The organism is Microcoleus sp. S36b_A4, assembly GCF_036700645.1.
In the GTDB taxonomy this organism is placed as follows: Bacteria; Cyanobacteriota; Cyanobacteriia; order Cyanobacteriales; family Microcoleaceae; genus Microcoleus.
In genome coordinates this window covers 54,719-107,055 of record NZ_JAUBPI010000008.1, presented here as the reverse complement: position 1 = coordinate 107,055, position 52,337 = coordinate 54,719, and the positions used below count along the sequence as shown (strand labels likewise).

The window sequence follows — 52,337 nt, the reverse complement described above, 5'->3', positions numbered from 1 at the left end:
AAATTAGAATAGTTAAGTAGAAAAATCCGTTGTGAGTTGATCTCTGTTTTGGTAAAAATTGTAATCTCACACTTTTTACATTATAACCGATAACTAATCAACTTATTTATTTTTCATTCCTGAGTCACTGATGTAGGGTGCGTCAGGGAAAACGATATTACCCGAAATCTGGACACGGCAGTGCCGTTTTCCTACAAATTGGGCGATGCTTACATCCGATCACCCGATGAATTATGTTGGGGGTAGGGAAACGGCCTTGCCGTGTCCTCCATCGCCTTGTTGTCGATCGTTATATTCGATGTCAATTTCTGACGCCACATCTCAGATATAATCAACTACTTCTTACTCGGCGCAATCTTCTCAATAGAAATCAGCGCCTCCATCACCGACTCCACAATCGGAGCCGCCACCGTACCCCCCGAAGAACCCTGATTAGGCTCATCAATCACCGCCAGCACCACATACCGAGGAGCCTCCACAGGCATTATCCCCACAAAGCTAGTAATAATCGCGTTCTTAGAATAACCCCCACCAGCATTAGCTTTTTGAGCCGTGCCTGTTTTTCCAGCAATCCGATACCCAGGAATTTGTGCAGCTTTCCCCGTACCACCATCAACCACAGTTTCCATCATTTCTAACACCTGCTTAGTAGTTTCCGGCGAAAAAACCTGCTTTGGAACCGCCCTCGGAAGCTTCCAATAAGCTTCACCTTCCCTATCAAAAAGTCCCCGCACAACGTGAGGAGTCACTAACTTGCCACCATTAGCCAAAGCGCCGTTAAGCTGCACCAACTGCATCGGAGTAATCGAAAAACCTTGCCCAAAGGCCGTAGTAGCAACTTCCACCGGAGAGTTAATAAATTGCTCTCGATTTTTAAGTTGACTGCTTACTTCAAAAGGCAAATCAGTTCCCGCAGTTTGTCCGAGTCCGAGTTTTTCTAAAGCTTGATAGTAAAGAGAAGGTTTCATGGTTCTCATGATGTGCACCATCCCCACATTACTAGAATGTTTCAAAATCTCAGTAACAGTCGAAGGCCCGCGTGCGCCTGCTCTTTGGTAATCGGAATTTTGGATAGTCCAGGGATTCATATAAATCCGACCTTCATCGTTAAACACAGTATTAGGTTTCACCGCACCCGCTTCCAGAGCGATCGCCACATTAATCGCTTTAAAAGTCGAACCAGGCTCATAAACATCAGTGACAGCCCAATTTTTATAGCGCGACAAATCGAAATTAAAATATTGATTCGGGTCATAAGAAGGTTCCGCCACAACTGACAGCAATTCCCCGTTACGGGCATCCATCACAATCACTGTGCCCCGCTTCGCATCGTGTTGCTTCATTTTTTCCTTGAGGGCACTTCGGGCAGCCCGCTGCAAGCGACTGTCGATCGTCAATTGCAATTTCAAGTCATCAAGCTGCACAAATCCCGCCGTCAGTCGATCGGGAACCCAATTCCCATTGCTCGACCTGCTAAACTGAATCGACGGCATCGATCGTTCCAACAAATTCTGCTGGCTGTATTCCACCCCGGCTTGTCCCTTCCGTTCCCCGTCCACATAACCGAGGATATCCGCCGCCAACTCCTGCTGGGGGTAAAAACGCTGCTGCTGCCGCAGCAACTCCAAGCCATCGACCAGACTCTCTTTAATTTGCATCCCAGCGACGCGATCGGCAACCTCTTGAGGCAGAGACTCCGCAATTGTAATACCGCTTTCAGCAAGATTAAACCTGCGTATCAGTTCAGTTTCCGACGTAGTGCCCGGAGTCAGTTCGATCGCCAGCATCGGAGCCAACTTAGCAGCAATTTCCGCCTTCGAGTGGTTAAATAACTTCGGGTGAGCGTAGAGCGTGTACACCTGTCTGTCGATCGCCAAAACATTTCCTGCGCGGTCAATTATCGGGCGTCTCGGTACAAACGGCTTCGTTTTGAGAGTTTGCTGCTGAAGAGCTTGTTTACGCAGCGCCGGAGCTCGCGTCACCTGCAAATAAAACAAATTCACAGCCAGCCCCAGCCCCCCCAGCATCAACACCGCCCACACCGCCCACAAACGGAACTTGCTGCGCTTTAAACGCTCCACCGGTCGCCCCCAAGATGCAGCCGTCTGTTGTGGCGATCGGCCGAAACTGCCGGAAGATCTAGGTTTGGCTGGTTTTTCCCACCCAGTACGCGCGGCGAAGCTATCCCGTAGGGAATCGCCCGCCTGTTTTTTGCGTTTAAAATTCGGCGATCTGTAGCGGTCAAAACGGGGGTCGTAGCTCATGGCATTAAAAATTCAATAGCAAGTTAGAGCGTTTTAGAATTTAGAATTTAGAATTTATAACTTAAATCTTAAAAGATAAAATTTACGACTTAGGAATGAGCATTCCCTATCAGGGTTTGGATCACCTACACTTGCATTCTATTTTTTGAAGTGGTCTTAATTATTTTTAATCTGTAACTTACGGCGGGAAGCAGAAAATCGATCGCGACTTGCAAAAAAGTCAAAAAGGAAATTAGATCCTCCAATTCTCAAGCCCTCGGACACTCAGGTCCTCGGGCGCTCTCCGCTTTGACACAGGTTTAATAGCCCAGCGGTGTTTCCACACCGGCTCGACTCTTGAGAGCGGGCTCAGAATTTGGTGCCGCAAGGGGCGATCGAGTTTCAGGGGCTGGCTGCAAGAAAATCGTGTCCCCAGGATTCTGTGGAACCAAACCCGTTTCGGAATTTTGGGCTTCTTTAGCAAGTTGGTGTTTCAAGACTTCGCTAGAAGCACTCAATTGCTGTTCCCGGAGGCGCAGAGTTTCCAGTTTTTGATACTCCTGACTCCAGCGCTGCTCGCCGTAAACTGTCAAGCCGTAGAGACTCAGAGCACCGCCCAAAAGCATAAGCGCTACCACTGAGGAGGCGCGCTGTGCCTGCAGGAGCGATCGTAACCACACTGGCTGCTGCTGGCGATTGGGCAAGACTTTCAGCACTGATGCGGACGATCGAGTCTGAGCCTGTTCATCTGCTGGCGAGTAGTTGGGCAATACCGGCCCTGTCTTCGCCCGCCTAGCTTTGGCAATAGAAGTAACTTTGCTTTTGGCAGCGCCAGCAGCGGGCTTGCGGGTCGATCGGGAGCGGGGAGAATCGGGGGATCTGATAGCAGCGGTCATAGAGTTCACCAATACGTAAAGTGGGGTAGCTTCAGCTTGATTGAGGTTAAAAGTTTTTGGTCTCCGAGATCGCCAGTGGTGGCTATCTGCGTTCGATCGGTTATCCTTACCAAGGATACCTCACAAGCCAACCAACCCATCCTACCACTGGTCTCTTTGACTTCAGGATTTGCCAAAAAAAAGAAATCTTTGCTGGTTAGCGATAATCTATGTGAAATTTATTAATAAATGCAGTATTGTAATCAACGAGCGAATCGTTGAGCTATTCGTGCCAGCATTGTTTCTCAAGTACACTATTCCCTTCCTTGCGATGGGTTTTCAATGTTAAGGAGTTTTTATGAACAAGGGATTAATTCGTTTGACTTTGGTAGTGGGCTTGGCAGCAGCCCTCGGCGCCTGCGGAGGTGAGACCACCAGCCCCACCAGCCCTTCTCCGGGCGGACCTGGCACTACTACTACTACTCCTCCTGCTGCTTCTTCTCCATCTCCAAAGGCCACTCCCACTACTAGCCCTGCCCCTACTCCTAAAAAGCCCTAACAAGGGCTCTGTCCGAGTCGGTGCCCAACGAGCCTAGCCTCGGGGTGAAAAATGGTTCGCTCCTCGCATTTTTTCATCTCATCGGTCTAGGTCTCAAGTTGGGTGGTAGTGATTGTCTGATGCTTTTACTACTAAAGTTCAGTACGTCCCGTTACCGCAGCAAAGTCCGCTGGTTCGCTGCGTTACAAAAACATTCCCTTTCAACTAGAAAATTTGACCAATAATTTCTTGATGGTACCCGCCACGTGATTTATCCGTGGAATCAATCCCAAATCCAAAATCCTTGCATCCTCAAGCCCCCGGATTTATCCGTGGTGTCAAACTCAAATCTCAAATCTCAAATCTCAAATCGAATGACTCCCGGCCTGCAGGTCTTGAAACTCAAACCTGTGACAGGATGTTTGAGGACATTGCCACTGCTGCCTCAACTGAATATCCACCGGAGGCAAGCGAGATTCGACGCAAATTTTGCACTCTATCCAGTCTCCCTTGCCTTCCCCGCAACTGTTCCCACAGACGAGAGGAAAGCAAGCAGAGACTTGGATTCTCGTCGAAAACTGGCTCGATGACAGCATCGGCATTGCTACTCGATTTGTTGACTACGAGTTTCGCGTCTGTGCGGTCCAGCACATCGAGCCGTCTGTTTTGAGCAAGTTTAGTGATTCAATTGGCGCCGCACCAGTTCGGTATTAACCCTGCCTCGGCAAAACTCGCTCCAGTTGCGCCTCAGTGCTGCTTTAAACCTATTGCACCGTCGCTGGTAGGATGGTGCTAGTTTGGTAGGCAATTCCTTAAGGATGGCAGATATTGCTTGCTGCTGTCGCCATGCTCAGTGCTTTAGCTTTGATTCCTCAATACCGAGTTAAGCATCCTTGGCTGTTTGAGCGTATTGCCCAAATTCACGGACTTTGTGGGGAAACCCAGCCTCCAGAATCTGAAAGTCGCTCGATCAGGCTATCCTCCCTACCTGAAAATTCCAGGTAAACTATTAACTGCTGTCCCACACTTACAGGATTGACCCTCCTGCCGCGGCAAATCAACAATAGTTTGAAAATTTTTCGTATCACATATTAAATAATAAGTCAAGGATATTTCAGAAAAATATAAATTTTTCAATTTGTTTTAATATTTCTATACTTAGATGTTAGCAGCAAAACCCCAGCTCTGCCGCCGGCAAGGCAACAGCCTGCCGTGTGTGCAAGGGCGCGCGCTGGAGCTGCAGCAGTCAAGATCATGCTAATCAGTGGTAGGATCAGCGATCAAAAATGTATCCAAATGTAAAGTGCAGCGCCGCTCTAGGTTTTGAAAGCCATTTAGTTAAAAGATTGAGGTAAGTAGTTTTATGCCCGCGACCGTCCCCTTTGAACAGATTGACCGAATTGTTTGGAATCAGCACCACGATCCATTTGAAGTGCTAGGCCCTCACGCGATCGAAGAAAATGGCAAAAAAGTCTGGGTCGTCCGAGCTTATCTGCCGAATGCGGATGCGGTATCCGTAGTTTTGCCGGAGGCCAGGGCCGAATACCCGATGAAATCAGAACATCACCCTCACTTTTTTGAATGTACGATCGACACCCCAGAACTAGCAAACTATCAATTGCGGGTCAAAGAAGGGGAACATGAGCGCTTCATCTACGATCCCTACGCCTTTCGATCACCCAAACTCACAGAATTCGACCAGCACCTATTCTCAGAAGGCAATCACCACCGCATTTATGAAAAACTCGGGGCGCACCTCACCGAAGTAGGCGGCATCACAGGAGTATATTTTGCCGTTTGGGCTCCGAATGCCCGCAACGTCTCTGTTTTAGGAGATTTTAACTATTGGGACGGCCGCAAACATCAAATGCGGAAGTCGCAAAACGGCATCTGGGAATTATTTATTCCGGGACTATCCGTGGGAACTTCCTACAAATACGAAGTGAAAAACCAAGACGGACATCCCTACGAAAAGTCCGATCCTTACGGTTTCCAGCAAGAAGTGCGGCCTAAAACAGCATCAATTGTCACCGACTTAGACACCTACACTTGGCACGACAGCGCTTGGATCGAAAAGCGGCGGCACACAGACCCACTGACGCAGCCGATTTCGGTTTACGAATGCCACATCGGTTCTTGGCTGCACGCGGCTACTGACGAACCCGCCGTGCTACCAAATGGGGAAATACAACCCGCCGTGCAGGTTTCGGAACTCAATCCTGGGGCGCGCTTTCTGACTTACCGGGAATTAGCCGATCGGCTGATACCCTACGTCAAAGATTTGGGATTCACTCACATCGAAATGCTGCCCATCGCCGAACATCCTTTCGACGGTTCTTGGGGCTATCAAGTCACCGGTTATTTTGCCCCAACCTCCCGCTACGGCACACCTGAAGATTTCATGTATTTTGTTGACCAGTGTCACGCCAACGGTATTGGCGTACTGGTGGACTGGGTACCAGGACATTTTCCCAAAGACGGCCACGGCTTGGCTTTCTTTGACGGAACTCACTTGTACGAACACGCCGACTCCCGCAAGGGCGAACACAAAGAGTGGGGAACCCTAGTATTTAACTACGGCCGCAACGAAGTGCGGAATTTCCTAGTATCAAACGCTCTGTTCTGGTTTGACAAGTACCACATCGACGGGATTCGCGTAGATGCCGTAGCCTCGATGCTTTATTTGGATTACTGTCGCGAACCTGGAGAATGGCTGACCAACCAGTACGGGGGCAGGGAAAATATCGAGGCGGCAGATTTTCTGCGTCAGGCGAATCACGTCATTTTTAGCTATTTCCCAGGGGCGCTGTCGATCGCCGAAGAATCTACCTCTTGGCCGATGGTATCTTGGCCGACCTATGTAGGGGGTTTGGGTTTCAACCTGAAGTGGAACATGGGTTGGATGCACGATATGCTCGACTATTACCACATGGACCCGTGGTTCCGCCAGTTCCACCAGAACAACATAACTTTCAGTATGTGGTACAACCACAGCGAGAATTTCATGCTGGCTTTGTCCCACGATGAGGTAGTCCACGGCAAAGCCCACATCATCGGGAAAATGCCAGGGGACGAATGGCAAAAGTTTGCAAACGTGCGGTGTTTGTTTACTTTTATGTTTGCTCATCCCGGAAAGAAAACGATCTTTATGGGGATGGAGTTCGGCCAGTGGCAAGAGTGGAACGTTTGGGGGGATTTGGAGTGGCGTTTGCTGCAATTCGAGCCGCACCAAAAGTTGAAGCTGTTTTTTAAAGATTTGAACAATTTGTACCGCAGCGAAACGGCACTTTACAGTCAAGATTTTGCTGAGGATGGGTTTGAGTGGATTGATTGCAGTGACAACCGACACAGTGTCGTGGCATTTGTGCGCCGAGAGAAGGATGGCGACGAGTTTGTGGTGACGGTGTGCAATTTTACGCCGCAGCCGCACTCTCACTATCGCGTAGGAGTGCCGGAACCAGGTTTCTATACGGAGTTGTTTAACAGCGACGCGCGGGAATACGGCGGTAGCAATATGGGGAATTTGGGGGGCAAGTGGACTGAGGAGTGGTGGTTCCACAACAGTGCTTATTCGATCGACTTGTGTTTGCCACCTTTGGGGGTCTTGATCTTAAAGCTCGATCGGGCAAAAACAACAGCAAAATCTCAACAGTTTTAAGTTGTGAGTCTGAGAGTTTTGAGTTAGGAAGAATCAAAACTTTATTAAACCTAAAACTTTGAAGCTATTCCGAAACCCGGTTTCTCCAAGAAACCGGTTTTTTTTTGTTTTGTTGTTGTGGCGAAAGAAGGAAGTTCTGCAACGGATTGGCTTTCTTCGGATGTAACGGATGTAATACTAATTCCCAATTACTGATTACCAGTTACCCATTACCAATTACCAGAAAGAATTGGTTTAAAGCCCCAAGCCTGATCGGGAGAAATTAAAAGAAGACTACTCATTACTCCAATCCTCGGACTTCCAGGTAGAGGTCGCCCCGCGTGCGGTCAACTGTCAACTGTCAACTGTCAACTGTCAACTGTCAACTGAACCATTACCAATTTTTAATTTCGAGTATCGGAAGCGCCAAGATTATAAGAAACTTTTGACTGCTCAACTGTTACTACTTCCGAAAGAGATTGTTCTGCAGCTACCTCTAACTTTGGCAGTGGTAGATGCTTCATTTCCCAAACTTTTAGCAAAATTAGATATTCATAAAAAGCTTGCAGCGTGCACCAAGCCAATCCCGCTTGGCCGTCAAGAAATCCGCCCAGTAAAATATACATATAGAAAAAGCGCACCACAGGCCGCAAAGGCAAGCGCAAAGAAAAATCTTTCAAAGCGCGGCGCCTTTCCACCTCCGACGCGCCAAACAATAAACCCCACCAATTTACTTGACCTGCTTCTAATTGGCGGAGAGTTTCAGCCGCCTCGTCAGTCGAGTAGCGGTTGTGCTTTTCAATCCAGCGGGAAAGACCTTTGCTGCAAGTATAGTGAGGGTAAGTTTCCTTCAAAAAGTGAGTAGGACCGTTGCAGACTTCGCGTTCAGTGTGACCGTAGTCAGTAAACCACACTCGGTCTTTGCGAAAGAGGCGCATTTGATAGCGCGGATATTGAGTGCTGCGGCGAATCCAGCGTTCCATAAATATTACTTTTTCAGCTACGTAATAGCCGATATATTCTTGACTTTCGATCGCCTTTAAGCATTCAGCAAACAGTGCAGGCGTCATCCGCTCGTCAGCTTCGAGGATGTAAACCCATTCGTACTTGCACGGGACTTCTTGGAGCATCCAAGTCCGCTGGCGTCCGTGAGTTTCAAAGGGGTGCTGCACTGTTTGCACGGCATAGTTCTGAACAATCTCAAGGGTGCGATCGGTGCTGAAAGAATCAACTACAATGATATCGTCACAAAGCAGTGCCGATTCAATGCAAGCGGCGATATCAATCTCTTCGTTGTAAGTCAGAATATAAATTGAGAACATTCCCAGCTTTCAGTAAGGGCAAACTATTTGGTAAACAAACTATTTCTCAGGGATGTCTCGACCAGCGCGATCCCTGCCAGCGCTGGTCAATTTTTGCGGCGGCCGAACCGCAGAATTCCCATACTTCTCAATCCCGTCCAACCGACAGTAATGTAGCCGATCGCTAACAGCAAACTGGTGATTCCCGTCTGCAAACTCGAATTTCTCGATCGAGTTCTTAACTCTTTCTCTTTTTGTTGCTTGCGGGTGCGAATCTCGTTGCGAGCTTGAGTGGGAAGTGATTGAGCTTGCTGTTCCAGGAACTTGTCGAGGGCTTTCGGGTCATTTTTCGACTCCTCAAGCACAGCTTTCAATTCCTTGGGAACCTCTGGACTCTTGAGTGCTTGTTGCAGCTTCCCGTCGTCTTGCAGCAGCGCCCCTATCTGGCTGCGACGCTGGCTTTTGAGCTGTTCTACCTGAGCTTTAAATTGAGGGCTTTTAAGTTGTGCCTCAAGTTGACCTTCCGCTTGTCCCGCTTCTTGATCGACTTGAGTCAGAGCATCCTTGAGTTCCAAACGAGTATTGTTGAGGTGAACGGGAACCAGAGATAGGTAAACTAGACCTAACAAGCTGGAAATCAACAGGGCCCAGAATCGCAAGTCCAGCCAAACATTGCGTCGCTCAATAGAGACTCCACTGCTGCTGTCCACCCAAAAGCCAGTCATCAGGAGGGCGATACCGATCAAAGGAATAATGCCCTTGTCAACTATCTGAGTTGCTGCAGTCAACTGCCAGCCTCGATTGAGAAGGTCTGAAGTTTCTCCCGGCAGCGACAGAACAATGCAGTCAAGCAAAGCAGAGAGAATCAAGATAATCCCCACTACTTTGAGAGTTCGAGCAGCTACTGAAGAAAATTGACGGCTATTACTTGCTTTCATAATTCGTGTTAGATAATTCTACACCCTTAGATTCAAAGGGGTAGTTGAGTGGATTTTGTTGAACGAGTTTAGCTATTTTCCACCAAAATAGCTGCTTCGAGTACCGAACTCGACTTTCCTCTGGGTTTTCACAGGCTGCGGTTACGACCCAAAAGGTCGAGTTTTTGCACAGCTATATAGAGTTGGACACAGAAGGCTGTGCGCTTCTGGGTTGGCTGTAAAGCTTGGTCAAGATTGCGCCCAGACACGGCAGCAAGCAACTGCTGGCTTCTTCTATAGTCTGACGAATCCAGCGTAAAGATGAGTTCTGCACGCTTGGGTTCGGTGCTTTTAACTAGCTTTCGCTCGCGCGGCGGTGTCAGAAATAATAGACACAGGAGGAGCGCGTTTCGTTGGGTTTCACCCCCTAGGGCTCTCACACCCCGATCGCCTGCCCGATGCGGGGGAACTAAATCCCTTGTCTTATAGTAATTGATATAAGAGAGGGCGGGAATAAATAATTGTTTACCAACCTTTTTAACATCCAATTACCAACAGCACGATACGGCAGTCACAAATACACGAATAGCGGTTTTTTACTTGGAAATTCTGTTTGCCATATCAGCTTCGTCGCAGGTAATTTTTACTTTTATATTCTTGCTTAATAGTCACAGATTACTAATGCCTATTTAGTCATTTACAGCTATTAATTATTGCCAGGTTGAAGGATTTATTGTTCAATATTAAAAGTGCAAGAATTCAGATTTTTTGGTAGGATAATTTTGCTCGCTGTTCAAATTTGGTGGTAATGACTGCAATGATTTCTAATGTTTACACGTTGAAAGAACTTGAAAGATCGCTCGCATCCGATCCGGACAAGTGGCGTCCGCTCGTGTTTACTAACGGGTGCTTCGATATCCTGCACTGCGGTCACGTCCGCTATTTGCAGGCAGCAAAAAATTTGGGGCGATCGCTCGTGGTGGGCTTGAATAGCGACGCCAGCGTGCAAGCTATCAAACCCCAGCAGCCGGGATTGCCACCCCGCCCGATCGTACCGGAAAATCAGCGAGCCGAAGTGTTGGCCGCCCTCAAACCAGTAGACGCCGTAATAATTTTTGCCGAGATTACAGCAATTAAACTGATAAATATCCTGAAGCCTGATATATACGTTAAAGGAGGCGACTATCAAGTCGAAACTCTGCCAGAAGCACCGGCTGTTATCGCCGGAGGTGGCAAGATTTCCTTAATCGAAATAGAAGTTCCGAGTTCTACGAGTGCGATCGTCAAACGCATTTTACAATTAGGTACTTAACCCTCGATCGAAAACAGCAAACAGTGAGCTAAACTCAGAAGTTGCCCCATCATCAAAAAACACGCTTGGTGCGCGCGTGCGAAGCTATCCCGTAGGGAATCGCTCGTACAACTTCATTCCAATTGCTAAGCAGGAGATAATTTTAATGGAACTCACAAGCAATAACACGATCGCGGAAATCCTACAAAGACACAAAGCAGAGTTACTAGCAGACTGGCTCAAAGAACTGCAAAATACCGGGCTGCGGCGGGACGACTTGATGAGAGCCAAAGAATTGCGCTCCGAGTGTCAAGAGTTCCTGCAATTGCTCCACATTGCAGTGGGGCACGGTAACTTTAGCGACATCCAGACACCCGAATGGGAAAATATGCGGGTGTTGCTAGCAGAAGTTTCGCGATCGCGCGTTCAGAGAGGCTTTACTCCCTCAGAGATAGCGAGTTTCATTTTATGCTTCAAAAAGCCATTGTTCGATCGGCTTTGTCATGAACTGACACAAAACCGCGACGCACTTGTCGAACAACTTTGGCTTTCCACCAGTTTATTAGACCAGCTAGGCCTTTGGGTGACAGAAATTTTTCTCAAAGCTCGCGAAGAAGTCATCGAACGCCAGCAGCAAGAAATGCTCGAATTGTCAACACCCGTCGTCAAACTTTGGCAAGGCATTCTCGCTTTACCCATGATCGGGACTCTCGACAGTGCCCGCACTCAAATAGTCATGGAAACTCTGTTGCAGGAAATCATGGAAACCGGCTCAGAATTTGCAATTTTAGACATTACAGGCGTGCCGACTGTTGACACTTTAGTTGCTCAACATTTATTAAAAACTGTCGCCGCCGCCCGTTTAATGGGTACTGAGTGCATCATCAGTGGCATTCGTCCGCAAATAGCTCAAACCATAGTTCATTTGGGAGTTGACTTGCAGGATATTCTCACAAAAGCTACTTTAGCAGATGCTTTTAAGGTCGCGTTGCAGCGCCAAGGTTTAACTATAAAAAATCTTAAAGAGGAAAGATAAACATATTGCAGTCTGACAGGTAAACCCAAGTAAAAGTTAACGAATAGGTAAATTTGTGGAACGAATACCGATTCTTCAAATGGGAGAATTTTTGCTAGTAACAATTCAGGTAGATATGCACGATCGCTTAGCAATGACGCTGCAAGATGACCTGACGAACCGCATCGTCAAAACAGGTGTCAAAGGTGTGTTAATAGAAATTTCTTCCCTCGAAATTGTTGATTCTTTTATCGGTCGCATTATCAACAATATCGCTAGTATGTCACGAATTTTAGATGCGGAGACAGTTGTAGTCGGGATGCAGCCAGCGGTTGCTATTACCCTCGTTGAGTTGGGCCTTTCCCTGACAGGAGTTCGCACAGCTTTAAGCGTTGAAAAGGGCATGATTTTGTTGCGAAAATCCTTGGGTTTGTCTCTTGACGGGCAAGCGTAAGCAGTCGATTAATTGTCCCCTGACTGAGGCACAGGCAATCACGAAACCTAGTTTGTTTGTACATACCTTGTTGACAAACTGAAGATTTCTTAGGAGAGGGCTTACGCACTCAAGGGGGTTAAATCAAGGGTTTGAGATTCCTGCACTATCTTCTCTTTTGAGAGAAAATCGTAGTAAGTGCGTAAGTCTTATTAGGAGAAACTAAGTGGATGAGTCTAAGTCCTATATTTTGGGGAGAAGTTCTATTTTGGTACAGTAGCCGCCATGTCAAAACGTGAGACACTAGAAATCCGATCGTCATCCGATATAGTCCACGTCCGACAGCAAGTGCGAACTTGGGCTGTAGCAATGGGATTCGGTTTACTAGACCAAACGAAAATCGTTACCGCAGCCAGCGAACTCGCCCGCAATACTGTAGAGTACGGCAAAGGGGGAACTGTAACTCTCGAAACACTCCAATTAGGCACCCGCAAAGGGCTACGGCTGATATTTGAAGACAAGGGCCCGGGAATTCCCGACATCGAATTGGCTATGACTGACGGTTATACTTCTAATCAGGGTTTGGGTTTGGGACTCAGTGGTTCTAAACGGTTGATGCACGAATTTGAAATTGTTTCCAAAGTGGGTAAGGGGACTAAAATTGCGATCGTCCGCTGGCGGTGAGTAAGTAATACGATTTGAGAGTTGAGATTTTAGATTACAGCATTGGGAATGAGTGAAAGCATCCAGGATACAAACCCCCGGATGAATCCGTGGGTTCAATGCTTCCATTCTTTAATCTAAAATCTAAAATCTAAAATCTAAAATCGATTGACTGAGGACGATCGGGGTTTGGAGCTTGCGTATAGTTGTATTATTTTTTAAAATTGGTATAAATAGCAACCAGCAAAGCCAAGAAGTGATTCTGGGAATGCCACACCATACCCGGAGAGGGTTGGCGTATGGAGGATTTCATTATGAGAACTGATAAAAAATGATAGATGCCGTAGCCCTGCCCGTAACAGAAGAAAGTCAAGTGGGAGAAGCGCGCCGAATCGCAGTCGCCCTGGCGGCTGAAGTCGGATTTAACGAGACCGATCGCGGTAAAGTAGCAATTGTTACCACAGAAGCAGCAAAAAACGTGGTCAAGCACGCCCGCGAAGGAGAAATTTTGCTGCGAACATTAAAAACAACGGCAGGATATAGCATTGAAATAGTAGCGCTCGATAGGGGGCAGGGAATGGCAAATGTCGCGCTGTGTCTACGGGACGGTTTTTCTACAGCGGGAAGCCCTGGAACGGGACTGGGGGCAATTCAACGCCTCTCTACTGTTTTTGATATTCATTCTGTACCAAAACTGGGGTCAGCCTTATTAGCGCGGCTGGAACCGACCAAAAATAGCCGGGAAGCATCCCAAAACAGCAATTACTTAGAATTTGGGGTTATCCACTTACCGAAAGCAGGAGAGCAAATTTGCGGGGATTCGTGGGCGGCAGAAAATCACTGTGAGAAAAACCTGATTTTAGTTGCAGACGGGCTCGGCTACGGGGATTTGGCCCAGGAAGCGTCTCAGGAAGCAGTGCGGGTATTTGAGGAAAACGCCAAACTTGGGCCGAAAGCAATTTTAGAAAAGGCGCACGCTGCTTTAAAAAATACCAGAGGAGCGGCGGCGGCGATCGCCCAAATCGATCTTACTCAACAAACAATTTGTTTTGCCGGAATTGGCAACATCAGCGGTGTAGTTGTCACAGATAACCAAAGCCGCAGCATGGTTTCCTACAACGGCACAGTTGGACATATGATGCGAAAAGTAGCAGAATTTGTCTATCCTTGGTCGCAGCAGTCCCTACTCATCATGCACTCCGACGGTTTGGCGGCGCAGTGGAATTTAAACCGCTACCCGGGTTTAGCCTCCAGGCATCCTGCTTTAATCGCAGCCGTGCTCTACCGGGACTTCAAACGCACTCGCGATGACATGACAGTTATAGTAGCCAAGGTGAGAGAAGCAGCGTGAGTTACCCAATCCTGACGACGGAAGTCCGTTTTGAACAAGACATCGTACAAGTACGCCAAAGAGCTCGCCAAATTGCTAAAGGGCTGGGATTCGATTCCCAAGTACAAACCCGCATCGCCACAGCAGTTTCCGAAATTGCCCGCAATGCTTTCAAATATGCAGGCGGTGGCAAAGTAGAATTCATTGTGGAAGGGGAATCGCCCCAAATTTTTCGGACTCGGATTTCCGACACGGGGCCGGGAATTGCTGATTTAGCGGCTGTGTTAAGCCCCAATTTTCGATCGCAAACCGGCGCGGGACTTGGTTTAGCAGCAGCGAAACGCTTGATGGACGAAGTGCAAATCGACTCGGCGCCCGATCGCGGAACGGCTGTACAATTAATTAAACAGTTTTCCAAAAATATGCCGGCGCTGAGTGCGATCGAACTCAATCAATTAGTTGACAAACTAGCGCGCCAAATTCCCGAAGATCCCTACGCTGAAATTCAGCAGCAAAATCAAGAATTACTACGCACTTTAGACGAACTCCGCCAGCGTCAAGAAGAACTCGTACAATTAAATCAACAACTAGAAGATACCAATCGCGGAGTCCTGGCACTTTACGCTGAATTGAACGACAAAGCCGAATCTCTCCGCCGCGCCAGCGAACTCAAAACCAGCTTTCTCTCCAATATGAGCCATGAGTTTCGCACTCCGCTAACGGCAATTCTGAGCCTTTCCGAAATCTTGTTACATCGCCTAGACGGAGAACTTTCCGCCGAACAGGAAAAGCAAGTAAATTACATTCATAAATCTGCCGAGTCTCTCGCAGAACTTGTCAACGACTCGTTAGATTTAGCCAAAGTGGAAGCCGGAAAACTAACTGTTCGCGTGGCTGATTTTGAAGTCGAAGATTTGTTCAGCGCCCTGCGAGGAATGATGCGCCCCCTGCTTCCCCAAAACTCTGCCGTGTCTATAATTTTTGAAGATCCTCTCGAACTTCCAATCCTCACAACCGACGAGGGCAAAGTTTCTCAGATTTTGCGAAATCTGATTTCTAATGCCCTCAAATTTACCGAAGCAGGTGAAGTTCGAGTTGCTGCGGAAATAGGAGAGGAGGGAACAATTACTTTTTCAGTAGCAGATACGGGCATTGGCATTCCCCCAGCCGACCAAAGGCAGATTTTTGAAGAATTTGTCCAACTCGAAAACCCCTTGCAGAAGCGCGTCAAAGGCACGGGATTGGGACTGTCTCTGTGCAAAAAACTGGCGGAATTTCTGGGGGGAAGCATTGAAATCACAAGTTCACCCGGAGTGGGTTCGACTTTTTTTGTTACACTGCCGATTCTGTATCCTGGAGAGGAAGAAAACCCTTTGGAAATGTCCCCTGCTAAGGGAGAGGAAATATCGCCCAAAAGCGCAAATTCTCGTAGCTTGCGCGGTTCCGGGTCATCGCCAGCGTCGGATTCAGCAGCCAAAGTTTTGAGTGGGGAGGATGAAGATAGTTTTTCGGTATTTGCTGAACAACTTGCCACCACTTCATTGTACTGCGATATAGGTCGCCAACGGCGCTGATGGTGGGTGCGACTGCTCTTTGAGCAACCGCAAGCAATTTTTATCGACATTATGATACCGCATCTGACCGAATTTGAGGTTTGGGAAGCGTTGAAGTGCGATCGAACTACTTGTCAAATACCTGCTATCGTGATGAATTCAAAACATTTTGGGTTACATCACTTTTTTGCTGTACGGGATGCTAGGAGTGCAAGATAAAAAATATATTCCGATGCGAAGGGAAACGATATCAGGAATTGTAGCTGTTGAGGACTGAAGTCCGATGCTGGAAACCTAATTATATTTTTTACCAGAATTTTATATGGTTCGTAAGAGAGTTAATTTATAGCAGGCAATATTTATTTAATTTGCAACAGAATTTAACCTTTGTGCTGTAAAATGTAGCAGTTCTCAGTTGCCGACTATATAGTAGGGACTTACCGAGGGCCTGTTTTCGTGTCGGCGATCGGCTAAAATCCCTGATAAATCTCGTTCTTAGCAAAGTCTCGATTAATAAAAATAATGCAACAGTAGACCCGTAATCCAAACCCATACAAAATAAGCCATTCCCAAATCTAAAATCTAAAATCTAAAATCTAAAATGGTATGACTTTCATCTCCCTTCAATATGCCCTGTTTCTGTTAGTTTTGTTCGCGGCTTACTGGTTGGTTCCGGTGCGGTGGTGGCGGCTGTTCATCATGTTGGCGGGTAGTTTAATTTTTTACGCTTCGCTGCAAATTTGGTACATTCCTCTGCTGTTAGTCGCTGCTTTGTTTAATTACTGCTTGGGGATGGCGATTGGGGAACCTCTGGATTGGCGGATTGCTAATGAATCTTGGAACCGCCGCCGTTTGTTGCTGCTTTGGATAGGTATCTGCCTGAATGTGTTGCTGCTTCTGGGCTTTAAGTATGTGCCTTTTTTATTGAGTTCGATCGGCACTTTGTTCAATTGGCCTGTAGCTATCGACGGCGCTGACTGGGTGAAAAGTCACGTCATCGCACCCCTGGGATTGAGTTTCTTTTGCTTTGAGTGCATTGCTTATTTGATTGACGTGTACCGAGGCGCGCCTGCTGCTACTTCGCTGCTGCACTTTGCTGCTTACAAGTTGTTTTTTCCAAAACTGATTTCCGGCCCGATTACTCGGTATCACAACTTGATCTATCAACTGAAAACCCAGCAATTTCCGACGCCAGATCGCATTTCTGAGGGACTTTGGACGATCGCCTTTGGTGCAGTAAAAAAAGGTCTTTTCGCAGATAACTTGGGAATTTATGTCGATTTAAGCTTTACCAACTTGCAGCGGGCGGGTAGCGAGGATCTGTGGCTGGCTATTTTTGCTTACGGGCTGCAACTTTATCTCGATTTTAGTGGCTATGTTGACATGGCGCGTGGTACTGCTTTGCTGCTGGGTTGGTATTTGCCACCAAATTTTGATTTTCCTTATTTTAGTGCCAGCATAGCGGATTTTTGGCGACGCTGGCACATGACTTTAGGCGACTGGCTACGCAATTATTTGTATTTTCCTTTGGGCGGTTCGCGAGTCGGTTTGTGGCGCACTTGTCTGAATTTGTCGATCGTGATGTTAATTGCGGGAATTTGGCACGGGGCAGCTTGGGGATTTATTGTGTGGGGGGGTTTACACGGTTTAGCTTTGGCTGTTCACAGGCTGACTGATGTGCTGTTTAAGCGATTGCAGATCGAGTTTTTGTGGGAAAATCCGATCGGTATTGCGATCGGTTGGCTGTTGACTCAGGCGATGGTTTTTGGTAGTTGGATATTTTTCCGTCTTCCCGATTTAAAGGATTCTGGATGGGCGATTTCGCATTTGTGGGGACACACTGCTGACGTGCAGTTTGCTGAGAAAGTTTATGGCGAAGTTTTGGGTTTGGAAAGAGTGCATTTAACTTGGATTCTGGCCGCTTTGGCTGCAGCGATGCTGGGGAATTATGCGTTGAGTCGGGGTTTGAAATTAGAGTTAAATTGGCCGCTGAAATTGGTGTTAGTGCCGCTTTGTTTGTATGCCGTTTGGGTGTTGGCTCCCGAAGGGGGTTTGCCTTATATTTATTTTGATTTTTAGGGTATTATAGCAGAAGGAATGAAGTCCGATGGAAGTCGGAAGAAAGAAGGAAGAAGCAATAAAATCAATCATTTCAGCCATTAACAACGTCCTAACCGTCTTGGCTGTTGCTATATTTGATTTTCCTTTTATTCCCCGTAAGGTGCGCCGAAGTGATTCCCCGCTTTGGTGCGCGATGACCATCCTAGAAATCACAGTCAACAGTCAACAATCATCGGACTCCGGCACACTACAACTGATAAGAACACCAGTCACTCCAGCTACCGACATAAAGTTTAGCATCGGGAATTCCGGCGATTTCTAAAGACAGTAAATTAACGCAAGCCGTCACCCCGGAACCGCAATAAACAATAATTTCTTCCGCTTTTTCTAATTCTGTCCAGCGCTGTTTTTGTTCGGATGCCGATCGCACTTTTCCAGTTTCATCCGTCACCCCTTGCCAAGGATAGTTAACCGCACCCGGAATGTGACCTGCAATGGGGTCGATCGGCTCCCGCAAACCTTCATATCTCTCGCTTTCTCTCGAATCAATCAAAACCTTTCCCGGTAAGTCTTTACGCTCTTTCACTGCCTCAATATCTACCGCCAAATCCTGCTGCAAATGAGCAACAAATTTACCCTCGCGGGGGTCTGGCAAAGTATTTGTTACCGGATATCCCGCCGCTTTCCAGCCGCTGAAACCGCCGTCTAACAAAGCGACTTTGCTGTGTCCCATATATCGCAGCAGCCACCACAAACGAGCCGCAAAAGCCAGCCGCGAATCGTCATAGGCGACGACTAAAGTTTCTGCTGAATTAATACCGATAGCGCTCAATTTATCAGCTAATTCTTCAATATTTGGCAGGGGATGTCTACCGCCGTGTTTGCCCACTGAACTCGCGAGATCGCGGTTTAAATCTAAATAGAAAGCTCCCGGAATGTGACTTTCTTGATATTGTTTTTGTCCCAATTCAGGGTCGGCAAGGGAAAACCGACAGTCAATAATTACAACTTGCGGATTGTCGGTATTGGTGGCTAACCATTCAGGAGAAACGATTAAAGTGTTGTCAGTCATAATTTTTCACATCTATGTTTTAACATTTATCGGGAAGGAGCTTTTTTATCTGGTTCTGCTTTGTCGGTACGAGATTTTTTAGAATTTGCTTTCTCCGAAGCTCTTTTTTCAGAATTTAATTTTTTAGGAGTTGCTTTTTCCGAAGGTGATTTTTCGACGGGTGCGGGAGTTGGAGTTGGCAGAGGGGGAGTTACGGCTGCTTCTTGAGCGTAAAGCAGATATTTCTGATACTCGATTACTTTTGATTGAGCTAGTTGATAGTTGGGGCTAGAGACTGGTACTCTTCTCATTAATGAGACGGCTTCTTGCCAACGATCGATAACTGTAGTCCAATCGGTCTTGGTTTTTGCCGATCGCCCTAACTCTGCTGCTTTGAGTGCACTGTTAACGGCTTCTCGAAAAGTATCTGGTGCAGTATCCAGTACAGTTGCTAAATTTGCTGTTTCATCGGGATTATTCCCCGCAGTTGCTGCTGGCTGGTTCAAAATTTTACCGACAAACGCCACCACCGCGATCGCCAACATACCCGTTACTAGCCCCACTACAATGAAAGTCGAGCGCAGTCGGTTCTCAAATGCTGCAAGTTCCGACGGTTTTTCCTCCTCAATATTGTTCTCCATGTCTGTGCGATCGTCCATATTAGCAACAGCAGTATTTGGTACAGCTTCTCCTGCAAAGCTTTGTGGTTCAAAATTACTGTTCTCTAAACTAAACTCTTGACTCCAAGCAACAGCAATCTGACCGCTTTCTCGGCCCTCAACCTTCACTTTGCGAATCGAATCCGGCTGCAAATTTGTCAGCTCGGTGCGAACCAAATCAACTAATGTATTTTCTATGGGTACTTGCTCGGCCTCAAGAATTACATCCAAACAGTCGCCGTCGAGATTCGCGGAGGCTGTGATGCCTTCAGATTGCAACTGGCTGTTTAGCCAAGATGCGATAGCACTGGCGAGATTTCCCTGCTTGGCAAGTTCCTGAAAATTAAGCTCTGTCATAGCTGGACACCTGATAATGCAGAAGGTAGAAGGCAGAAAGAATGAAAAAGTCAGAAATAGTTTTTTAAAGTTGAAAACACCCTAACTGAAATTCAACAAATAGTATAATGTATCGTGGCAAATCCCAGCCCTAAGATGCAAATTATCACTCTCGCTCTCCCTCCCCGCCCTTGGGAAAAGACTCGCACTCCTTACTGCCAAACGAACTCAGGTTTTTAGTGAGGAATGCAAGTCGTCTTGGTCAGCCGCCAAATACTGCTACTGCTGCTGCAACTAGGTTTTTGATACCAGGCGCGCCAGTCCAGATATTGCAAGCATCGCCCCTAAAACCAGCATCCGCCTGGAAAAATCCTTAATCGCGCGGATGCGAGATGGGAAATTTTAGATGAAAAATTTGTGCGATCGCAGTGCCATCGGCGGACAGCGAGTGATATCATCAGTTAGTCAATATTCAAGTTTTTATAGCAAATAACTCGATCGCACAATGGTAGCAATAGCAATTTTAGCGGCTGGACGTGGCACGCGCATGAAATCTGACTTGCCTAAAGTTCTACACGAATTGGGCGGTCGATCGCTAGTTGAGCGAGTCCTCCAAAGTTGTCAAGAAATTCAAATTACGAGGCGACTTGTCATCGTCGGTTATCGAGGTGAACTCGTTAAAGAATCTCTGATTGGATGTCAAGAAAGATCAGGAAAAAATCTTGAATCTCCTCCCCTAGAATTTGTCGAACAAACCGAACAATTGGGAACAGGTCATGCCATTCAACAATTGCTGCCTCACTTAGAGGGATTTCAAGGAGATTTGCTGGTATTAAATGGGGATGTACCTTTGCTGAGGGCAGAAACTCTCAAACAATTGATGGTAATTCACAAACAGCACCAAAACTCTGCTACTTTATTGACAGCTAATTTGCCTAATCCTCAAGGGTACGGCCGAGTATTTACCGACAGTCAAAACTTAGTCCAGCAAATTGTCGAAGACCGCGACTGCACACAAGCTCAAAAGCAAAATCACCGAATTAATGCAGGTGTTTACTGTTTTCACTGGCCGGATTTAGAGAAAATTTTGCCAGAATTGAAGGCAGACAATGACCAAAAAGAATATTACCTAACTGACACGGTAAATTTCCTCAATCCGGTGATGGCGGTGGATGTGGAAGATTATCAAGAAATATTGGGAATTAACGATCGCAAACATTTAGCCACAGCTTGCGATATTTTGCAAACGCGGATAAAGGACAAATGGATGACGGCGGGAGTGACGCTGCTAGATCCCAACAGCATCACCATTGACGATACCGTAGAGTTGCAGCCGGATGTGGTAATTGAACCGCAAACTCACTTGCGGGGAAACACTTCGATCGCCTCTGGGAGTCGCATCGGCCCCGGCAGTTTGATCGAAAACAGTCAGATTGCAGAAAATGTGACTGTGCTTTATTCGGTAGTTTCTGACAGTATGGTTGCTGAAAATTCCCGCATTGGCCCTTACGCCCACTTGCGGGGACACGCAGAAATTGGGGCGAACTGCCGCGTCGGCAATTTTGTAGAATTGAAAAATACTCAAATCGGCGATCGAACTAATGTAGCTCACTTGTCTTATTTAGGCGATGCGACTTTGGGAGAAAAAGTCAACATCGGTGCTGGGACAATTACGGCGAATTATGACGGAAAAAACAAGCACAAAACTCAAATAGGCGATGGAAGTAAAACTGGTTCTAACAGCGTGCTGGTTGCACCGATAACTGTGGGGGAAGATGTTACTGTAGCGGCGGGTTCTGTGGTGACAGAAGATGTGCCGAATGATTGTTTAGTAATAGCCCGTGCCCGGCAAGTTGTCAAACCAGGTTGGAAATTGAAAGAACCTAAAAAGTGAACCATTTACTTTTTAGATGATCAGTTTCTACCCAATCGCGAGTTTCGCACTGGATACCAAAGAAACCGGGTTTTTATAACGGAAGCGATGGCAATATAGAAGAGATTTTAGTGAAAAACCCGGTTTTTGTGTAAGTCCGCCACCTTGAGAAATCGGGTCCATCGCGATCGGCTATTTTTGGTTATTTTGTTGGTGCAGATAGTTGTTAATCGCTTTAGCGATTTTTGCTTGCTGGTATGGGTTCATCGTGCGGGGTAGGGAGATGCGAGAGCCTCCACAAACTAACAGTCTGATTTCGTACCAAGTGTCATTATCCCGATCTTTTGTTCGATCGACTTCCACGCCATAAATCTCGCACAGAGAGTATTCCGTTACTTTACGTGCCAACAAACCCCGCTGTTTAATAGTCAAGGTGTTTAAAGTTCCATCGAAGCTGTAAATTTCATTATTTCTCAAGACGATCACTGCGATTCCTGCGAGCAAAAATATGCCTCCTGTCCATCCCAACCAGCGATCGTCTTGGCTTAAGCGCAGCCATCGATTTTTTGCATTCTTAACAAAAAAATTGATGTCAGAAGCCACAGCGTTTTGGGTTCCCCAATTAGTGGAGTTAGCAGTGAAAGGAACATTGCCAACAGAAGTCAAAAGTACAACTCTGGTTTTATAGCCGCATCTTTCAACTTTAGCTCCCCGCAAAGAATCCAGCTCAATTTCTTGGATGTTCGATCCCAGTAAATTCGATCGCACAATCTGGCACTTTCCTTGTTTTGCCTGCAATCGCTGGCAGCTCAGACTTGCTGCATGATAGTCAAAAGTCAGCGATATCAGTCCAAATGTCATGAATAAACAACTAGGGAACCAAAAATCAAATATGCTTTGAGTCTGAATTATTAATTCACTTGCTGTTTCCTTGATTTTTTTCATTTATCTCACCTTTTGATTCCAAAAATGAGGCTACATATCGACTTACCGACCCCGATGAGCCAAATTGTTAACTTATATATTATTTGAAGTCGTCCTTTGCCATGACCCCTTTTATTTTGCTAATAGATTAGCACTAAAATGTCTTGCCGACCACCTAGGTCGCGAGTTTACCTGTTTACCTGCGGCTGGGTTTAATATAGCTTTTCGTGATTTAAAGTAGATGAATCTTAAAAATATATTAATTATGTTATGGGAATCCTTGCAGGAGTTGTAATTTTTTTACCCCACCCCAACCCTCCCCGAACTCGCGGGGAGGAAGTAAGAAGTTCACAAATGATTTAGGATTACTATATGGGGAATGAAACGTTAGCTTTGCCCTCCGTAGGAATTTAATCACGCAGATGAGTACAGGTTTACATTTTGTTACATGGTCAGGTTTATTTGCGCCTACTTAATTATCGTTAGTTATTGATTTGGGCGATTCCCTACGGGATAGCTAGGGTTCACGGCTTTGTAGGGCAAATACATTACTAATCGTGTGATTATCGCTAATCGAGATATAGCTGCGAATCAAGTCAGCCATTTTGTATTGTTCTGTTAGTGAATAGCTTCTTAAACAGATGATATCGCCCCCGAACATCAACAAATCAACATAATAGCTACGATTTCCCTCGCTATCTCCTATTTCCTCTAATTCCACCGCAGAAATGTCGCGAGTTGAGCATTCGGTAACATCATGAAGCCACACACCCCGTCGTTTAATGGTCATTTTGCTAAAAGTTTTATCAAAAATGTATGTTTCATCTATCGCGCCGTCCAACAAAGACAGCGAAAACAACAGAAATATGCCTCCACCTATCCAATTTGATGCTAAAATTATCTGCAATAATCCAATGACGATGAAGGGACAAATTAATAGCAAACCATCCCAGGCGCTCGAAGATTGAATTGTTAGTTTAGTCGGTGTTTGGTTGAGAATTTTCATTAGTTCATTTTGGATTTTCACCAACAAGGTGAATTACTTATCTATCCGCTATATCCAATTGCTCAGGCACGGATTATTATTTAACACTGGTTTGGACGATCGCACTTTTGGTGTTGTAAACAGACTTGACAGCATAAGCATCGCCCGGACGTACCTGTAACGCTCTGTTAAAATTGATTAAAGCGGTTTGATAGTCTCCCTGTCCGTAGTAGATATAGCCGAGTTTCATCGATTGTTTGAAGTCCGAATTTTGAGCAGCAACACGAGCAGAATTAGGATTAGTTACAGGTGCAGCAGAAGTAGGATATGGCTCTTGAGAGAGTGAGGGATAAGTATTGAAATCCGAAGAAAAAGAAGATGGCGATTGCTCGTTAGACCCCAGATATACATTAGGCGCTGAAGCATCGGTTCCGAGAATACCTATTACAGGCAATAATGCAATAATAATGCCTAACAAGAAATACATGAGGAATCCAGCAAGTTGAAGTAAAAATGGTTGTCTAACTTTTTTATTACTCCAATTTTTAATATGAAATACCCAGGAAGCAAAGGGAACAAAAAAGTAAACCAATCCCCACAGAGTTTCTTGTTCAATAGCTTGAGATAATCCCCAGATATAACCAACCAAAATTAAAATAAAGCCCAGACCGCCAAAAAAGAAGACGATTGAATAGATAGACATTTTCTGTTGCTCCCGTTTGTGTAAAGTTATTTGACAAACTGTAAACGTAAGGATTGAGGCACATTTTCAACCTGAAACTCTTTCCCCTGTTTGCTGTGTTAAAAATAGATTAGCGGTGACAACAGTTCGATCGCGCACAGCGAATGTTAGGATTTTGGTTAGGAATTAGACTAGGAACTCGATCGCGACTGCCGCAAATGATACCCTCTACCCTCGATCGACCCGAAGAACCATTTGCACGCGCCAGCACCGGCTGGGACATCCAAAAGCTTTACAGCGACTTGGCAAATGCCAAACAAGAATTCGCCCCCCACACCAGAAGAGGGCTGACACCCGTAGAAAAGCGGCATCTCTGCGGCTTGCTGTGCGGCTACAGCCCAGCCGAAATTGCGGTATTTCTCAACAAACAAATCAAAGGTGTCGAAGTTGATTTGTCAAAAACTTTGTACAGATATATAGAATTATTGACAAATCGACCCCGAAATGCTCTCAAAAATTGGAGAGATGCGATCGACTGGCTGGAAATAGCCGGATATAAAACGCAGCCAAAAACCTCAACCGGCGCCATCTTAAAAGCTACTCTCCACCATTCAGACAGGATTTTGTCTGCGGCTATCAGTCCCGACGGACAATTCCTCGCAACGGGTTCTGAGGAGAGTACAGTGAAAATTTGGAGTTTGCACAGCGGGGAACTGCAGCAGACAATTTTCGGACATTCAACAGCCGTGTTGCTAGTTGCTTTCAGTCCCGCCAGCAAAACGCTGCTGACACGATCGCGCGCGGGCACAGTCAAACTCTGGAACCTGCAAAATGGCGAACTGCTGAAGCGTTTGGCAGAGGTGCACCGCCACGAATCCGTCGCAGTCAGCCCCGACTGGCAAATTTTGGCGATCGGCACCACCCGCGGCACAATCCAGCTTCAGCACCTCAACAGCGGCCAACTGCTGCAAGTTTTGGAAGGCTATCAAGGGGATGACATAAGTGCGATCGCCCTGAGTCCCAACGGCAAAATGCTAGTAGCCAGCGGACTCAATGCAGCCAGCGGTTTCTGTCGCGCCACAGTCACTTTGTGGGAATTGCCGGGAGGCGAAGTGAGGCGAACTTTTGGCAGCGAAAATTATGTAGCGATTTCTTCCGATAGCCAAATTCTTGTCAGTCACGGCGGCCAAACTATCAAACTCTGGAATTTGCAAACAGGCGAATTATTGCATTCGCTGCAAACAGGAATTCGCATCACTTCTGCCGCCGCAATTAGCCCTGATGGGAAATACTTTGCAGTGGGGTGTTTTGACGGTACTGTTAGACTTTGGAATCTTCGCGGCGAATTGCTGCACACTTTAGGTGGACATTCTAGCCCTGTGTCTGCGGTGGCGATCGGGCTTTTGGGCGAAATTCTCGTCAGCGGCGGGGAGAATGGTACTGTTAAACTTTGGCAACTGCGGATTTAAGAATATCGATTCCGGTTGCACCGTCCGTGCTTGTTGACTGTTGACTGTTGACTGTTGACTGTTGACTGTTGACTGTAGAAGGAGGGGTCAAAAAAATGAAAATTGCGCGAATTATTTGTTGGCAGCTTGATTAGACTTTACGCCCGAGGATGAAGCGCGGATTTGATATCATTCCGGCCGAGGCCGGAATTGATATAATATCAATTATGATGCCACCGGATTTGATATAAAACTAACGCCGATCGAGATACCCGACTTTTTGAACAAGTCGGGTATCTGAACCACATACTGACAATTTATATCGCCCTTTTAAGCAATAAAAATCAACGTTCCCTTGCTCATTTCCAAAGTATCGCCCATTTCCATACCATTGTGAAAAGCACCCAAAATCACCTCGCTAGTTTTGCCGAAAGCGATCGCCCCGCTAGCATCAATTCCAATTGCGCCAAAATCCCGTTGACGTTCGTCAGCTTCAGTAAAAGAACGCTCAAAAGCAGCTTTCAAACTCAAACCATCCGTTACCCGAATCACAATTCGCGCCGCCAAACACTCGTCCATAATGTGCTCGCCAATCCCCGTACAGCTTACCGCCGCACTTTGGGCCGCGTAATTTCCCGCCGGCATCGCCGAGTCGCTAACCCGCCCAATCCGCTCAAAACCCTTGCCACCAGTCGAAGTCCCAGCAGCCAAGCGTCCATGTACATCCAAAGCTACGACTCCGATCGTACCCACACCGGCCGGTTCGGCAACCACGTCAGCCATTGCTTTACTAAAATTGCCTTGGCGTTCCTGCATCCACTCGTGCAAACGCAAATCCGTCATCGGATCGTAAATCGGCAATTGAAGTTCTCGCAACAATTCCGCCGAACCAAAATCAGAGAGAACTCGATCGTCCGAATGCTGCAAAAATTGAGCAAGTTCGATCGGATGTTGAACGCGAGAAACATTAATCGCCCCGCTGAAACGCTGCATCAAACCATCCATCAGGGAAGCACTCATCCGAATTTGACCGTCCGACTGCACTACAGAACCAGTACCGGCATTGAATCGCGGGTCATCTTCCAATAATTGGCACCCCCGCACCACTGCATCTACGGCACTTGCACCGTCTTTCAGCAGCGGATAAACTTCCTCCAAAACATCGTAAAGCGATTTCCGCACCGCCTCAATTCCGCCTTTACTATGTAGAGAACTGCCGGCACCGCCGTGAATAACTAGCTTTGGTTGCACTTGTAGCGATGCCATAATTTTTAACCTAAAATTTTTCCTTTGCAATCTTAGCTTTGATCGAGCAAATTACCGTAAATTATTAATCTTAAGCGGCGAAACGGCGGCGACGACAACGCTCGGAGCAGTATTTAACCTCATCCCAGCAGTCGGCCCATTTTTTGCGCCAAGTAAAAGGTCGATCGCACACCGGGCACATTTTTGTTGGTAAATCAGATTTCGATCGTTGCTTAGCCATGCTAATTTTGACAAGAGATTAACTAATTCACATCTTGTACCATTTTTATGAACAGGCAAGATGCCTGTTCCACTCATAGTTAAATTTGATTGTGGAACAGGCATCTTGCCTGTTGCTAAGGAAACAACATAATTTCTGCCAAACACCTCCCAAATAAAAATGCTCGAAAAGGCCGAGGCCAACATCCGAATAGTCTTAGTCGAACCAGCAGGGCCCTTGAATGTGGGTTCTGTTGCCCGCGTGATGAAAAATATGGGTTTGCACCAATTAGTTTTGGTAAATCCCCAATGCGATTATTTAGGGGAAGAATCCCGACTGATGGCAGTTCGCGCCGCCGACATATTGGAAACGGCGAAAGTAGTCGAGAGTTTGCCCGCTGCTTTGGTTGGGTGTGTCAGAGCGATCGCAACTACAGGAGATGATAGTCGATCGTTGCCAACACAACTAGAAGAACCCGCAGAGGCCTTGCCTTGGCTCCTAGAAGCCCCCAGCGCCCTCATTTTCGGCCGAGAAGACTGCGGCTTGACCAATGCCGAATTAAACCGCGCTCAACGCCTGATTCGCATTCCCAGCAGCGATGCCTACACTTCCCTAAATCTCGCCCAAGCCGTCGCTATCTGCTGTTACGAACTATACAAGTCAGTTGTCAGTTGTCAGTTGTCAGTTGTCAGTGGCCAGAAGGAATCGGCTCCCTTGGAAAATTTAGAGGGATATTACCAGCAACTAGAAACACTGTTACTCAAAATAAAATATTTGCAGCCGCACACAGCAGCAAGCCGGATGGAAAAATTTCGGCGTTTGTACAACAGAGCCTATCCCACAGTGGATGAAGTCGCCATGCTGCGGGGCGTCCTCCGCCAAACAGAATGGGCAATCAAAACTTACCCACGAGAGGCAAATTCTGATACTCTGGATGGGGCGTTGCCGGAAAATCTAATGGATAGCTAGCAGAAATGCTGATAATTGGGGATGTGAGATTGAGGATTTTTTTCACAGAGAACTTTCCTGCACCCACTTGTCACCTTCATCACAGAGTTTCTTGACTAAAAACCTAAGCTTTGCGATAATTTGCGAGCAATAAACCCGGTTGCTGATATCCTGCAGCGTCTGGGGCAAATCTAAAATCTAAAATCTAAAATCTAAAATTTAAAATTGATTGGCTGGCAAGCTGAAAAATCTTAAACTTGAACTTTACATTAGTGATGAAGGAGTAAGACGTGGCAGAGCGGTTTCCCAAAGGATCGATATTATCCGTGATATCCTCGATATCTTCTCCCAACTCCGGCTCAAAGCAGCCTAAGTCCGGCAAAGCAAGTCAGTCTGGCAAATCGGGCCGCCGCCGCCCTCCGCAACCGCAAAACGGCAACCCAGAAATCCGATCGCCCGAACCTGCGACTTTGCCACAGCAACAGGGCCGCGGCAGCAGAAATGGAGCCAATTCTCCCACATCTTCGGAAGAATTTACTACACAAGACTTTTTATCCGATCCTCGATCGGCAATTAACCCCAGAAAACCCAGAACCAGCAAAACTCCGCAGTCGAAGACTCGCCCACCCCGCAAAAAAGGCCTCGCTGCTGTTGATATGTTTGAGTTTCCCGATCCGAATCAGGAGCGGGAAAATGTGAGTTCGATCGCCAGCAATCCCAACAGCCAGCCGCCAACTGCCCCACCCCCTGCAACCCGTGGAAGTCGTCCCAGTTCGCCCCCAGTTCGCATTTCAGACACGGTAATCCCCGCAGATGCCAAAAAACCCCCCGTGCCTAAACCGCGCCCAAAAGCGAGTGAGAGACCGGGTAAACGCTCTGCACCTCGGAGCGTACCGCCGTTGGTGTACGCTACTCGCTTGCTGATTTTGGGAGTTGGCATAGCGGTGATTTGCGGTACGCTGCTGTCGGTGGTAAATGCTGTGAGTCGAGCATCCACTGTAGCGCCAGAAGAACAAACCACCGCAGGGCAGAAAAACCCAGATGCAGGCGACAGAGCATCTGCAGCAGCGGTGACAGGAGAAGTGCTGCAACTGAATCAAGAATTAGGAGCTTTGAAAACCCAAGTTCAGGTTTTAGCAACAGAAAATCCTAGTTTGACAGCCGGAATATTTCTAGTCGATTTAGATACTGGAAGCTACCTAAATTTTAATGGCGATACTGCTTTTGCTTCAGCTAGTACGATTAAAGTGCCAATTTTAGTAGCTTTTTTCCAAGCAGTAGATGAGGGCAAAGTGCAGTTAGATCAGGTGCTGACGCTGAAGTCCGAACACATTGTCGGCGGTTCTGGGGATATGCAAGACCAGGCTCCTGGCAAGAAGTATTCAGCTTTGGAAGTTGCCCAAAAAATGATTGTTGTCAGTGACAATACGGCGACAAATATGATGATTGAGTTGTTGGGAGGTGCTGAGATGTTGAATCAGCAGTTTGCCAATTGGGGTTTGAGGGCGACGGTTCTCCGCAATAATTTGCCTGATTTGGAGGGAACTAACACTACCAGTCCGCAGGATTTGATTAATATCATAGCCCAGATTGACCGGGGTAATTTGGTATCCGTCAAGTCGCGCGATCGCATTTTGCAAATCATGCGCCAAACTAGAAATGATTCTTTGCTGCCGAAAGGTTTAGGCGAAGGTTCAGTTATTGCTCACAAAACCGGCAACATTGATACAATGCTGGCGGATGCGGGGATGGTGGATTTGCCGAATGGTAAGCGTTATTTGGTGGCGGTGATGGTGAAGCATTCACCGGAAACAGAGAAGCCAGCTCAAACATTGATTCGGGAGATTTCTCGGATGAGTTACCGCTATTTGTACGGTGGGGAAACGCCAGCCGATTCACAAGTGAAAATTAAAAATTGAAAATTTAACCGGGTTTTTTCGGGCAAGTGTTGTAGACTTTATCAAACTATAAATCAGTTTGTATTATGAAACTAAACATCCGCCTTGCTTGTCTAGTAGCGCTCTCAACTTTAGCCGTTGGAGTCTTCCCTACCTTGAGTAATGCTAATCCTGCTCCTGAATCTGAGACGGACGGCGTGAGAGTGATCAACAATAATATCGAACTCAATCGGGCAAAAAACTTAGCCCGTCAAGCAGCAGAAAGGGCTAATGGGGGTTTAGGCAACTATCGAGCTGAAGCTTCTATGCACGGTATTTCTAGGGAATCGCCTTTTGTAGACAATGGCGATGGAACTTGGACTTTTACTTTTAAGGGTTCCAAGCCTGGTTCGTCTGTCTTTACGGTAGAAACGGTTGTTACGGTTTCCCAAGATGGCCGAATCAGAGTTGATTACAATGGGCGAATTCGCCAGTTATCTCCATTGTGAACAACTGTGTAAATATCGGGCTATGCAGTTTTAATCCTCGATCGAAATTTAAGTTAACGGCATTTTTTCCCTTTGTTACAATCAAGGGAATTCCCATCCTCAGATCAGCACTAATGCAAATTATCCTAGAAGTTCCCGATATCCTTGGCGAAAAACTGCAACAATTGGGCGATCGTCTCCCGGAAGCCCTGGATCGCGCACTTCGGGAACTCGCCCCCGCAGAAACCATCCCCTACCAAGACGATCGCCAAATCGTCGAACTGCTAGCGAGTCAACCCAGCCCAGAAGAAATCCTCGCAATCCGCCCCACACCTGCGTTGCAAGCCCGCATGAGCCAACTGCTCGATCGCAATAAATCCGGCACTATTTCGGCCAGAGAGGAAGTCGAACTAGATCGCTATTTGCTGTTAGAACATTGGGTGCGTTTAGCCAAAGCTCACGCCTACAAACGCTTACAGACAGAAGCATGAGTTATGTACCAGCCACTCTGCGTCGCGTCGTCACCCAACGCGCCGGAGAGCAATGCGAGTATTGTCGATTTCCCCAAACGGCTTCACTCTTTGCTTTTGAAATGGAACACATCATTGCTGAAAAACATGATGGGGTCACGGAAGCTGAAAACCTAGCGTTATCCTGTCCTTGCTGCAACCGTTTCAAAGGAACTGACCTAGGTTCCATCGACCCTGAGACAGGACAGCTAACTCCCTTTTTTAATCCCCGCCTCCAGGAATGGTCAGACCACTTTCGGCTAGAAGGAGGAGTAATCGTCCCACGGACACCAGAAGGGCGCGTAACCGCTAAAATTCTGCAATTTAACCTCCTAGAACGCATCCTCGAACGCGAGCAACTTATCAGTATGGGGCAATATCCAGCACCCCGCCCACAAACCACATAAACAGTAGGTGATTGTATGAAATCAACTTAACGATGCAGATTATAGCAATAATTTAGAGAAGTGGTATTACAAAACAAATGAATAATTTTAATTGTGAAAAAACCTTATAACTGGAATCGTCTTATAGACTCCTTGGGTGATTGTAATTCCCCCTATGCTTATATAGTAGCTTATTATCTTTCAAGATTTGATAGATATGCTTATCAGAAATTGGGATTTGGTAATAGGACTGATACCCATGAAAAAATAGGCTCTCTACTTGGAATTTCCGCTAATACAATCAAAAATTTGAGAGATGCTTTTGATCCTTACCATGAAAATAGGCGTAGAGGCTGGTGGCAGAGAGAGTTATGGCGTTGTGAGAAAGAAATTTATGAAGGATTTAAAGAATATTCTGAAGAAGAACTCTATGTTTTAGTTTGCAAAATGTTAACTATACCCAAGCTTGATTTTGAACAGCTTTTCGATTCTTTTAGTGTCTCCGATGATACGCTAATATTTCCTGATGAAGTCGGAGAAGCAGAGGAAACTAAAACTTTTAAAGAAGGTTCTATCCGTCAAATACAAGTTAATGCTTATGAACGAAATAATCAAGCTCGCAAAGAATGTATTGAACATTATGGGCTAAATTGTTATGTTTGCAAGTTTAACTTTGAAAAAGTTTTTGGAGAAATAGGTAAAGGTTTTATTCATGTTCACCATATAATTCCTTTATCTGAAATTAATCAAGAATATGAAGTTAATCCTATTCAAGATTTATGTCCACTATGTCCTAACTGTCATGCAATGATTCATAGGAAATATCCTCCATTTACTATTGAAAAAATTAAAGATTTACTTAGTAAAAACTGACTTCGTAGATAGATGTCCAAGATATTTTATGAGATCATAGAGGCTCAAACCCTTGCCGCACAAGCCATACAGCCGAAAGATTTGACAATCAAGCATCCAGGATACAAGCCCCCGGATTCATCTGTCCAGAAATAAAAAATCTGTATCCGATAAACCAGCCCCCGAATTGATCCGTGGGGTCAATGCTTCAATCGAAAATCGAAAATCGAAAATCTAAAATCGATTGACCCCTCAAAAAAGCACCTACCGATTCACGGAAATTTCAGGAACCAGAAAGCGATTAAACACTCGCGACTGCTAACTGTTCCGCCGCCTCTTTTTCGTTCATCTCGTCGAGTTTCTGCCAAACTTGCTGCATCAATTCATCCAATCCAACTCTACTAACGGCGGAAATCAACAAAACAGGAGCGCCACTAATTTCTTTAATTCGGCTGATTAAATTACCGATTTCTTCGCTTTCGAGGTCGATCGCATCTACCTTATTAAAAGCTAAAATCTGCGGTCGATCGGCTAAACCACGCCTGTAAGCCTTCAATTCTTCCTGAATTGTGACATAATTGGCGATCGGATCTTCATCGGTAATATCGATCAAATGCAGCAACAACCGAGTCCGCTCAATGTGCCGCAAAAACTCGTAACCCAAACCAGCACCTTCGTGCGCCCCCTCAATCAATCCCGGAATGTCTGCAAACACCGTACCGTCTCCAGTCGGTTTTCTGACTACGCCCAAATTTGGGACTAAAGTTGTAAACGGATAATCTGCTATTTTGGGGCGAGCCGCAGACAAAGCTGAAATTAAGGTGGATTTGCCAGCATTGGGCATCCCCAGAATTCCCACTTCAGCTAATAGCTTCAATTCCAAACGCAAAAATTTGTGTTCACCTTCTTTTCCCGGCATCGCATAATCTGGAGCACGGTTGGAATTGGTCAAAAAACACTTGTTTCCCAAACCGCCTTTGCCGCCTTTAGCTACGCAAAAAGTCTGTCCGGGCGTCACTAAATCTGCTAAGATTGCCTGAGTTTCCGCGTCGTAAACAACTGTACCGCAGGGAACTTCGATCGTGCGATCGTCCCCACCGGCACCGGTCATATTTTTCGGCGCGCCCCGCTTCCCGTCATCGGCTTTAAAAATCCGGTTGTACTGAAAATCTAGCAGCGTTTGCAGGCTTTCCACTGCCACCATATACACGGAACCGCCTTTGCCGCCCGTCCCGCCAGAGGGGCCGCCCGCCGGTACATACTTTTCTCTGCGAAAAGCTACCATACCGTCGCCGCCTTTGCCGGCTGCGACTTGAATATCTGCTCGATCGATAAATTGCATAATTTAGTCAGTAGTCAATAGTCAGTTGTCAGTTGTCAGTTGTCAATAGTCAGTAGTTATTATCATACCAGATCCAAGTACCATATTTCTCTTTTTCTTTAGTCCGGGTCGGCAGACGCCAGCCAAGTTTAGTTGCAACTTACAGTTGCCCGAAAATTATAATTATACCAATTTTTAAAAGTAGTGCAGAGCGAGAGATTGTAAGCGAGCATTTGTAGAGAAACGGCAATGCTGTGTCCGGCTCCAAAATTTGCGATTTTTAATAATTTGTATAAGATTGAGGATTGTACTAAGACTTTTATTGAAGTAGTATCAAAGCAAATTTTCTCTTAGCAAGACTTACCTACAAAAACTGAATAAACCGGGTTTTTCTACTGGCTTTTTCTACGGGCGCGGATGGGTGTAACGATGTTTTGTCCTAGAAAAACCCGGTTTTTGCATCCTGGACTAATTAGTAGTCCTTGGTTAATAGTTATAGTCATTAATCCAAGATTTCACAAGAATGACAACTGACTACTAACAACTGACTACTAACAACTGCCTACTGACAACTGCCTACTGACAACTGCCTACTGACAACTGACAACTGACAACTGCTTACTGACTACTAACAATAGGACGATACATCTTCCTTACATTCATCTGCCAAATAGCAGAGAGCTCGAAAGCGCATCCCGACTAACTGTTCGTAAAGCGGATTAATCTGGCACATCGCCGGAATATGGACGATTTTGCGACCAAATAACACGATATCTCGCTCAAACGGACACTGGGGCGGAATAATTTTACAGACAAAGTGTGCCAATTTTGGGTCGTGAATTTCCCAGCCGTCAAGCCAGTCTTTGACGGGTTGCAGGACATTTTTGTGGTGAGGTTGAGGTAGCCGAGATGAAAGGGGTGTTCCGGCGGCGGGGGCGACATTCGCATCAAAAACTATTTGGCTGCTGGGCCCCTGCGGATCATCGCATTTGCTGTCTTCGATGGTGTGTCGCAGAGCTTCGATCGCCTCTACATTGTGCCCCAAAGCTGTGCAAAACTTATAGATTACCTCGTCTTCGCTGAGCGAGTAGGTACCGTCTGCCAAAGCTACCATGACTGCTGTCCTCAAAAAATCCTCGCCTTTGGCGGTGTCTTTCCCTAACACAGCGGCTAATTCCTCTGGGGCAATAGGTTCAAAGCCCTCCTCAAAAGATACCGGGTGTAGTTCATCCTGAGTTAGATTTGCAATCATTTTTTGCTCGTCTTCGTCAAAGTTGCCGTCTGCCCAAGCAATTGTCAGCAATCCCCGCAGCCAAGCAGTAATCTCTTCATTGGTGCAGGAAGATTTAGCGTTACTCATTAGCATTTCCACTTGGATGTACCAGTCAATTTGTTCGTTTACAGCGGACTCAATATTCCCCTCCCAATAATTTTTACTGGTTTTTTGGTCGATCGATGATCTATTTGTGGAAGGTTTGTGCCCGAAGATTGCTCCAAACGCTTGTAGTGGACGTGTTAAAAGCATATTTGTTTCTCAGCAGCATCGCTGACTAGCGAGCTAATCTATTGGCTAATCCTATTCCCTAAAAAGTCATCTATCGAGAGGAATAGGTTTGTTGAATTCATTTTAACTTTAGTTGCACCCATCAAGATGACGATCGAATTTTATGCAAGCCCGATTGCCATTAGCCACCCAATTTTTCGCAAGAAATAAAAGGTTGGCAAGCGCTGGATCTAATCAGACACTGGGTTTGTCACCCAGGGGCGATCGAACTTCGCTCTCTTTACATTTTAATATATATTTTTGTAAATTTTTCTGTGCCGGCAGCGTCATATTAACAGCTAGCCGGATTTAAGCTGTTGAAATAAAAATATCTGAGGAAACTGTTACTGCCGGTTAACCGTTGTGATTGCTGTGTCCGCCTAAAAATGAGAAAAATTTTAACTTCGGCGGCACAAAATCCAGCGCAATTCCATTGGCGGGCGGGCGTTTGCCATTGGGAAGACATCTCGACCGGTGGCCCAACTGGGAAACCAGGGCGTCGGGGGCCAGGCTTCTTCCGGCAGGTGGTGGCGTTCATATTCAAACACCAATTCGTTGGATATTGGGACTAAGGGCAAGCCTTCCATTGCGGTGGCAAGTTCTTGGGGGGTAAATAAAGTAGACCAGGAGAGTTGGGCAACTTGTCGCACTAGGGCATCGGGCTGATAGTCACCGACTGTTAAAAAGGTGCTGAACAGCAACAGGCCTCCGGGAGACAGGGAATCGCACATTTTAGCGAGGAAAAGCCGTACTTGGTCGCTGTCTCGAAAATGTGAGATGACTTCGGCGGCAACTGCCAACTGGTAGCGGGCTGGTTTCATCCGCATTAAGGGATCGAGCACATCGCCTTCAGTCACTGTCACGGGAAGGTTTTCGGCTGTTACTGCGGCTTTCAATTGTTCTGCAAAAGCTGGGGCTAGTTCGATCGCATCTACAGAATAGCCCAATCTCGCCAGGGGCAAGGTATTGCGGCCGGTCCCAGCGCCCACGTCCAAAATCCGCACTCGATCGGGTGTACCCAATTTAGCAGCCGTGGTCATTAATTTTGCATCGGGATGAGAGCCGAAAAGCGGAGGTTCTCTGGTTTCTACCCAGCTTTTGTACTGTTCTCCAACTGTTGAGCTAGTAACAATGACTTTGCAAGCTAAACCGGTTTGCGGTGGCTGCACTGATTCGTATTGCAGGATCAGCATCGATGCTGTGGAGGTGCGGTAGCCTTGTTCTAACTTGGTGGCTAATAGCTTGCTGAGTTCGTCTCGGCGGTCTTCTGGCAGGGGTCTGTCGAGAGTGCTAAATAGCTTTTCTATGGACTTGAGATAGTGGCTTAGCATTCCCGGTATGCAGGGGAAAATTAATTCTCCGCGAGCGTTTATGCGAGTATTAATTTTGTAGAGGATTGCTTGCTGGAGAATGTCGGGATTTACTACCAGCGGTAGCTGTTCGGTCTGGTCGATCGTACTTTCGGCGCCCATAGATTCCGCGAAGAAGGAAGAAGGAAGTTCGGCAACGGATTGTTTAACTGATGTAACGGATGTCAGGAAGAAGGAATCCGTGTACAAGATTTAACGGATTTAACGGATGGATTTTGAGGCTTGAGGTTGGAGGTTCGGGGGAATTACGTTGAGAGCTGACTGTACAATTCAAGAGTATAAAAAAGCCGATTTTAGATTTATTTGGTTTGGTTGCTTAGTCTTTTTAGATTGTATTAAATCAGATTTGAGAGCTTTATTTTGGATAAATCTCAAGTCTAAAATCTCAAATCGACCTAGCCCAAAACTCCAGTAGGTTCCAAAATCGGAGTTAGTATCAAGAAAAGCTGTAGCGGATTTAAATTGTATTTTTCACGGCGAGGTGGAAAAAGCGTCAAATCCTCTCGCCTTCTCCCCTCTCTCCTTCCCCTTGTCAGCCATAACAGGCAATGTATATGGGTAGCAAATTAAAGCTGGGCTTAGTTGCTGCCGGTAAAAGTCACTAGGGGGAATCTTGACTGAGCTTCGGTCATCGGGCGCCGTCTGCCTTCCTCTTGCCAGTAGTTGATTACTTCTGTGGCTTGGTTGAGGATTTCGACGCGATCGTTGTCAGCAATCCAGTGTTTGGCTTCGAGTTCGTTTTTGAGGTCTTCCCAGGCATCTTTGCGAGGCCAGAAAAAGTAGGATGTCAGCGGGCTAGTTCCTTTGCCGACAACTTGGTCAACGGCGAGGGCAACATTCTCTTCTAGCCAGAGAACTTTTAAGATGAACTTGGACAAGCAAACCTCCAGGGTTCCGATCGAACTTGTTAAAAATTTCTACAATCGCTAAGCGTAGCACACTCTGTTCGATAATTGGTCATCGGCCATTAAAAGTTTTGTGGCGCGGCTGGTTTTAGCGCCACTCAGGGGCTGGGAACAGATAAAATTTGGGTTCTCACGCGCCCTAGGTACAAGGATGGTTAAGTTGTGAACAGAATTATTGTAGTTTTTGACATTGACGGTGTGGTGAGGGATGTGTCCGGTTCCTATCGGCGGGCAATTGCGGATGCGGTGGAACATTTCACGGCGGGTGCTTTTCGCCCGAATTCTCTCGATATCGACTCTCTGAAGTCTGAGGGTGTGTGGAATAATGACTGGCAGGCGTCTTTCGAGTTAGTTTGCCGTTATTTTGAGGGGATTGGGCGATCGAGAAACGAACTCGCTCTCAATTATGAGGAATTAGTGGCTTTTTTCCAAAGTCGCTATCGCGGGCCTGATGAGAAAAATTGGACTGGTTACATTTGTACCGAACCGCTGTTGTTAAGTCCGGCTTATCTGGAAAATTTAACGGCTGGGGGCATGGTTTGGGGCTTTTTTAGCGGGGCGATGCGGGATGAAGCTGCTTATGTTTTGTCGGGGAAACTGAGTTTAAATTCTCCGGTGTTGGTGGCGATGGAGGATGCACCGGGAAAACCCGATCCGGCTGGACTTTTCGCGGCAATTGAACAGTTGGAAAATCTGCACGGTTTAGAAGAAAATTTGCCGGTGATTTATGCGGGAGATACTGTTGCGGATATTTACACGGTTGTGAAGGCGCGGGAAGTGCAACCAAATCGGGTTTGGCTGGGGGCTGGTATTTTGCCGCCTCATGTTTTGGATGATGCTGTGCGCTGCGAGGCTTATGCTGCGGTGTTGGAAAATGCGGGTGCAGCAGCGGTTTTCAGGAATGTCGAGGAGTTGACGGCTGCGCGGATTTGGGAATTAGTTCAGTTGAGTGTTGAGTGTTGAGTGTTGACTGTGGGCTGTTGAGTGTTGAATCGGGGTCATACCAATTTTTTATGAGGTTGCATAGAATCCGATCCCCCCTAGCCCCCCTTAATAAGGGGGGGACAAGAGCTTGGTCAAAGTCCCCCTTATTAAGGGGGATTTAGGGGGATCGAGATATGTGCAAGTTCACATTAAATTGGTATGAATCGGGGTCAATAAAATGAAAATTGCGCGAATTATTTGTTGGCAGGTTGATTCGACTTTACGCCCGACGATGAAGCGCGGATTTGACATCGTATTATTTACAAACAAATAGACCTCTTGCAAAAGTCAAAAACTCACCCCCCTCAGTCCCCCCTTAGTAAGGGGGGAAGCAAGAAAAATTAGGCTCCCTCCCCTTACTAAGGGGAGGGTTGGGGAGGGGTCTCAGCATTTTTGCAAGATGTCTAATGTAATTTTGTTAAGTAATTTTGCACTTTATCCTATTGACAAGTAAATGTAGTTTTGTTACATTTATTTGTCAATTTTTGCATCTTTGAGTTGACAATATCTGCTGCGGCGGCTTAGTACAGAGTAGAGGTCAATCTCTAGGAGAGTGCCACTATGTTAGTTTCACGATCGAGTGATAAACAACCTACGCCGGAAGAAACGCGGCAACTAGAAAGGCTCCAAGTTCAAATCGAGCGAGCTGTTGCTGATGGCAAGATATCTAAGCATGAAATGGAAGACATCAAGAGAGCGATTTGGGCTGACGGAAAAGTTACTGTTGAAGAACTGGAACTATACAGAATGTTGGTGACGGATAGGATTGTTGCTGGAGATGTGGAATACGAGTTTTGAGAATAAAGAATTTGGCAACGAGCGGTGTACTGGTGAATATTGAGGAAAGAAGAAACAGGGAAGAAGAGTTAGAATTGTTCTTCAATAGTTTATTTCTTGCTATAGCAATCCTTGCAGGAGTCGTAAAGGTTTGACCCCACCCCAACCCTCCCCTTATCAAGGGGAGGGAGTAAGAAGAAATTCACAAATGATGCGAGGATTGCTATATATCTTCGGGTGACATTTGACAAGTTTTTGGATCATCCCTTTGAGGAATTATATGCCACAATTATCGGGATGCTCGCAATTTTTCATTGGCGTTGTGAGATTATTTTAAGTGCAAGAATTTGTCTAATGCACTGACTGCAAGTGGTGGCCAGCGGCGGTTATTGGCAACCCAATCGAGGTCTTTGTAGCGGGAGTCGAGGCCGATGGCTGCTACCCAATTGCTTTCAGCTTCGCCGCGATTTCCGGCTTCCCAAAGACAGGCGCTGAGGGCGGCTCTCATGTCGGCAAATTGGGGGTATCTGCGGACGATGTTTTTCATGTTGCGAATTGCTTCTTTTGTTTGCCCGTTTTGATAAAGTGCGAGGGCGTGGTTGGCGCGGGCAAATGCGTATTCGGGGGCTAGTTCAAAGGCTTTGCTGTAGTCGGCTATTGCTTGTTCCCATTTTCCTAAACCTGCTTCGGCGTTGCCTCGGTTGTTGTAGGCGGCTGGATCTTGGGAGTCTAATTCTAGTACATGATTGTAGTCGGCGATCGCCTCTTCCCAGCGTCCTAAACCTTCTAAGGCGGTGCCGCGGTTGAGGTAGGGATCGGGGGCGTCGGGTGCTAGCTTGATCGCTCTTTCGTAGTCGGTAATAGCGGCTTGTAGTTTGTTTTGGCTGACTCTAGAGTTGCCTCGGTTGCTCCAAGCGGCCGCTTGTGAGGGAAATTTGTCAATGATTTGAGTCCAAAAAGTTTCAGCGACGGGAAACTTGCCTTCATTTGTAGCTTCAAAAGCTTTTTGAACGAGTTCTCCCAATTCCTGTTGAGGATCGGTGATATCTGTTGGTTGTACTTGTGCGGCAACGGGGCCGATATTTCCCAACCATACTAACCCGGTTACAATTAATACTGTGAAAAATGTCAAAAGTGAGCGAATCATTGTTGTTGGCGGTTTAAACTTTACTAAACATATTATTAACCCAAATTGCGGGCGTTGCTTGGATAAGTTATACCAATTTTTTATGAGGTTGCATAGAATCCGATCACCCTGGCGCCCCCCTTAATAAAGGGGGGACAAGATTCTTCTCAAAGTCCCCCTTCTTAAGGGGGATTTAGGGGGATCGAGATATGTGCAAATTCACATTAAATTGCTATTAGGACTAATTTGGTGAAAAAACGGTTGCTAATTTTGGGCGGGACGGGGGATGCTGCTGAACTGGCGGTAAGAGCGTCTCAAATTGCTGAAATAGAGGTGGTATCTTCGCTGGCAGGACGCACTCAACAGCCTTTTACCCCAAAAACGGGTACGGTGCGAATTGGAGGGTTTGGTGGGGCGGCTGGGCTGGCGGAGTTTTTGCTCGATCGCGCAGCCCGCCCCTACGGGGGCTACGCCAACGGAGACGATCGCCCGATCGACTTCTTAATCGATGCTACTCATCCGTTTGCGGCTCAGATTTCTGCTAATGCTGCTGTTGCTGCTGCTGAGTGTAATGTGCCCTATTTGATGCTGGTGCGTCCTCCTTGGGAGAGGGTGGAGGGCGATCGCTGGATTGATGTTGCGGGCCACTCGGAGGCTGCAAAGGCTTTATTAGGGCTGTCTCAGCGGGTGTTTCTGACTATTGGTAGGCAGGAATTGGCTGCTTTTGCTGGTTTGGATGCTATTTGGTTTTTGATGCGGGCGATCGATCCTCCGGCACTCAATTCTCCTATTCCTAATGGTAAATTGTTATTAGCAAGGGGGCCTTTTTCTTTGGAAGATGAGCGTCAATTATTATTAGAATATCAGATTGATACTATTGTTAGTAAAAACAGCGGCGGTGGTGCTACTTATGCGAAAATTTTGGCGGCTAGGGAACTGGGAATTCCGGTGGTGATGGTGCAGCGGCCGCCGATTGCGGATGTTGAGCAGGTTGCTGATGTTGAAGGGGCGATCGCTTGGTTAGTTAAGCAGTTATAATATCAAATTCGTTAGCATCGGAATAGTAAATTCGAGTGCACTGTTGACGGTTGACGGTTCACTGTCAACCGTCAACCGTCAACGGTCAAAATCATTCCGGTGTTACCGGAAATGATATTAGTAGGGTTTCAAACATCGGCCTGGTTATGTTTTTGAGTAATAGTTGATTTCCTGGCTGGATGATTATTTGTTTTAGTTCTAGCTGCATTTTTTGACTGTTTTAATAGGATTTGAAATATAAAAAAAAATTAAGTTAATAGATTTTAGCAATTCAGAACTTATGCGGAATTGCTGTTAGAGATTAAGATTAAATTTATTGAAAGCTATCATCGACGCTCAGTTAGTTACATGGTGCTCCTTCATCAGTTCTCATGCCTCCTATGATCGTTTCCACGATCGCGCACTGCTGTGTACCGCCGCCCGCAGGAGCAACGGTTACTACAAATTGATTTGTATTTACGCGATTACCCTGGTAGTCAAAAGTGATTGAGTGGGCAGGGGTTGCAGCCGGTGCATTCGTGGAAAGTGTAACCTGTCCTTGTTTGATTTCGCCTCCAGCATCGAACGTCATTGTTTGTATGGGAGGAGTTTGTATCGGAGGGTTTTGGGTGGAATCTATTATGTTAATTGTAGCTGTTGGTGGGTCAGTAGCCGGAGTAGGATTGAATATAACTATGACATCGCGCTTAGTTCGCTTTGCTTCGCTTTGTGCAGTTCGCAAGGTTTGGAGGACGCGATCGTTCACGGTGCGAACTCTTTGTCGGTTGATGAATGCCACCCAGCTTGGAGCGGCGATCGAGCTTAATATACCTACGATCAACGCTATCACCAGCACTTCTAGAAGTGTGAATCCTCCATCGCCCTTGCTGGATGCAGTTTTGTTGAATTTAGGGCTGGCTTTGGCAGCAGAGTTATGCAAAAGTTTTAATAATATTGGTGGGGTTTTCATTGTACTATCCTATTGTTTATCGGCGACCGGCGATTCGTAAATGTGTTTCAGGCATCAGTTAGTTTCCTTGCGCGCCTAGACCTTGTACTTGCACGCTTGCTGTTGGGAAATATGCCGCATTGTCGGCGCTGGAAGGAACATTACTATCTTGAAGACGACGCAGGCTGTTTCCTCGGATAGTAACTCTGGCTAAGTTTCTCGATGTATCTACACAAGCGTAGAAGCTATTTGTATTTGTATTTGGATCTGTTACTTTTAGAGTGTTTTCTCCGACTGCGGTTGGTGCCGCTGCCCCTGGTAATGTAACAGTCGGATTGCCTAGAGCAGTAACACATTCATTTCCTAACAATACCTTCTGAGTGTGGTCTATGTAATTGACCAGCACTTGAGGATTTTGCCCCGTAAAACTTGGATTTGCGAATCCCGCTGTAGTTGTCACATTCCGCCGTGGTTGGCTCAAGTCAAAATTTGAGTTAAAAGCTGGGCTTACTTGTTGACTTTGATTAGCCTGGGCATTGTTGTAGTAGAATGTGGCAGGAGTGGTTGAGCCGGGATTTCGCACGCCCTCTCTAATTTCATAGCGCTCTATGCGGGATGGGCAATTGACTCCTGACGGCTGACACCAAATAGAGTTAGGAGGAAGGGTTTCTCTAACCAAATAGTAAGCAACTAAAGACCGTACATAGGTGTCGTTGCAAGTAGCTGGAGTACAATTTATTGGCAGTACGCGAGTAGCCGGATCAGTATTAACAGAGACAGCATTTCTAACCTGCTGCCGTTTCCAGAAAACGAGAATAGGAGTTCCCCCAGTCGGATTTGGCAGTTGATTTCTGATACCTGGAGTTCCATCGGTAGCGGCATTATTGATGGTGTCATTATCGTAAATATAAATAGCTTGATTTAAATCTTGAGCAATGAAATCAACCGCCGCCTGAATGTCTTGCTCGGTGTTTGCCTTGACTTGTTCCCTCCTGTCGGTATTCAGCATATCAACTACAAAACCCAGCATCGGGGTGATGATTAAAAATGCCATAATCGCTCCGACCAATAGCTCGACCAGAGTCATGCCCTTTTCTGTTTGAACTGGCCCTGAGCGGTTTCGTTGGTGCTGACTTTTTAGAAGCAACCTGAGTAAAGTTTTCATTTTGACTTTTTCCTTTGTCAAATGGGGGGAGCGATTATGATTTGATAACACGGCTTTGATTAACGGCAGAGAGTGGTGTTAACTCCTATAGGGTTCGAGGGAGAGTTAAGTTGAGAACATAATGCCTGACGCGCGGACGCAGTTCCTTGTGTAGTAGGGGGAATTTGTGTTTTCATTACCACCAAAGGCGCTTGAGGATTGCCAAGACCGGAATTAGCAACTGATTGCTGTTCAGTTTTCATCGTAGCTCCGGTAAACCCATCCGCGCGGTAAACCCGCACAGTCAGCTCATAGCCTGTTGTTGTCGGATCATTGGTTGTATTAGCGGGATTTCGCCAAACACCTTGAACAAAAAACTCCTTGCTGCCAGTACAACCTGGGTTTTCATCCAAGTTAACGCAGTACAAATTACTCTGAGGGTTTGTAGAAGCAGGAGCAGGAGCAGGAGCAGTACCAAAAGAGGTATCTCGGGCAGGAAAACCGATCGTAGGTCGTTGATTAGTTGGAGGTCTGATCGCCCCCACTCTCAGAGCGTTGATGTAAGCTGTAGCCACCTGGGTGGCGAGTTCCATCCGCCGCGCTTGTACGCGAGTCGCTACTGAGAAGGCCATCACAGGGGCGATCGCGATCATCAGCACCGAAACTACAATCATCGCTACCAACGACTCGATAATCGTGTAGCCACCGTCTCGCGGCTGGGATAAATTTTCGTGTTGGTTTTGCTCAGTCATAAGTAGGACTCCAGTAATTGCGCGGCAGAAAGTTAGAGGGTTAAGTGGGGCAGTTACTTCTCAGAGCAGTCGCGATCTGACCCCCATTCGGCTGATTGGGAGCTACAACTCCGCACATGAGAGTTTTTACCCAATTATCATTGCGAGGTACTTCCCGGAAATATTCAGCAGGCTGAGTCCTTGTCGCAGGAGTGGTGAATCTTTGCGTAAACAAATCAGGCGACTGAGAAAGCAAGCCCACGTCATAACCCCAGTTCCGGAGGGGCGGGCTAAAGTAGGGAATCAACCCCGCCCCAGCATCGGTGTTGTACGTATTTGTGATACTTGCAGGCGCAGGAAAAGGGCCCCCTACTTGAAGCTGAAACAGGCTCACTAATGCCGGGGCCGACAAAATTGGCTGGTAGGGTGCAGTGCTTAAGGCACTGCGGTTTTGCTGAATGAAAGAGCCTCGGATGTTGGTAGCGAATCCCCCGTTATTCCAGCTTTCCAAGAATCGGGGCAAGTTTTGCAAGCCGCCGTTAAAGTCTCCGGTGTTGGCATTGAGTGTCCGTGAAGGAGTGTCACCCGCTCCGACAATCAGATTGAAGGTGGTATTTACAGCCTGGGCTATCCATCCTGTATTTCTGGCAATAGTTGTCCCTCTGGGCATGATATTCCCGCCTGGAGGATTAGCTGCTGATGACAAAGTTTGGATCTGCGGGACTGGAAGCAATAGTGGCTGCAATCCGCTAGTGGCTGGTGGTGGTGATGCTATCGTTAAAGCTGGTAGTAGTACATTTGCTCCGTCTCTGGTGTTGGGAGGAATGGTGGTGGGGTTGACGACATAGGGAGCACTGACGTTATCGAAGTTGACAGCAGGCCCATTACTTCCGGCAAACCACAGAGAATTAGGTCTGGTATTAGCACCGGCGGCACCTGGTACGATCGCTCCTCCTGCAGCAATCCCTAAAGGCTGGGGAGCGGCGGGGGTTGCCAACTGGTTGGCGGGCGGAGTAGTGGTGGGGTTTCTCAGAAAAGCCACGCGGCGGGGGAATCGCTGCAATGCTGGCAGTGGGGGATCAACCGTTGACCCAGCTTGATAAAAAGAAGCATTGTTAGTAGGTGTTGCATAAGTGGGAGCAGCAGGAGGAATAATTGTGATTGCATCGGTTGCGGAGATTGGTGCTGCTGCCAGAGGATTGACAAACCAGTCATTATTCGTACACGCAGCCACCGGCAGTTTTATGCAAGTTTCCATCACGTACTCTGGGAAATTCCCGCGCCGCTGGATCGGAGTGACAAAGTTGTTGAAGTAAGAACTCGATAGCGGGAGAGCAGGAGTCTGGTAGGTAATGTCTGTTAGCGCTGGTAGGGGAGCATTCGGTGTACCCACTAAATTGCCGTTATTTGAAAACGCCCCGCTGGAAAGTCCGTTAGTCACAAAGTTGTTATTGAAAAATCCTTGCTGTCGGCGGGGCAACACAGCAGCCGCGCCTGCATTGTTTCTCAGGTCAAAATCTCCTTCGTTGCGGAAGCCAAAACGGTAACTTTGTGATAGCAGGGTGACTGCATCTGCCAGTATATTTGCAGGTCTCCAGAAGTCGCCCGTGGTGCAGTTTGGGAGCCTCGGGTCGCCCGCACGGCAGGCAAAGTTGGGGTCAAGCTGATTTTGTGTGCGTCCGTAAAAATTTGTCCAAGTTGGATTGACTAGCTGCGTAAACTCTTCCACGGGCACAGGATTATTATTGGGTGGAACACCCGGAGCAGGAGCCGGAATGGTGCCGTGAAGGTTAAAGGCTCCTTGGATGTAAGCCGGCAAATTTGATACCAATGTTAGCCCTTTTTCTCTGACTACAGCATTGATGTTATTTGGTCGTGTGGGGGTTGCGCCGCCGCGAAATAGCTGCTGTCCGTTAATCAAGACAATGCCGTTAGGCTTGCGGGTGGGGTCGAGCAGGTTGTCTGTAGGACTGACTGTTGTGCTTTGGGCAGGATTTGCGAATCTAGCGCTGCGATCTGGCAATGCGTCATCTCGGCTGGCATAGATAATCCCGCTGTTGGGCAGCAACCACTCGGGTGGAGTAGCGTTGGGCCCTGCAATGTTTTGCCCGCGCAAGGCATTGAGGTCTAACTGAGTAGCCCGAATTTCTAGGGGTTGCCGTTCTTCTAGGGGCTGGTCGTAATTGCCTGTTAAAGTTGCTGCTTGGGGATTGGCAGGCAGGGGACTGCTGAGGGTAAAGGCTTCGTTAACATTATTACTGGCCAGGTTGTCGCGGTCGATCGCCTTGACTTCTCTGCCGTTCAAAAATGCTACTTCTTGAATTGCCCCGTGGGGAATCTGTGCCGGATTAGGAGCACCGATAGTACCATCAAGAATCTGTAGCGCGCAATTAGTAGAGTCAATAGCTGCATTTTGTGCTAGCGTGCGCTGGGCTGCTGGGACTTGGAGGGCGGTTCTCAACGGCCCATTGGCAAACCTACCGTCCGGGAAGACCAAGTTTGCCTGGGTTTCCAAAATTGTATCTCCACTACCGCTCAGCAAGCCTGTAGCGGGGTTCGGAGTAGAATTACCACCAGGTCGCGGTCTGGTCGGAGGGCCGTAGGTGATGCCGTTGTTCGAGCCGATAAATGCCTGCCGTGTTCCCAGTGTCGGTAGCGTGCCACTTACCACAATGGGTGCGGCTGCTCCCTGTCCGCTGACATCCGGCAGCAGTCCTGTGGTGGTGATGTTTCTCGCTGTTGAAGCGTTACTGGGGTCGTAGTAGCTGCTGATACAAGCTAGGGGGGTTTGCTGTGGTTGGGTTCCTATTGGTGCGGCTGCTAGCGTTGTTGGATCGTAGCCACTGTTTGCATAGTGATAAACTGCTGTTGCCCGCATCCGCAAGTCGCCTTTGGCAAATTGGCGAGCTGTCGCAGCGTTTTCACGAACAAAATTAGGATTGTTCTGTGCAGTTGGCAGGTTCGTGGCGTCTGGCAGAGCCGGAGCCGCGGGGGCCGACGACCAAGCAGCGTTCCAGTTTCCCCAAGTTCCAGCAGCAATACCATTTACCACCACATTACTGTTGTTATACACTTGAGACCCCGGCCCCAAGGGTGACATCGGCATCGAGTCTGGCCACACTACAGGGTACTGCTCCACAGCCGGCGCCGGAGTTTCTGGGTCGTCGTAAGTATTGATAGCGGGAGGGTTTACAGTCACGGATGCTGGGCCACTTCTCAAGGTGCCAGCAACAGGATCTATCCAACTGGGCGGAGGCAGGAAAGAGTTGGTGCGATCGTACACTCCGGCGCTGGTAATTACCCGCAGACCACCAACACTGTCCAAGAAAGTTCTCGGTATTTCAGCCGCTGCTTTTTCCCAGAAACCGTCTCTGTAAGGAGGATTTGGAGCAGTTGTGGGGGGTGGTGTTTCCCCTGTACCGTTGCCGCGACCCGTTGCTCCCACGTCAGCAAGTTTGGTTCCTTGCGGTGTGCGGGTGCGAAATCGGCCTCCTCCTGTCCAGGTAGTTGTGCTGTCTACCTGTTGCTCGTCACTGACAAAGCTGGTGCCATTCCAGCGCTGTGCAGGCAAGTTGTTACCAACGACGACTCTTTCCCCCAAATTTTGTTCGTCGCTACCAGGATCTATATCAGCGGGATTTCGTGATGGTAGCTGAGCCGGACGGATCGTGAGAGTAGTCGGTCCTGCGGTACTACCTACGCCAGGTGCCGTTTCAGTAACAGGAAAGCTCCAATTATTATTACTGGGTCTCAGGCTATTCCCACTGCCTTGAATGTAAGAAGTAAGGGGTACTCCTGGAACTACTCCTCCGTTGCTTCCGAGGGGTGCTTCTGCAAAAGGAACTTTCCGCAGCCGTTCTTTAAAATAATCTTCCAGCGCTTGAGCGCGAGTCTGACTTTTGGGGGCGTCCTGCGCTTGCTGAACGGAAACCGGGTCAGTCGCACCTGTTGTATCTGCTTGCATTTGACCTTGTACCAGCGCATTTAACCGAGCGGAATAAGCGTTGTTGTTGTACAGTACCCGAAGAATGTTGTCGTTAACAGATTGATTGGTAGCATTGTTAATTGTCACCCCGTCTGAACCCGGGGGGTTTGGGTTGTTAATGCTGTGGAAAAGATCTACTGCTACGGCATTTGTAATCGCTGAGCTGGCAGTCCCGTTTACTACATTACCTCCTACAACAATTTTGCTATTTTCTCTATCGTAAAAACAAGATTGCTGGCTGCTGACTTGAAATAGTCTTATGCTTCCGGGAGCGCTCAAACCCGATACCAATAAATTGCTATTTGTAAGTATCCGCCCGTTTAGGTTTAGCGGAGGTCCGGGAGATATATCTAGATCGTCTTCATACACAACTGCATTGTTGCTGAGGGGAATGCGGCTTTGGTCTTGCTGGTATTCTAGGGCAGATATGCTGGGAGTTCCCTGGAAAGCTTGATATTGATTAGCATCCAACGCGCTCGCTGTGATATCTGTAGCGGTTATGGGTACGTTAACCGTGTAAACAAAGAAACTTTTCTGGAGCCTACCCTTTCTTCTCTCCCAGCCCGAGTCGCCCACCAAACTTGCAACTGTTCCTTCTCCTTGGGTGCAAGCTGGGTTGAGACTTCCTGTTTGCATTGGGGGTGTTCTGGCATCCAGTTCCCTTCTCGGTCTCTGCGTTTTTGGGGTGCGAAAGTATATTCCGTAAAGAGTAAAAGTGTCAAATTTGCCGTCGTTGTTCGTATCGACGGGATATCTCCAGGCAGTATTTAGCGCCTCGTTTTCCCTTGCAGGTGTGCCGATCAAAAGCCCTAATTGTGGGTCATCATTAGGGTTGGTAAGGTTTGGAGCGCCCGTAAGAGACGCTCTCAGGATCAGTCGCTTCTCGTCCCCAAAAGTATAAAAGTCATTTGTGGCATCATAAGAGGACATTATCCGGTACATTTCTGCATCGGATGGAGTCGCCGTTGGTCTTTGCGGGTCTTCCCGCAGCATATATTCAATTTTAGCTTTCGCCCGATCGAGCGCGGGAGTCGCGGCCGCCAGCACCTGCTGGTTCACGCGCACGTTACGCGCCGTATTCGCCCGATCGAACGATCGCAGGGTAATCGCCACAGTCAACAAAATCACTACCAGCAACACCATCGTCACCGTGGGCAGCACAAACCCCGCCACCGGCAGTCTCGCCCTCCGGCCCATAGCCATCAGGGTTTGCAGCATTGCTCTCATCAGCCGCTTGGCCCCGGATCTGGTAACACCAGCAATCCGCCGCAGCAGGGATACGATAACTCTGGATAATTTGCTCTTAAACATTGACGCCTTCCTGAATAATTTCAGAGATGGTATTGCTGGTACTTACTGCTCGACAGTACAATCCCATCTTTATTGTTCCCATTTTTTGCAACTTGCATATCAGCCTCTTGCACAAATTTAAATCTGTACCTTGGCTGAAAAATAAAACCCACAAACCCCCAAGCAAAATCGCCACCGATAATATATTTTTCAGAGAAAGATTTGCCCCGCAAGGATGAGAGTTCCCTAACTCCACTCTAATCGAGTTAAATAGAAATGTCAGTACCAAGAGCGCGAGTGAATTTGATCACCCAAAAACAGTGATCGCGATCTTATCCAACGTATTGCCCATCCCTTGCAGGCTTTGTTTGTTTAGGCTCGGTTTCAACCACCGGAATCTAGAATGTAGAGTGGGCGATCGAATTGTAATTAGGCGTATCCGTGCGCTCAAATGTAAATTGGGCGATCAAATTGTGGTAATGCCTCCAAGTGCGATCGAATTGTGGTAATGCCTCCAAGTGCGATCGAATTGTGGTAATGCCTCCAAGTGCGATCAAATTGTGGTAATGCCCCCAAGTGCGATCGAATTTTCGTTTGCCCCCCCGGCGGACTATCGGTACAAATGCCAAATCCGAAACACTGTCAGTACAATTGCAAAATATAAACCTACCATCCCCACCCATGAAACAACCCTCCAAACCTCCAGACTTCATCATCATCGGCGCCCAAAAAGGCGGCACAACATCCCTGTACAATTACTTAATCCAACATCCCCAAATCGCCCCCGCCGCCCAAAAAGAAATCCATTACTTCGACTTAAAATTCGACAAAAGCCCAGACTGGTACTATGCCCAATTTCCCCAGCCCCAAACAAGCCAAAATCTACTAACCGGAGAAGCCAGCCCCTACTACATCTGTCACCCCCAAGTTCCCCAGCGAATTTATGATTTATGTCCGAAAGTTAAAATAATCGCCCTGCTGAGAAACCCAGTAGAACGCGCAATCTCCCACTATTATTACTATATCAAAATAGGCTACGAATCCCTATCATTAGAAAGTGCGATCGCCGCCGAGCCCGAAAGACTCAAAGGCGAAATAGAAAAACTCCAAACCAACCCAAACTACTACAGTTACGAACACCAACACCACAGCTATCTAACCCGCGGCATTTACGCCGATCAACTCCCAGCCTGGATAAAACTTTTTCCCAAATCACAACTTTTAATCCTCAAAAGCGAAGACTTATATACCAATCCCTTCGGCACATACAACAGCGTCTTAGAATTTCTAGATTTACCGCCACACCAACTACAAACCTACGAAAAATACAACGCCACCCAATATCCCCCCATCAGCGAGACAGTATACGAGCAATTGAGAGCATATTTTCGATCGCACAACCAAAGACTAGCCGAATTGTGCGATCGAGACTTCGGCTGGGACTAATCTTGAGTGGGAGGGGGCGGGCATTCTTGGCACCGCCCCTACAAAATCGCGGTTTCTTAGTATTCTCAATCTGCCATCACCGACAACACATACTCTCCTTGATTTACTGACTGATTGGTCGAAACATCAAAAATGAAAACATTCGACTCAGCAAAAACATCAACCAAACTCGGAAATTCCCCATTCTTATTAAAGCTGAGAATTTGATAAAGCCGATCGCCCTTTTTGACATAACTCCCCAATAGAACTCGATTTTGAATCATCCCGCCCGCCGGCGCGTAGTATTTGAACACCGAATTCTTGGGGGTAAAAATAACTTGATGATTCACAGTTTCCGGCAGAGGAAATCCATCTATTTTCAATAAACCCTTACTTGCCAAGTAATTTTTGATGCCCCGCAAGCCATTCGCCACCGAATCGGGATTCATTTCCATCCCCGAACCTAATTCTAAAGTCCAAGCTTCCACATCAAAGTGGATCGCACTTCCCAACTGGGCCAAAACCTTCTCCAAAGCCAGCCAAGGCTTGAGAAACGCCTCGTCAAAAGCATCGCCGTCGTACTCATTCATCAAGATAGCGCGATCGAGCAACAAAGCTTTCGCACTCTCCTCGCGGGAATTAAAACAGTAAAGATAATCTAAACTTTGATTCGTAGAACTGTGCAAATCCAGCACATAATCCGCATCCAAACACAAAGATTGTAGCTGATATCGGTAAAGTTCGCTGTAGGGGCGGCAACTAGGAGCATTAATTTTTGCCAACTCTTTCGCAAAACTCAAAGCAATCGCTTTTCTGTAATTAACTTTGACAGTATCGGCATCGAGGTGAATGTGAGAATTAGCAAAACCCAGAATATCTTCCCCTTGCTTTTCAAAATCCCAGAAAATCCGGTTCCAATTTACCCCATCATAAAGATTGTAGCGACCAGGAGAAAAATGGTGCGATCGCTGACTTACACCCACAGGATTGCAAACCGGAACCAGCCAAATTTCCCCGCTTAACTGGCTGCTGTCCAAAGACCTTAAAAACTCAATTAATTGGTAAATAACCGCATTACCACTAATCTCAGCGCCGTGGAGGTTAGATTGCAGATAAGCTTTTTTGCCCGGAATCGCACCTTGAAACTGATAGACTTGCAGTGAAAGTCGATCGCCCGAAGCAAGCTGCACCAGAGGAATAGTCGAAATAACTGGAATCATAGAGAAAGAAGAGGGAAGTTCGGCAACGGATTCTGTAACGGATGTAACGGATGTAACGGATGTCAGGAAGAGGGAAGAAGGCACAATTTTTTTTATTTCTTCTGCCAACTGCCAACTGCCAACAGTCAACTGCCAACTGCCAACTGCCAACTGCCAACTGCCAACTGCCAACTGCCAACTGCCAACTGCCAACTGCCAACTGCCAACTGC

45 protein-coding genes are annotated in these 52,337 nt (G+C 47.0%); 22 read left to right on the top strand and 23 right to left on the bottom strand.

From position 1 onward, the window contains the following. Positions 1-335: 335 nt before the first annotated feature. Both QUA03_RS04475 and QUA03_RS04470 read right to left on the bottom strand, forming a co-directional pair. Positions 336-2,264 carry a penicillin-binding protein 2 gene (locus QUA03_RS04475; RefSeq protein WP_333210040.1) on the bottom strand — a complete coding sequence of 643 codons (1,929 nt, stop codon included), beginning with the start codon at positions 2,262-2,264 and terminating at the stop codon, positions 336-338. Positions 2,265-2,563: 299 nt separating this feature from the next. Further along, positions 2,564-3,139 carry a hypothetical protein gene (locus QUA03_RS04470; RefSeq protein ID WP_333210038.1) on the bottom strand — a complete coding sequence of 192 codons (576 nt, stop codon included), beginning with the start codon at positions 3,137-3,139 and terminating at the stop codon, positions 2,564-2,566. Between the two features lie 337 nt (positions 3,140-3,476). Here QUA03_RS04470 and QUA03_RS04465 point away from each other — a divergent pair, with 337 nt between their 5' ends. After that, complete coding sequence (locus QUA03_RS04465; protein ID WP_333210036.1) at positions 3,477-3,677, top strand: serine protease; 201 nt, start codon at positions 3,477-3,479, stop codon at positions 3,675-3,677. 381 nt (positions 3,678-4,058) lie between these two features. Here the strand turns inward: QUA03_RS04465 and QUA03_RS04460 are convergent, their stop codons facing one another. Continuing rightward, positions 4,059-4,307, bottom strand: coding sequence for a hypothetical protein (locus tag QUA03_RS04460; protein ID WP_333210034.1), 249 nt, complete (start codon positions 4,305-4,307; stop codon positions 4,059-4,061). 177 nt (positions 4,308-4,484) lie between these two features. On the opposite strand from QUA03_RS04460, the gene QUA03_RS04455 reads away from it, so the two are divergent. Next, positions 4,485-4,661, top strand: coding sequence for a hypothetical protein (locus QUA03_RS04455; RefSeq protein WP_333210032.1), 177 nt, complete (start codon positions 4,485-4,487; stop codon positions 4,659-4,661). 358 nt (positions 4,662-5,019) lie between these two features. Beyond that, complete coding sequence (gene glgB / locus QUA03_RS04450; protein ID WP_333210030.1) at positions 5,020-7,314, top strand: 1,4-alpha-glucan branching enzyme; 2,295 nt, start codon at positions 5,020-5,022, stop codon at positions 7,312-7,314. A gap of 383 nt (positions 7,315-7,697) precedes the next feature. Here the strand turns inward: glgB and QUA03_RS04445 are convergent, their stop codons facing one another. Beyond that, the gene (locus tag QUA03_RS04445) at positions 7,698-8,615 is read right to left on the bottom strand and encodes a glycosyltransferase family 2 protein (protein WP_333210028.1); all 918 of its coding nucleotides are present in this window, start codon (positions 8,613-8,615) and stop codon (positions 7,698-7,700) included. A gap of 86 nt (positions 8,616-8,701) precedes the next feature. Continuing rightward, positions 8,702-9,532, bottom strand: coding sequence for a hormogonium polysaccharide biosynthesis protein HpsJ (hpsJ-B, locus tag QUA03_RS04440; RefSeq protein WP_333210026.1), 831 nt, complete (start codon positions 9,530-9,532; stop codon positions 8,702-8,704). A gap of 796 nt (positions 9,533-10,328) precedes the next feature. Here hpsJ-B and QUA03_RS04435 point away from each other — a divergent pair. The 7 genes from QUA03_RS04435 (at position 10,329) to QUA03_RS04405 (ending at position 17,875) form a co-directional block, all read left to right on the top strand. Then, complete coding sequence (locus QUA03_RS04435; protein WP_445300131.1) at positions 10,329-10,823, top strand: adenylyltransferase/cytidyltransferase family protein; 495 nt, start codon at positions 10,329-10,331, stop codon at positions 10,821-10,823. 145 nt (positions 10,824-10,968) lie between these two features. Further along, positions 10,969-11,838: an STAS domain-containing protein gene (locus QUA03_RS04430; protein WP_333056896.1), complete on the top strand. Its 870-nt coding sequence runs from the start codon at positions 10,969-10,971 to the stop codon at positions 11,836-11,838. A 55-nt stretch (positions 11,839-11,893) separates the two neighbouring features. Beyond that, positions 11,894-12,271, top strand: coding sequence for an STAS domain-containing protein (locus tag QUA03_RS04425; protein ID WP_333210022.1), 378 nt, complete (start codon positions 11,894-11,896; stop codon positions 12,269-12,271). A gap of 264 nt (positions 12,272-12,535) precedes the next feature. Further along, complete coding sequence (locus QUA03_RS04420) at positions 12,536-12,934, top strand: anti-sigma regulatory factor (RefSeq protein WP_333210020.1); 399 nt, start codon at positions 12,536-12,538, stop codon at positions 12,932-12,934. Positions 12,935-13,244: 310 nt separating this feature from the next. After that, entirely contained in the window at positions 13,245-14,264 is a 1,020-nt protein-coding gene (locus QUA03_RS04415) for an ATP-binding SpoIIE family protein phosphatase (RefSeq protein ID WP_333210018.1), read from the top strand. Then, on the top strand, positions 14,261-15,817 hold the full coding sequence (locus QUA03_RS04410) for an ATP-binding protein (RefSeq protein WP_333210016.1): 1,557 nt from the start codon (positions 14,261-14,263) through the stop codon (positions 15,815-15,817). The genes QUA03_RS04415 and QUA03_RS04410 overlap by 4 nt, the downstream gene beginning before the upstream one ends. A gap of 585 nt (positions 15,818-16,402) precedes the next feature. Further along, entirely contained in the window at positions 16,403-17,875 is a 1,473-nt protein-coding gene (locus QUA03_RS04405) for an MBOAT family protein (protein ID WP_333210014.1), read from the top strand. Positions 17,876-18,104: 229 nt separating this feature from the next. On the opposite strand, the gene QUA03_RS04400 is transcribed toward QUA03_RS04405, so the two are convergent. After that, a complete protein-coding gene (locus QUA03_RS04400; protein ID WP_333210012.1) occupies positions 18,105-18,929 on the bottom strand; it encodes a sulfurtransferase in 825 nt (274 codons plus the stop codon). Positions 18,930-18,955: 26 nt separating this feature from the next. Then, on the bottom strand, positions 18,956-19,924 hold the full coding sequence (locus QUA03_RS04395; RefSeq protein ID WP_333210010.1) for a hypothetical protein: 969 nt from the start codon (positions 19,922-19,924) through the stop codon (positions 18,956-18,958). Positions 19,925-20,408: 484 nt separating this feature from the next. Here QUA03_RS04395 and glmU point away from each other — a divergent pair, with 484 nt between their 5' ends. Next, on the top strand, positions 20,409-21,797 hold the full coding sequence (glmU, locus tag QUA03_RS04390; protein WP_333210009.1) for a bifunctional UDP-N-acetylglucosamine diphosphorylase/glucosamine-1-phosphate N-acetyltransferase GlmU: 1,389 nt from the start codon (positions 20,409-20,411) through the stop codon (positions 21,795-21,797). Between the two features lie 171 nt (positions 21,798-21,968). Here glmU and QUA03_RS04385 read toward each other — a convergent pair whose 3' ends face one another. The 3 genes from QUA03_RS04385 to QUA03_RS04375 all read right to left on the bottom strand — a co-directional run bounded on the left by QUA03_RS04385 (position 21,969) and on the right by QUA03_RS04375 (position 24,388). After that, complete coding sequence (locus QUA03_RS04385) at positions 21,969-22,721, bottom strand: hypothetical protein (RefSeq protein WP_333210007.1); 753 nt, start codon at positions 22,719-22,721, stop codon at positions 21,969-21,971. A gap of 496 nt (positions 22,722-23,217) precedes the next feature. After that, complete coding sequence (locus QUA03_RS04380; RefSeq protein WP_333210005.1) at positions 23,218-23,706, bottom strand: hypothetical protein; 489 nt, start codon at positions 23,704-23,706, stop codon at positions 23,218-23,220. Between the two features lie 76 nt (positions 23,707-23,782). Further along, complete coding sequence (locus QUA03_RS04375; RefSeq protein ID WP_333210003.1) at positions 23,783-24,388, bottom strand: hypothetical protein; 606 nt, start codon at positions 24,386-24,388, stop codon at positions 23,783-23,785. A 143-nt stretch (positions 24,389-24,531) separates the two neighbouring features. On the opposite strand from QUA03_RS04375, the gene QUA03_RS04370 reads away from it, so the two are divergent. Continuing rightward, entirely contained in the window at positions 24,532-25,836 is a 1,305-nt protein-coding gene (locus tag QUA03_RS04370; protein WP_333210001.1) for a WD40 repeat domain-containing protein, read from the top strand. 309 nt (positions 25,837-26,145) lie between these two features. Here QUA03_RS04370 and QUA03_RS04365 read toward each other — a convergent pair whose 3' ends face one another. Beyond that, positions 26,146-27,081, bottom strand: a complete 936-nt coding sequence (locus QUA03_RS04365) for an isoaspartyl peptidase/L-asparaginase (protein WP_333209999.1) — start codon at positions 27,079-27,081, stop codon at positions 26,146-26,148. Positions 27,082-27,132: 51 nt separating this feature from the next. Then, complete coding sequence (locus QUA03_RS28980) at positions 27,133-27,405, bottom strand: hypothetical protein (RefSeq protein ID WP_445304747.1); 273 nt, start codon at positions 27,403-27,405, stop codon at positions 27,133-27,135. A 55-nt stretch (positions 27,406-27,460) separates the two neighbouring features. Here QUA03_RS28980 and QUA03_RS04355 point away from each other — a divergent pair, with 55 nt between their 5' ends. The 6 genes from QUA03_RS04355 (at position 27,461) to QUA03_RS04330 (ending at position 32,361) form a co-directional block, all read left to right on the top strand. Beyond that, entirely contained in the window at positions 27,461-28,249 is a 789-nt protein-coding gene (locus QUA03_RS04355; RefSeq protein WP_333209996.1) for an RNA methyltransferase, read from the top strand. Positions 28,250-28,554: 305 nt separating this feature from the next. Then, on the top strand, positions 28,555-30,147 hold the full coding sequence (locus QUA03_RS04350; protein ID WP_333209994.1) for a serine hydrolase: 1,593 nt from the start codon (positions 28,555-28,557) through the stop codon (positions 30,145-30,147). A 65-nt stretch (positions 30,148-30,212) separates the two neighbouring features. Then, a complete protein-coding gene (locus QUA03_RS04345) occupies positions 30,213-30,614 on the top strand; it encodes a hypothetical protein (RefSeq protein ID WP_333209992.1) in 402 nt (133 codons plus the stop codon). A 113-nt stretch (positions 30,615-30,727) separates the two neighbouring features. Further along, positions 30,728-31,084, top strand: coding sequence for a hypothetical protein (locus QUA03_RS04340; RefSeq protein ID WP_333209990.1), 357 nt, complete (start codon positions 30,728-30,730; stop codon positions 31,082-31,084). After that, positions 31,081-31,509 carry an HNH endonuclease signature motif containing protein gene (locus tag QUA03_RS04335; RefSeq protein ID WP_333209988.1) on the top strand — a complete coding sequence of 143 codons (429 nt, stop codon included), beginning with the start codon at positions 31,081-31,083 and terminating at the stop codon, positions 31,507-31,509. Before QUA03_RS04340 ends, QUA03_RS04335 begins: the two co-directional genes overlap by 4 nt. A gap of 93 nt (positions 31,510-31,602) precedes the next feature. Continuing rightward, positions 31,603-32,361: an HNH endonuclease gene (locus QUA03_RS04330; RefSeq protein ID WP_333209986.1), complete on the top strand. Its 759-nt coding sequence runs from the start codon at positions 31,603-31,605 to the stop codon at positions 32,359-32,361. 280 nt (positions 32,362-32,641) lie between these two features. On the opposite strand, the gene obgE is transcribed toward QUA03_RS04330, so the two are convergent. The 4 genes from obgE to QUA03_RS04310 all read right to left on the bottom strand — a co-directional run bounded on the left by obgE (position 32,642) and on the right by QUA03_RS04310 (position 37,464). Continuing rightward, positions 32,642-33,682: a GTPase ObgE gene (gene obgE / locus QUA03_RS04325; protein WP_333209984.1), complete on the bottom strand. Its 1,041-nt coding sequence runs from the start codon at positions 33,680-33,682 to the stop codon at positions 32,642-32,644. Positions 33,683-34,289: 607 nt separating this feature from the next. Then, entirely contained in the window at positions 34,290-35,186 is an 897-nt protein-coding gene (locus QUA03_RS04320) for a Mo-dependent nitrogenase C-terminal domain-containing protein (protein ID WP_333209982.1), read from the bottom strand. A gap of 416 nt (positions 35,187-35,602) precedes the next feature. Next, positions 35,603-36,763 carry a class I SAM-dependent methyltransferase gene (locus tag QUA03_RS04315; RefSeq protein ID WP_333209980.1) on the bottom strand — a complete coding sequence of 387 codons (1,161 nt, stop codon included), beginning with the start codon at positions 36,761-36,763 and terminating at the stop codon, positions 35,603-35,605. 389 nt (positions 36,764-37,152) lie between these two features. Continuing rightward, positions 37,153-37,464 carry a 30S ribosomal protein PSRP-3 gene (locus QUA03_RS04310; RefSeq protein WP_333037125.1) on the bottom strand — a complete coding sequence of 104 codons (312 nt, stop codon included), beginning with the start codon at positions 37,462-37,464 and terminating at the stop codon, positions 37,153-37,155. Between the two features lie 177 nt (positions 37,465-37,641). Between QUA03_RS04310 and QUA03_RS04305 the strand changes: the two genes are divergently transcribed. Further along, positions 37,642-38,442: a TIGR01548 family HAD-type hydrolase gene (locus QUA03_RS04305; protein WP_333209978.1), complete on the top strand. Its 801-nt coding sequence runs from the start codon at positions 37,642-37,644 to the stop codon at positions 38,440-38,442. Positions 38,443-39,024: 582 nt separating this feature from the next. After that, positions 39,025-39,261, top strand: coding sequence for a hypothetical protein (locus tag QUA03_RS04300; protein WP_333209976.1), 237 nt, complete (start codon positions 39,025-39,027; stop codon positions 39,259-39,261). 307 nt (positions 39,262-39,568) lie between these two features. Here the strand turns inward: QUA03_RS04300 and QUA03_RS04295 are convergent, their stop codons facing one another. Continuing rightward, complete coding sequence (locus QUA03_RS04295) at positions 39,569-40,387, bottom strand: tetratricopeptide repeat protein (RefSeq protein ID WP_333209974.1); 819 nt, start codon at positions 40,385-40,387, stop codon at positions 39,569-39,571. A 228-nt stretch (positions 40,388-40,615) separates the two neighbouring features. On the opposite strand from QUA03_RS04295, the gene QUA03_RS04290 reads away from it, so the two are divergent. After that, entirely contained in the window at positions 40,616-41,404 is a 789-nt protein-coding gene (locus QUA03_RS04290; protein ID WP_333209972.1) for a cobalt-precorrin-6A reductase, read from the top strand. A gap of 340 nt (positions 41,405-41,744) precedes the next feature. Here QUA03_RS04290 and QUA03_RS04285 read toward each other — a convergent pair whose 3' ends face one another. The 5 genes from QUA03_RS04285 to QUA03_RS04265 form a co-directional block, all read right to left on the bottom strand. Next, on the bottom strand, positions 41,745-42,353 hold the full coding sequence (locus tag QUA03_RS04285; RefSeq protein WP_333209970.1) for a prepilin-type N-terminal cleavage/methylation domain-containing protein: 609 nt from the start codon (positions 42,351-42,353) through the stop codon (positions 41,745-41,747). Between the two features lie 58 nt (positions 42,354-42,411). Then, complete coding sequence (hpsC, locus tag QUA03_RS04280; protein ID WP_333209968.1) at positions 42,412-43,497, bottom strand: hormogonium polysaccharide secretion pseudopilin HpsC; 1,086 nt, start codon at positions 43,495-43,497, stop codon at positions 42,412-42,414. A 59-nt stretch (positions 43,498-43,556) separates the two neighbouring features. Then, positions 43,557-44,228: a hormogonium polysaccharide secretion pseudopilin HpsB gene (hpsB, locus tag QUA03_RS04275; RefSeq protein WP_333209966.1), complete on the bottom strand. Its 672-nt coding sequence runs from the start codon at positions 44,226-44,228 to the stop codon at positions 43,557-43,559. Positions 44,229-44,268: 40 nt separating this feature from the next. Then, complete coding sequence (hpsA, locus tag QUA03_RS04270) at positions 44,269-49,503, bottom strand: hormogonium polysaccharide biosynthesis protein HpsA (RefSeq protein WP_333209964.1); 5,235 nt, start codon at positions 49,501-49,503, stop codon at positions 44,269-44,271. A 377-nt stretch (positions 49,504-49,880) separates the two neighbouring features. Then, entirely contained in the window at positions 49,881-50,165 is a 285-nt protein-coding gene (locus QUA03_RS04265; RefSeq protein WP_333209962.1) for a hypothetical protein, read from the bottom strand. Here QUA03_RS04265 and QUA03_RS04260 point away from each other — a divergent pair. Beyond that, positions 50,164-50,928 carry a sulfotransferase domain-containing protein gene (locus tag QUA03_RS04260; RefSeq protein WP_333209960.1) on the top strand — a complete coding sequence of 255 codons (765 nt, stop codon included), beginning with the start codon at positions 50,164-50,166 and terminating at the stop codon, positions 50,926-50,928. The two genes, QUA03_RS04265 and QUA03_RS04260, sit on opposite strands and share 2 nt — an antisense overlap. A 65-nt stretch (positions 50,929-50,993) precedes the next feature. On the opposite strand, the gene QUA03_RS04255 is transcribed toward QUA03_RS04260, so the two are convergent. Continuing rightward, positions 50,994-52,127: a succinylglutamate desuccinylase/aspartoacylase family protein gene (locus QUA03_RS04255; RefSeq protein WP_333210044.1), complete on the bottom strand. Its 1,134-nt coding sequence runs from the start codon at positions 52,125-52,127 to the stop codon at positions 50,994-50,996. Positions 52,128-52,337: the final 210 nt, after the last annotated feature.

Coding starts and splice junctions, on each gene's coding strand:
- QUA03_RS04255 (WP_333210044.1), bottom strand. CDS start 52,127: ATGATTCCAGTTATTTCGACTATTCCTCTGGTGCAGCTTGCTTCGGGC.
- QUA03_RS04365 (WP_333209999.1), bottom strand. CDS start 27,081: ATGGCATCGCTACAAGTGCAACCAAAGCTAGTTATTCACGGCGGTGCC.
- QUA03_RS04475 (WP_333210040.1), bottom strand. CDS start 2,264: ATGAGCTACGACCCCCGTTTTGACCGCTACAGATCGCCGAATTTTAAA.
- QUA03_RS04295 (WP_333209974.1), bottom strand. CDS start 40,387: ATGATTCGCTCACTTTTGACATTTTTCACAGTATTAATTGTAACCGGG.
- QUA03_RS04285 (WP_333209970.1), bottom strand. CDS start 42,353: ATGAAAACCCCACCAATATTATTAAAACTTTTGCATAACTCTGCTGCC.
- QUA03_RS04430 (WP_333056896.1), top strand. CDS start 10,969: ATGGAACTCACAAGCAATAACACGATCGCGGAAATCCTACAAAGACAC.
- QUA03_RS04420 (WP_333210020.1), top strand. CDS start 12,536: ATGTCAAAACGTGAGACACTAGAAATCCGATCGTCATCCGATATAGTC.
- QUA03_RS04445 (WP_333210028.1), bottom strand. CDS start 8,615: ATGTTCTCAATTTATATTCTGACTTACAACGAAGAGATTGATATCGCC.
- QUA03_RS04300 (WP_333209976.1), top strand. CDS start 39,025: ATGTTAGTTTCACGATCGAGTGATAAACAACCTACGCCGGAAGAAACG.
- QUA03_RS04415 (WP_333210018.1), top strand. CDS start 13,245: ATGATAGATGCCGTAGCCCTGCCCGTAACAGAAGAAAGTCAAGTGGGA.
- QUA03_RS04435 (WP_445300131.1), top strand. CDS start 10,329: ATGATTTCTAATGTTTACACGTTGAAAGAACTTGAAAGATCGCTCGCA.
- hpsJ-B (WP_333210026.1), bottom strand. CDS start 9,532: ATGAAAGCAAGTAATAGCCGTCAATTTTCTTCAGTAGCTGCTCGAACT.
- QUA03_RS04465 (WP_333210036.1), top strand. CDS start 3,477: ATGAACAAGGGATTAATTCGTTTGACTTTGGTAGTGGGCTTGGCAGCA.
- QUA03_RS04260 (WP_333209960.1), top strand. CDS start 50,164: ATGAAACAACCCTCCAAACCTCCAGACTTCATCATCATCGGCGCCCAA.
- QUA03_RS04320 (WP_333209982.1), bottom strand. CDS start 35,186: ATGCTTTTAACACGTCCACTACAAGCGTTTGGAGCAATCTTCGGGCAC.
- obgE (WP_333209984.1), bottom strand. CDS start 33,682: ATGCAATTTATCGATCGAGCAGATATTCAAGTCGCAGCCGGCAAAGGC.
- glgB (WP_333210030.1), top strand. CDS start 5,020: ATGCCCGCGACCGTCCCCTTTGAACAGATTGACCGAATTGTTTGGAAT.
- QUA03_RS04370 (WP_333210001.1), top strand. CDS start 24,532: ATGTTAGGATTTTGGTTAGGAATTAGACTAGGAACTCGATCGCGACTG.
- QUA03_RS04395 (WP_333210010.1), bottom strand. CDS start 19,924: ATGACAGAGCTTAATTTTCAGGAACTTGCCAAGCAGGGAAATCTCGCC.
- QUA03_RS04380 (WP_333210005.1), bottom strand. CDS start 23,706: ATGAAAATTCTCAACCAAACACCGACTAAACTAACAATTCAATCTTCG.
- QUA03_RS04385 (WP_333210007.1), bottom strand. CDS start 22,721: ATGAAAAAAATCAAGGAAACAGCAAGTGAATTAATAATTCAGACTCAA.
- hpsA (WP_333209964.1), bottom strand. CDS start 49,503: ATGTTTAAGAGCAAATTATCCAGAGTTATCGTATCCCTGCTGCGGCGG.
- QUA03_RS04355 (WP_333209996.1), top strand. CDS start 27,461: ATGCTCGAAAAGGCCGAGGCCAACATCCGAATAGTCTTAGTCGAACCA.
- hpsC (WP_333209968.1), bottom strand. CDS start 43,497: ATGAAAACTTTACTCAGGTTGCTTCTAAAAAGTCAGCACCAACGAAAC.
- QUA03_RS04470 (WP_333210038.1), bottom strand. CDS start 3,139: ATGACCGCTGCTATCAGATCCCCCGATTCTCCCCGCTCCCGATCGACC.
- QUA03_RS28980 (WP_445304747.1), bottom strand. CDS start 27,405: ATGCCTGTTCCACAATCAAATTTAACTATGAGTGGAACAGGCATCTTG.
- hpsB (WP_333209966.1), bottom strand. CDS start 44,228: ATGACTGAGCAAAACCAACACGAAAATTTATCCCAGCCGCGAGACGGT.
- QUA03_RS04340 (WP_333209990.1), top strand. CDS start 30,728: ATGCAAATTATCCTAGAAGTTCCCGATATCCTTGGCGAAAAACTGCAA.
- QUA03_RS04335 (WP_333209988.1), top strand. CDS start 31,081: ATGAGTTATGTACCAGCCACTCTGCGTCGCGTCGTCACCCAACGCGCC.
- QUA03_RS04405 (WP_333210014.1), top strand. CDS start 16,403: ATGACTTTCATCTCCCTTCAATATGCCCTGTTTCTGTTAGTTTTGTTC.
- QUA03_RS04375 (WP_333210003.1), bottom strand. CDS start 24,388: ATGTCTATCTATTCAATCGTCTTCTTTTTTGGCGGTCTGGGCTTTATT.
- QUA03_RS04400 (WP_333210012.1), bottom strand. CDS start 18,929: ATGACTGACAACACTTTAATCGTTTCTCCTGAATGGTTAGCCACCAAT.
- QUA03_RS04265 (WP_333209962.1), bottom strand. CDS start 50,165: ATGGGTGGGGATGGTAGGTTTATATTTTGCAATTGTACTGACAGTGTT.
- glmU (WP_333210009.1), top strand. CDS start 20,409: ATGGTAGCAATAGCAATTTTAGCGGCTGGACGTGGCACGCGCATGAAA.
- QUA03_RS04345 (WP_333209992.1), top strand. CDS start 30,213: ATGAAACTAAACATCCGCCTTGCTTGTCTAGTAGCGCTCTCAACTTTA.